The organism is Pirellulales bacterium (genome assembly GCA_036490175.1).
In the GTDB taxonomy this organism is placed as follows: domain Bacteria; phylum Planctomycetota; class Planctomycetia; order Pirellulales; family JACPPG01; genus JACPPG01.
In genome coordinates this window covers 1-57,671 of sequence record DASXEJ010000363.1, presented here as the reverse complement: position 1 = coordinate 57,671, position 57,671 = coordinate 1, and the positions used below count along the sequence as shown (strand labels likewise).

The following is a 57,671-nucleotide window of genomic DNA, read 5'->3' as shown; positions in this document are numbered from 1 at the left end:
CACGTCTTAAATTCGATTACAATTTCAAACGCCTGCGCTTGTAAGTGTACATATGTCTGCTAAAGTCGGAGGTAGGGGTCGCCATGCAAATTCTTCAGATCGTAAATCGCTGTCGTTACTGTGGGAGCGATATGACCGACTCGGTTACGTCGATCTCGTACTTGGAGAATCCGTACTGCTCCAGCTGCCTCAACGAACGATTGAAGAAAGCCGCAACTTTGCTTGGTCCGATTAAGAATAGGGTCGTTGGGCGATATCTAGAGCCTATGCTGCTGAATCAAAGTATGACTTGAGGTGATGAAAGGCTTGCCTCTCTGTCAGCCCTGTTTTCCATAGTGTGTTACGCTGCATTTGCAGCTTTTTTTTGCCGCACTTGTGGAACTGCACATCGCACTTATTGCCGCTTCGGATTAGTTCGATCTCAAGTCGCGGCTTTCCGATCTTCTTTCCCGTCCATAGCAAATTGCCGCCTGGATGGGCCGTCGTTTGCCAGTCGGTTTTAATGTCGACTTTACCGAGCGCATCAGCAAAGTCGCTTGCCGTTTGGTAACGATCTGCCGGATCAAGGCTTAATGCCTTGCGAATGACGGTCCGCAGCAGTTTAGGGACGTGCGGCAAAAACTTGTCACGTCTCGGAAACTCGCCCGCCAGAGTGCGAGTTTCCACTTCGAGCGGATCGGTAGATCGCTGAGAATCAAAGAATGCGTCACCGTTTGCGGCGCGATACAGCGTCAATGCAGTTTGATAAACATCCGACTGGAATGAACCGACTCCGCTATAGCATTCAGGTGGAATCCCGTCGAGGTACATCCCCGGTCGAGACGCGATGCCCATTGGCCCTGCCACGCGTGATTGCCCAAAATCAGCCACCATCGGCACGCCTGAATCCGAATAAAATATGTTCGATGGTTTGATGTCAAAATGAATGAGGTTCTTGAGATGAATACTTATTAAACCGCTTAGAACACCCTGGCCCAGCTTCGTTACTTCTTTAAGAGCTAGCGGGCCATTAACGGTTCTATTGCGCAGCGATCCGTTCTTAAAAAACCTCATTGCCAAACAGATTTTATCAGCGGTTTGGAATGCGCACAAAATCGGCACGACATTTTGATGGTCAACTTGGAACATCACTTGGGCTTCATTGAAATAGTCGGAGACGCTTGTTCCAAAATTGACTTTGTCGATTTCTTTCACCGCTATTTCGCCCCCCAATTGCGGATCGTCGGCGAGATAAACATGAGAATGCATGCCCTGGCCAGTCCCGATCTCATGTTTTCGGGTGTAAGTTATTTCCCCCTTAATTAGCATTGCGGCTCCCCAAGTGCAGCTACGGCGACAAGGATCGCTTCTCGACGATTAGCTGGTTTGCCCGCCAAGTCTAGCCCTCGAAGGTCGCCGCTCTCCAGATATGCTTTAGCCCGCGGGGAGTCTAGACGTGACGATATCTGCGCGAGCTGGCCAGTGAAGACCTTTAGATTGGATGAGCATGCTGCTTCTAGGATCACGCCCTCGATCCTCGCACGGGCAAACATACTCCCGAGGGACTTTCCTTTAGCGCCACGTTGCAGAAATGTCTCCCCATATCGGACCGCAGCCACATGCGCCTGATGTTGCTCGATCATCTGGCGCACTTTATTGCGATACCAATGAAGCGCCTCCGGTTCGGAATCCGTCTTAGGGGCCGAGAATTTCCCTTCGGCGACCAACTTAGGCAAGTCTACTGTGCCCTCGACCACCGCCCAATGCACGGTGTCCTTCTCTGCCCGGAACCCGATTGATCGCATGGCGCGTCCTAGCCGTATTTGCGAATGTCCCTGCGTGCTGCCAAGAGCAGCTGCTGGCGCACCCACGCTGATAGGTCAAGTCCCGATGAATCGGCGGCTTCCTTGAAGGAGTCGTATTCCTTGGGCTGCACGCGGACCTGCATCAATTTCTCCCTAGCTTGGCCCTTTGGTTTCTTTGGTCGTGGCATGCCATAAGTGTACTGATAAAAAACTTCACCGTCAATCCTTGACTGTAATGTTACTGTCATTACAATAACTGTCACGCAAGGAAATTGAAATGCGAAAACTATCAGCCGAAAAACGAGCCGCTGTCCCGCCTGGTCGAAGGCAACAGCATCAACGCCGCGGTCCGTATGACTGGGGTTTGCAAGGTGACTGTCCTCCGCCTGTTGGCCGATGCCGGCACCTTCTGTGCGGACTATCACGACGTATTCGTGCGAGGCGTAACACCTAAGCCAATCCAGATGGATGAAATCTGGGGTTTTTGCTGCTGCAAGGATAAGGCCAAGCAAGGCGGTGCAGTAGGTCACGGCAGCGTTTGGACGTGGGTAGCGATGGATGCCGACACCAAGCTCGTCATCAGCCACCACGTCGGGGCACGTGGCACCGAGGCCGCTGTGGCCTTCTCCAAAGACGTTGCCGGCCGGATCGACGGGTGTTGCCAGCTAACGACTGACGGCCATCCGAAAGGAGATTTCAGACTGACGCACTACCCGCGATCGAAATCGGAAGTCGCATTGCGAACCTTGGTATTTTGAATTAGGTGCTCATCGTCGCTTATCCCGCTCGAATGCCTCATGCCTGCTCTGCAAATCGTTTCTAACCGTCGTTCCCTCCTCATACTGCCATCCTGTCCACAGGAATCCGCGACTTACGGTTTTGCATGGATTCGGTGAAATACTCTTCAACTTCCCCTCCTTACACATTTGATTTAGAAACCGGCTGATGGCTGTCGCTGAACGATTCTCATTCGCCGCCCGGTTGTACCACCTGCAAACAATGTGCGAAGGAATGTGGATTCGCTCCTTATCAATGTCGTACGACAATTCCGCCAGCCGGTCACCGAAATAGTCCTCGACGAAAGTCGACTCCTCCGCCTCGACGTCGGCCTCCGCTTGGCGCTCTAGAATTCTCTGCTGAGCATCCGCCGGTTCGGGAAGACGAGAGAGTACTTCCCGCTCCCACGCGGACCATCGCGAAAACTTAGCCAACTGTGATCGCGGCTCGTCGAAAAATCCGACCAGGTCAGCAATGATCGCTAGGCGATTTACCCGGATGTAACCGACTGTTTCCTCTTCCCACGTGCCCGATCGGTTCGGGGTCTTCAACTTGATGATCACCGACCTTTGCGCCATGTCGGCAGACAGGCTGGCGCCATTGAGCGTGATAATCCACATTAACGTGTTCGGTCGGGATCCTTCGCCCACGTACATTCGGTGGCCACTGATCGCCGGCGCCGTGATAATCGCCTCGAGTTCAGCCCAGGAAAACTTGAACGACTTCACGTTATCCAATGTGGCAATTCGCTTCGACAGCCCTTCATCCGAGAGGAGGCGTGTTTTGATGGCATCGATTTTGTCTTGGGTGCTAAAATCTATGAGGCCGCCAACCAGGCTCCCAAGCATCTCGGCTAGCTTCGTCTTGCCGATGCCGCGTCCCTTGTCGGCCGTGATCACGAACGCCGGCCGGGAGCCGGAGGGACCTCCCCAGACTGCTGTTGCGAACATCGCCTTAATAAGATCGGCATCAATGTCGTCCGCTGGGCAGAATCGATCGAGAAGGCCTCCCAGGGCAGTTCCGTCGCCAGGTGTAGGATGTGCGCACGCGTAATAATGCCCTTCGATTGGCGGTACGTGCGGGGAGTGTTCAATTGCGGTGTAGTTCGTTGCTACTCGCTGTAGTGTCGCGAAAAGCTCTTCCTTGGTGACGCATCCCTTTCGCCGCTCCCAGAACACTGGCGACTTCGTCTTTTCGGCAACCCAGCCGAAGAGCGCCGGCGGGGTCATAAGCCAACTTATGCCGTTTTCCTTCGGTACAAACAAGGCATCGCCCAGACGTCTCGGCCAGTTGTCCGTCAGGTTGAACAGAGCGGCAAGTAGCTCCTGTACGGTGAGAGGCAGCACGATCTCATCTTCACCAGATCCGACCGCGACGGCATTGGAGAATGTACGAACTTGAGCAATTGCCTTTTCCCTTGCCTTGGTTTGGTCAACCTCATCCAATGACGGTGCGAGGATTTCGCGCTGAGCAAAAGGGAGGGTCGCCTTAATGATTGTCAGTAATTCGGCTATGGTCCGTCCCTCGCTGAACCAGTCGCGAAGATCTTTGCCGTGCTTGGCCTGGATTTCGTATGGCAGTACTGGGCAGCGCACCTCTTTTGCCGCAGTAACAAGTTGCGATGCCGCGATCACGACCCCTTCTTGTCCCGGCACGTCGGCGTCGCCGAATATTGCCACAAATTTATCACGGAAGGCATCATTTAGCGCAGGATCAAACTTTTTTGCGCCGTGAGTCGTGGTGACTGCGATATGACCGGCGGGTAGATGCGGGGCGAGCGCCAAGGCGTCTGGTAAACCCTCGCACTTCCAGACGTGCGTTGAACAGGCAAGTTCTGCGGCCGTACCGACAATGATCAGGCTTACAACTGAGCCAGCAACAGTATGCGTTTTTCGAGCTGCCAGATCGTTGTGCGCGGCAAACTCTTTGCCGTCATATCTATATAGAACGATCGCGGTCGGCTTTGACCAGTCATCCGGCCTAAATCCTTTGAATCCGACGCATAAACTGTCACAACCGCGGCACGCGGCGGCCCCCGCGCGAATCGCGGCACAAGGATCGATGTTCTTCGCTCGAGCCCAAGTGGGAAGAATATTGTTGAGGGTGACGCTTGGTTTCCACTCGATCAAATGTTCCGCTAATTGTCTGGACGATCTCTGCATCCCTATGTTGCGTCGTCCCGGAAGATCGATGCCACATCGTTCGGCGTAATGGGAGCGTACATCTTTCCAATCGCCGAGCGATGGATTCAGCCTTGCGGCCAAGTCCCAAAAGGAGGTTGCTTTGCCATCGCCTCCACCAAGATCGGTGTAGCAGCCGGGTTTCTGTCCATTGCAAGTGATGCAGACTGCTGCCGAGGCGCTCTCGTCTTCACGTCCGATAGCATGGCATGCCAGCCAACCGCCATCATTTGGCTGCGATCCCGTGAATTTCACGCCGAGTTTTTCGCATTCGGTTCGAATATCGATCGCCGAGAGAATCTTTCGATGTAAATCTTTCCAATCAGTATGTGATTTGGTAGCATTAACCACGTTCAAGCAATCCTTTGCTCTAGTCCGGCGGGGATGAAGAACACGAAGCCCGCGGTTTTCACGAACCGGCGGGCTTATTTTTTGCGCTAGATATTCGCCAACACTCGGCGCGCGGCCACCACACGAGCCGTCCGTTGCCTGTGAGTTTGCGCGAGATCCTGGTATCGATCAGGCGTAGCGGCGGCGCTTGTGCGCTCGACAAATCTGCCGAAGGCTTCGATAGAAGTCTTCCGCCTTCCGCCGATTAGGATCGTTTCAAGCCGAACGCCGCGGACACCGCGCAGGTGCCACCGATACAGGGCAGCTATTGATGGACGGCCGGGCAGTTGCTTCGATGCTTGTTGCATCGTGAGCAGTGTCTCATTGAGCATGGAACCACCTTTCGCCGCGCATAAAGAAGCCCACTGGGAAACACGTTCCTAGCGGGCGTTTTTGGCGGGCACGGCAGGCCGGCAAAGCGCGCAGGAACGAAGTCCTCAGCCCTCACCGCACAATGCGGATCGAGCTACTTCGTCCTGCTCGGCATGGCCACCCGGTGGTATGCGGTGGGTTTGTCCAAACGGCGTTTTAGGGGAAACCAGCTACTGTTTGCAGCAGGACTTTCGTCTTATGTTTCCTTTTCGCCTTCCGGCAAGGAACCCAGCGTTTGCTCCAAACTGACCGGCCACTGAAACACTGCAATAAAGCGGCCGCACCAAGCACCATGTTATCCCTTTCTATGAGGGACTTACGTCATGCGATCTTACGTCACGCATGATTTAGCCGACATTAGGTGCCGCCCACGAGGCAGGGGCGTCGTTGAGATTCTTCCAAGTCAGCGTGCAATAGTCAATATCACGTATGCTCACCCAATGGCCGTCATCACTTTAACGGCCAGTGACAAGTCACGTTCAGCATAAATCTGCGTGACGTTCGCCTGGCTATGTCCGAGAACCACCTGCGCCGCCTCAAGTCCGAACTGGCGACGTGCTTCGGTACCGGCCGCATGCCGTAGCTGGTTCGGATGCCAGATAGTCAACTTCGCCTTATCGCATGCCCTCCTGATCGCGCGGTTGTAGCTGTCCTTGGAGTAGTGTCGTGACGCCTTGCTCGACGAAAAGCAGTACTCCGCCGGCCCGCGATTGAGGTAGGGCTTCAAGACTGCCTGCGCTTTCGGGCCTACGAAAATTACCCGGGAGCGTCCGTGATGTTGAGTTTTGAAACGGCGTGGCGTGTATAGCCAGATGGCGCCTGTACCATCCATGTCGCCCGGCCGAACGATGCACGCTTCGCCAGGACGACAACCTGTCAACCGCTGGAAGCGAACTAGATCAGCAACAACTTGCCGCAGGAAAGGCAATGTACTTTCTACGAGACTGTCTGCAACTGCCTCGACGGGATCGGTTTCCCTTGCGTCGGTGCGCCCTCGTTTTAGGCCAGGAAGGGTAGCAAGAGCTTGATACACAGATGGCGGCAGTAGTTCTTCGGCTGTAGCCCATCGAAATATACGGCGGATGCCACCGATCGTGTCATTGATGTAATTACGTGACAGCCCCTTTGCGATGAAGTGCTGGCGCATGGCCTTCAATTTGAGCGGGCCGAATTCGGCAGCGGGAGTTTCGCCGTACAGATCCCGCAGCGCGCGGACCATAACGCGAACATGCGGCAGTTTTCCGGACGGCTTACCGTCTTTGGTGTAGTAGCACAGCGCGTATTTCCAATACAGGGCGGCGAGCTCGACGACGGTTAACCCATCGATCGAGACCGACTGTGCCGCGACGACCGCTGGTCGCGCACAGAATTCTGCGACGATCCGCCGGTACCGTTCATGAGACTCTGGCGAATCGTACTTGCCCAGATAGACTTGGCGGCCGTTGATGTTGACGTAGGCCTGGCCAACCGCCTTGTGACGCCGATACGCAGGGATCTTCAGTGCGGACATGCAACCTCCCGAGGAAATGGTCTGTAGGACTACAGACTTTCCGTCGTCTTGCGTGCCGCACTGCCGACCATCGGCAGGTAACAGAAATGCTCGTTTCGGCGGGGCTTACAACGAATGGGCGTTACAGGACTCGAACCTGTGACTTCTACCGTGTGAGGATAGCGCTCTAACCAACTGAGCTAAACGCCCGCGAACGCTTGCCTACTAACGACTGCCGCCAATGGCTTGCGTCTCTGACTTTCTACCACGCCGGCAGAAAGTCGTCGACGGCTCGACATTTTATCTTAGCCGACGAGTAATCGTCCGCCCTGACTGTCGTGCGGCGCTTCGACGTAACTCATCCGACCAGAAGGACTCCGATTAAACCCAACTCAAAATCGGCTGACAAGCCCCAGCTTCCATCTGCGGGCCAGAACAAGCGGTTGCCCGGCACCTGGCGGTAGAAATGTCGCGGCCAGCAGCGCGATGATACAATCGAGACCACGACAGCGTTGGGATCGAGTTCCGTTTTTCGGCTCCTAATAGCGTCGTAGGCCTCGGTCGGGCGGGCCACGTTTCTGGCGGGCGATACCGGTAGATGGAATTGATGCACATTTCGGAAGAATGCCGCAACGAGCCGACGCGTCCCAAGCCGGCGTCCCGCTGCGCGCTAGGAATTTCACTCGCGCGGCAGGGCGTATTCTCGCTCTGCTGGGCCTTGCTGATTGGACTGCTGCTGGCATCTGCTGACACGCTGAGAGCGGCCGAGCAGGCCGCGGCCACGAACAGGTCGGCGGACGAGCAAACAGTCTTCGCCATGCTGCAGGCCAAATGCGCCCGCTGCCACGGTGGTGAGGCCCCCAAGGCCGAGCTCGATCTGACGTCGCCGGGTGGAGTACGGCGCGGCGGCGAGTCGGGCGCCGTCGTCGTGCCAGGCAAGGCAGACGAAAGCCTGCTTTACGAAAAAGTGCACGAACGCTCGATGCCCCCCGAGGACAAAGACCCTCTCACCGACCAAGAGTTGGAAGCCTTGCATCGCTGGATCGACGGCGGCGCTCACACCACTCCGCGCGAAGGTGCGCCAAGTGATGCCGCAGAAACTGCTCTCACGCAGCACGATGTGCTGCCGATCATGCTGCGGAGATGTACCGTTTGCCACGGGGCACGCCGGCACGAGGCCGGCCTTGATTTGCGCAGCAAGGCAAGCATGCTGCGCGGCGGAAAATCGGGGCCCGCGATCATTCCAGGCGATCCGGAAGGAAGCCTGCTCATCAAGCGGGTGCGGGCCAACGAGATGCCACCGCGCGACAGATTAGTCGAAGTCAGCATCAAACCGATCGAGGCCAGCGAATGCGATGTTGTCGCTCGTTGGGTTCGCGAGGGGGCTATCGAAGCGACCATCGAACCAGATGTCGCCACGACGGCAGGAGATCTGGCTGTCACGGACCAAGATCGTGCTTTCTGGGCGTTTCAGCCGCCGCGGCCCGTTTCGGTTCCATCAGTGGATGCCGCGGCAGGCGTGCGGAACCCGATCGACGCGTTCATTCTCGACAAGCTCGCAAGCCAAGGAATTGCCTTGGCGCCCGAGGTCGACCGCGCGACATTGTTGCGGCGTGTCACGCTCGATCTGACCGGCCTGCCACCGGCTCCGGTCGACGTCGAGGCATTTCTGGCGGATACCGCGCCTGACGCGTATGAAAAGATGGTCGATCGGCTACTTAGTTCGCCGCGCTACGGAGAGCGTTGGGGCCGCATCTGGCTGGACGTGGCCGGATACTCCGACTCGGAAGGTAAACGCGAACAGGACCTACCCCGCTCGGATGCTTGGCGCTACCGCGACTACGTCATTCGTTCGCTCAACGCCGACAAGCCCTACGATCGGTTTCTGTTGGAACAGTTGGCCGGCGATGAATTGGCCGATTACCAGCACGCGCCGGAAATCACGCCCGAGATCTACGACAACCTGGTAGCGACCGGCTTTCTGCGGATGGCTCCAGATGCAACCTGGGCCAACATCACCGGCTATCTCGACGATCGGCTAGAAGTGATCTCGGACGAGATCGACGTGCTAGGCTCGGCTGTCCTGGGATTAACGCTCAAATGTGCCCGTTGTCACTCGCATAAGTTCGATCCGATTCCGCATCGCGACTATTACCGGATGGCAGCGATCTTCAAGGGCGCCTTTGACGAGAACGACTGGCTCAAACCCGATGTGCGTCCCGGCCTTGGTCCCTTGAGCCAGGACTTGCTCTCCGGGCGACACCTTTCTTATGTAACTACCGTCGAGCGCCGCGCGTGGGAAGCAAATAACGCACGGATCGAGCAAGGTGTCAGCGCCTTGCAAGCGACTCTCGAGCGGCAAGCCGCGCCGGTGCGTGCGAGGGTTCTCGAAGAGCGTCTAGCGCAACTGCCAGAAACTCTGCGCGACGATTTGCGCACGATGTTGGCTACCGTGCCCGAGCAACGCGACTCGATACAAAAATACCTGGCTGAGAAGTTCGAGGCGCAATTGCGGATCGACGACAATGCCTTGCGCGCACTTGATCCGGCATTCAAGACGCTGGCGGAAGAAACCGATCGCCAGGTGAAGTCGCTTCAGTCCGAGAGGTTACCCGAGCCGAGAATCCACGCACTGTGGGATCGTGGCGAGCCGTCGCCGACATATATCTATCGTCGTGGCGATCCGTTGACTCCCGGGCGTTTGGTCGGGCCGGGCGTGCCCGCGGTTTTGACCGATGGCCGTACGCCGTTCGACGTGCAACCACCCTGGCCTGGCATAAATGCAACCGGGCGACGACTGGCCTTCGCCAAATGGTTGGTTCGCCCCGATCATCCGCTCACGGCGCGCGTCATGGTCAACAGGCTGTGGAAGCATCATTTCGGCACCGGCATCGTGAAGACGCTGGGGAATTTCGGCAAGGCGGGTGCGCCTCCGTCTCATCCCGAGCTGCTTGACTGGCTGGCCACGCAATTTGTCGAGCGCGGTTGGAGCCAGAAAACAATGCACCGCCTGATGGTCACGAGCGCCACGTATCGGCAAAGCTCGGCCGTGACACCGCCCCACCAGCGTCTCGACCCGGATAATACGCTGGTTTCGCGAATGCCGCTGGCGCGTCTCGACGCCGAGCAGCTGTACGATGCGCTGTTAGTTGCAGCCGGACGGCTAGATGAAACACCGTTCGGGCCAGGCGATGCCGTGCAGGTTCGCGCCGATGGTCTGATGACCCCGGTCGGCAGCGAGCGCGGCTGGCGTCGTTTAATCTATGTCAAGCAAATGCGAAAGCAGATGCCCACGCATCTGGAAAATTTCGATTTCCCGCAGATGAACCCTAATTGCGTCGAGCGTCGCGACTCGACCGTTGCCCCGCAAGCACTGCACTTGATGAACAACGGTATGGTCGGCCAGCTTGCGGAGCAATTTGCAGCCCGGGTGGCGCGCGAAGCCGGCCCGGAGGTGGCCAAGCAGATCGACCATATTTATATGATCGCGCAGTCGCGCCACGCGACGAGCGAAGAGCTGGCCGTGGCCCAAGATGCCCTACGTCGTTTGAGTGAGGAATGCGCGAAAAGTGCGGCAGCCGCCACGTCGAGCACTCCCGATCACCCGACGGCAGACCAAGAGGCACTTACTACCCTGTGCCACACGATCATGAACTCGGCGGCATTTTTGTTTGTGGATTGACGGACGGTGCCATGATCGACAAGAACTCCAGCAGACAGAGAGCGACGCAACTGGCGCCACCCTCCGCGGCGGCGTTGTCGCGTCGCGGATTCTTACACCGCGTCTCGGGCGGCATCCATGGGGCCGCGCTGGCATATTTATTGAGCCAGGATTTTGCCGGCAGTCGCCGCCTGCTCGCCGCCGAATCGCCGGTGCACCCTCCCATCGATATGGCCCCGCGGCCGCCTCATATCGCGCCGCGCGCCCGGACCGTGATCCATCTGTTCATGAATGGCGGGCCGAGCCAGATGGATTTGTTCGACCCCAAGCCGGCGCTCGACCAGCATCACGGCGAGGCCTATTTCAGCAAGATTGCCGGCGAGGTCGAAAACCCGCAAAGCGCCGGGGCCATCATGCGCAGTCCGTTCAAATTCGCGCAGCATGGCCAATGCGGCATGTGGGTGTCGGACGCATTGCCTCACCTGGCTCGACAGGTCGACGACCTGGCACTGATTCGTTCGATGTACACGACCAATCTCACGCATGAACCCGCGATTTATCTGGTTCAGACCGGCAAGATGGGACCCGGGCGGCCAACGCTGGGGTCATGGGTCGTTTATGGATTAGGAAGCGAGAATCAGAATCTGCCCGCGTATGTTGTCCTCGACGATCCGTTGGGGCTGCCCATCAATGGGGTCGACAACTGGCAAGCGGGCTTTCTGCCACCCGTGTTCCAAGGGACACGATTTCGCTCGACGGGATCTCCGGTTCTCAATCTGCGGCCCGACGTCGATCGCCCCCCCGCGCTGCGTGCGATGGAGCAGGATCTGCTCGCGCGGTTAGACGCGATTCACAAACGCGGCCGGCCCGGCCAGCCGAATCTCGACGCGCGGATTGCCAGCTACGAACTCGCGGCGCGGATGCAAGTCGCCGCGACCGACGCCCTGGATTTGTCACGCGAAACGGCGCAAACGCACGAAATGTACGGCATCGGCAAAGAGCCGACCGATTCTTACGGCCGCCGCTGCCTGATCGCGCGGCGATTGGTCGAGCGGGGCGTGCGCTTCGTGCAGCTCTATATCAATGGGCAGATTTGGGACAATCACACCGGCCTGGCCGCGGGCCTGAAGGGGGCCTGCGAGCGCACCGACCTGCCGATCGCAGGTCTGTTGCGCGATCTCAAGCAGCGCGGCCTGCTGGACGACACACTGGTCGTATGGGGCGGAGAATTCGGCCGCCTTCCCATCGCACAGTTGGCCGCCGACAAGAGCGAGCACACTGCCGGCCGGGATCACAATAAAAACGCCTTCTGCACCTGGATGGCCGGCGCAGGAGTCAAAGGGGGCCTGACGTATGGCGCTACCGATGAGCTGGGGCTTGCATCCGTCGAGAACCGCGTTAGCGTACCTGACTGGCACGCGACGATTCTGCACCTGTTAGGCCTCGACCACGAGGAACTGTTCCTAGAACAAAACGGTCTGAAAGAGAAGCTGACCGGCGTGAACGGAGCCCGCGTGGTAAAGGAGGTATTGGGTTAGGGCGCATCCTCAACATGGCGCCATCGTCGGACGCCATCCCGCAGTGAACGATTCCTTGAGCCAGCATGCCCGACGGCTCGCACCTCTTACTTTTAATAGGCGCAGTGACACGCATAGAACCCTTAAAGCCGCCCCGGCCACAGCCTTTCGCTCAGCAACCAAGCGCTACTGCCCAGGACCAGCAAGCCGCGCGCTTGAGCGACCTCTCTCCCGAGCAATGGAAGTCCGGTATCGCGGCCTGGCTTGGTTGGTTGTTCGACGGGCTGGACATGCACCTGTACATACTGGTGGCGACGCCCTTCGTGGCAGAGTTATTGGATGTAACCGATCAAAAGGACCCCAGCGTCGGCTACTACAGTTCCTGGATCCAGGCCGCGTTCTTGTTCGGCTGGGCGCTAGGAGGCGGTTTCTTTGGTCGCATCGCCGATCGGCTGGGGCGCAGCCGGGCATTGATGGCGACGATTTTGACCTACGCGATTTTCACTGGTCTGTCGTACTTCGCGCAGACGTGGTGGCAGCTGATGATCTTGCGATTTTTGGCGGCGCTTGGCATCGGCGGCGAGTGGGCCGTGGGCGCGTCGCTGTTGAGCGAGACCTGGCCGCAACGTTGGCGACCGTGGATGGCCGCCGTACTGCAAACCGGCGTGAACTTGGGTGTCATGCTTGCCGGGCTGGCCATTTTCCTGCTGGCCGATCACTCGCCGCGGACAGTATTCCTAGTCGGGGTATTGCCTGCGCTACTGGTCCTGTGGATTCGCCGTGCCGTCCCCGAGCCCGAAGAGTGGCACACGGCCAAAGCCAACGCGGCCCATGCCCAGCCGCCATTCGGCGATTTATTTCGCTCGCCGGTCCGGCGCGTGACGATCTTGACGTTGCTGGTCTGCGGCCTGGCGCTGACGGCACATTGGGCCTTCATGTTCTGGTACGCGCAGCAATTGCGGAACCTGCCAGAGCTTGCCGACTGGACCGCTGCCGAACGCGGTCATCTGGTGAGCAAGGCAGTGTGGTTGGTGATGATCATGTCGATCGTCGGAAACTTCCTGGCCGCGGCCTTGGCACGTCGCTTTCGTTATCGGCGGGCAATCGCCGTGTTGTGCCTGGGATACTTCGTGTCGCTCGCAGTTACGTACGGGGTGCCGCGCGATCACAATTCGCTGTGGTATGGATTGGCGGCCATCGGAGTCTGCCAAGGCTTGTTTGGCTTGTTCACCATGTACTTGCCCCCACTCTTTCCCACGCTGCTGCGCACGACCGGGGCAGGATTTTGCTATAACTTCGGCCGGATCGCCGCTGGCCTGGGCACGGTGGTGTTTGGATTGTTTTCGCACGTCGGCGACTCGCGATTAGCGATGCTGTTCGCCGGATTTCTGTTTATTCCCGCTGCCGGCATCGCGTGGTTAATGCCCGACGCGCCGGAAGAAAGAATCGCAGCCGGGCAAGAGCAGCCATGACGAGCAGACCCCCTCTCGAAAATTCTGCGCTGACGACAGGTAGTTGCCGCGACTTCGGCTACGAGGCTTGCGACCGTTGGGCCCAATTGCCAGCGGGCTACAAGTGGACGGAGGTCTCGGCCATCGCCACCGACGGCCACGACCAGGTCTACGTTTTCAACCGGGGTGAGCAGCCGGTGATCGTGTTCGCCGCGGACGGCACTTTTTTGCGGTCGTGGGGCACGGGGATGTTCGCCCGCGCGCATGGCATCTTCATCGGGCCCGACGACTCTGTGTACACGACCGATGACCTCGACCATACGGTGCGCAAATTTACGCCCGAAGGGAAACTGCTGCTCACGCTGGGCACGAGCGGGCGTCCTGCCGACACGGGCGCCACGAGCATTGATTTTCGCACGATCACGCATGCCGGCCGGCCATTTCATTTTCCTACCAACCTGGCGCTCGCCCCCGACGGCGCAATCTATGTGGCCGACGGCTATGGCAACGCGCGGGTTCACAAGTTTGCCCCCAACGGGGAATTGATCCTCTCCTGGGGAGAACCGGGAAGCGGGCCGGGACAGTTCCGTGTGCCGCATGGCATTGCTGTCGACGCGGCGGGAACCGTCTATGTGGCCGACCGAGAGAATAGCCGCATCCAGCGCTTCTCGGCGGATGGTGTCTATCGCGACGAGTGGACCGAAATCGCTCGACCGTGCCAGGTGTTTATCGATCCCACGGGCGATGTGTTCGTAGCCGAGTTGGGCTATCGCGCCGGCATGTGGCCTGGCACGGTTGCCCCCAGCCCCGATGCCACTGGCGGACGAGTAAGTATTTTCGATCGCAGCGGAAAGCTGCGCGCGCGATGGGGGGGCGGCGACGACCCGTGCGCTGCTGGCGATTTCTTCGCGCCGCACGACATTTGGGTCGACTCGCGCGGCGACATTTACGTCGCCGAAGTCGTCATGTCCGCCGGCGGCAACCGCGGGCTGGTCTCGCCCGATTGCCATACGTTGCAGAAATTTACGCGCCATTAAGAGCGGCAGTCGCAGAATTGCACCACGGAGGCTCGGAGGCACAGGGACTCGCAGCGGGAATCAGGACAACAATTTATTAGCCACGAATCACACGAATTGCACGAATAAAGACGTGTACGTGGAAATCTCATTCGCGTGATTCGTGCTTCGGAATTATTCTCTTACATTTTTTGTGAGCACAAATCGACCGCAGCAGGTTCGGTACTTGGACTATTCGAGTGGCACAGCGTCGGATTGAAGTTTGTTTAGGCATTTAGGATCGAACGATGAAAGCCTGGCGTTTCCATGGGTTTGGCGATATGCGGCTCGACGACATTCCTGAGCCGGCGTTGCAACCGGATCACGTGATTGCCCGGCCGCTTTATGTGCAGCCCAGCGTTACCGAGGCGCAGTTGGCGCAGGGCATACCAACGCTGGCCTACGAGCGCGTCAAGCGGCGCCTTGATACCGAAGCCCCGCTGCAATTGTTCGGCCATGAGTTCTGTGCCCGCATCGTCGAGGTGGGCCGCGATGTGACCCGGTTTCAGCCCGGTGACCGCGTGGCGGCGCGGGCCAAGTTGCCCTGCGGCAAGTGCCCGCAATGTCGGTCCGAGCGCAGCCAATTGTGCCGTCTTGGGCCGGTGCTGGGGTTCGATCTGCCCGGCTGCTTTGCCGAGTTGGCGGCCTTGCCGGAAATCGCTCTGGTGAAGGTCGACGACCGCATCGACGATAGCGAAGCGGCCTGCCTGCAATCGTTGAGCGATAGTGTGGCGGCCGTCGAGACGGCCGGCCTGCAAATGTGCGACAGCGTAGCGATCTTCGGCCAAGGGAGCATGGGCATCGAGTGCTTGCAGGTCGCGCGGCTTAGCGGTGCCGGTCAAATCATCACGGTCGATGTTCGTGACGAAGCGTGCGAGATGTCGCGCGCGCTGGGAGCGGATCATGCGCTGAATGCCCGCACTTGCGACGTCGTCGCCACAATCCGCGAGCTGACCCACGGCATCGGCGCGGATGTCGTCTTCGAATGCGCCGGCGGCAGTCCCAAGCAGGGCCTGGCTGGCCATCAAACGCTCATTCAGGCCCTCGACGCTGTGCGCTCGGGCGGCAAGATCGTGGGCGTGTCATTCTTCGGCGGCCCGCTGGAATTGAACGTCGACCAGATGCGCGAGCGCAGCCTGCGCTACGTCTTCCCCGACGTCAGCACACACGCGCATTTGGAACACACCGTGCGGCTGGTCGCGTCCGGGCGGATTCGCATGAAGCCGACGATCACGCACATCCTCGAAGGGATCGAATCGGTCCCGCAAGCCTTCGAGATCACAGCGCACAAAGGGAAGTATCAGGCAATCAATCCGGCGCAGGTCGTGATGGCCCAGTAAGGCCGGCCGCGTTTTCTATTTCAGCAATGGACCGGCTACTAAACGATAGATAGGTCCCTCTTGCGCGCATGACGAACGCAAGTAATGCTGACGCCGAGAACTGCCAGGATGAGCGTCGCTGGTTCCGGCACGGGGGTCAATAGAAAGGCGTGCGTTTGGCCGTTGGCCAGCATGCCATAGCCGACAATCTGCCCAAGATCATTCAGAGCGGTCGCTTTTTCGAGGACCCAGCCCGAGTTCGGGTCAATCAGGGTATTGAGGTCTGTCATCGTACCGCCAGCGTAGACGAACGCATGTATAACCTCGTCGTGCATCCCCACATCTGAAATTACAAATGCATCGCCGACGATCTCGCCGCTATTGTTAATGGCGAGCGCCTCGCTCGGTAAAGGGAGCATTGGGTCCGGGAAAACGCCTAGCGAGCCGAGATAGTGCATCGCACCGCCGCTGTACAGGAAGGCGCCCGGTTGGTTCGTACCGAAGATTTCATGTTGATCAGCGCTCCCGACGACATCACCGTTGTCGTTGATGCCATATGCGGTGCTCGTGGGACCGCCGAGAGTTCCGAGGTCGTGTACCGAGGTGCCGTCGTACAGGAAGGCGTGGTTGAAATAAGTGTCGGATGATCCAGTACCTACAACGTTGCCGGCCGTGTTGATTCCGTAGGCAACACTGCCATTGGGCAACCCCAACGAATGAAATTCCACCGCCGTTCCAGCGCTATACAGGAACGCATCTTGCACGAAGCCTTCGCCTTGCATGTAAGTCCTATAGCCGACGACCTGGTCACCGGCGTTGACGGCCGTTGCGATGCTCGACTGATATATAGGGCTGGGGGGCAGCAGCGCGCCGATGTTTTGCATGATCCCGCCGCTATACAAAGAGGCGCTCGGTCCGACAGCACCCGCCACGTCGCCATCGTTATTGATGCCGTTGGCGGCACTATTGGGGCCGCTCAGCTGGAGCATTGAACCGGCCTGATACAGAAATGCACGACCGATAAAGTTGCCATTCTCGAAGGCGCCCGACTTGCCAACGATTTGACCATTATCATTGATTCCATACGCGATGCTGGACGCATCGCCCGGCAGCGTGTTAAGGTCTGTAACATTGTACGTGATGGCGCTGGACAGTCCCGTGTTCAACAGTGCGACCAAGACGACTGGCATGAGACGCAAGATCCAGTACCACATTCGTGATGGCTCCGTCAGTAATGATCCTAAGCAGAGCACAGCCGCCGAACTTCGTGTCGTCGGATTGGCGCGGGCGCCTGCAAACCGGTACGGCAACTCGCAAGGGAATTGGCCTCTGTGAAGACCGACGAACGTACTTGACACCGGTCAATGGGGTACGCACCCTGGCGTGATTGCGCTACTGACGTTATTTGTCGACTGGGCCGACGCGTGGAGACTTGAACTGAAATCAAGTCAAGAGCGGCCCCTTTTTTTTTCCCAGATGCGAGGATGCGCGCCGGCTGAATATCAGCAGCTTTGCTCGTTGCTACAGGGGCTACCGCCCTAATGCGAAGCACCGACGTTGTATCTGTTTTGATGGGCCACGGTCAACTTCAATTGGCCGCGCGCTGTCATGGCGAACGCCCGCCGAACACTCTCCCGTCACAACGAGAAATCAAGCTTCGGTAATGCGACAATCCGAAGCATTCGGTAAGGCGACGGACTTCCAGAACCACTGCAACGCAAAAGTGGAGACGAAGGGGATCGAACCCTCAACCCCCGGCTTGCAAAGCCGGTGCTCTCCCAATTGAGCTACGTCCCCAAAAAACAATCTTCCGTTCCTGCCCGTGTCTGCAAAGGCTCTCATCGTAACGCAGTAGTGACAATAGCGCGGCGGTCGCGTTGTCGTAGCACCGCTACCAGCTTTGCCACCACGTGCGGGCGGCCCGAACGGGTTTCCCCAGCCGCCCGGGTATGAGACAAAATGGGCGCACCAAGACTCGAACTTGGGACCTCGGCCTTATCAGGGCCGCGCTCTAACCAACTGAGCTATGCGCCCGCACGGTTGCCCCAATGGCGTTCGGCGCTGCGAGCGTCCGATGCCAGCGGAGGCGCCTCGGGCGTCTCGCCGGGAATTTACCGCGAACCGGCTATTCTATGTCCCGGGCTAACGCTGTCAAACCGCTGGTCTACGCCCTCATCCCAGCCGGCGTGATTCGCTCTTCTTGTGCAAATCCGCCCGCGAATTACCGCTCGCCCGACAGCGTACCGGCCGCAGGTGGGGGACCGGTCTCAGACCCGGAAAATCGCTACGATTCAATCATGTTACCCGATCGGACCGGCCGAAGATCAACCCACATAGGTTTGCGCTGCGCTTGGGATGCTATTTGGTCAGAAAAGGAAATCGCACGATGTCTATCGCCGTCTACATTCGCCGTTCGAGTGGAGTCGCGACCTTAATGCTGGCGGCGCTTGCCAGCGAAACGGCCCAGGCCGGTCCGACGGTCGCCGACGCCCTCAAGCTGACGCCGACTCAAAAGAACGTCGACTACTCCTTGCCCGACAAGGAAGACATCGAAAAATGCACGATCAAAGCCGAGAAGTTCAATAATCAAACCGGCTGGGTGATTCGCGATAAGGCGGGCCAGATGCTGCGGCGCTTTGTCGATACGAACGCCGACAACGTCGTCGACCAGTGGAGCTATTACGTCGACGGTCTCGAGGTCTATCGCGACATCGATGCCGATTTCAACGGCAAGCCCGATCAATGCCGCTGGTTCAACACGGCCGGCGTACGCTGGGGCATCGATACGAACGAAGACGGCAAGATCGACCGCTGGAAAGAGATCTCTGCCGAAGAGGCCAGCGACGAATTGGTACGTGCCTTGGCCGAAAAAGACGCCGCGCGCTTTAGCCGCTTGCTGCTCGCGGCCGACGAGCTGAAGGCCCTCGGCCTGAGCGACGCCAAGAGCGACGAGTTGAAGGCCAAGCTCACGGCCGCGCCCGAAGACTTCCGCAAACTGACTGCCAGCCAAAAGGCACTCGCGGGCGATTGCCGCTGGATGCAATTCGGCGGCTCGCGGCCGGGCATGGTTCCGGCCGGCACCGATGGATCGACCAAGGATCTGATGGTCTACGAGAACGCCGTGGTCGTCGCCGAGAGTGGCGGCAAGCACATTCAACTGCAATTGGGCACCCTGGTGCGCGTGGGCGATACCTGGCGACTGATCGCTCCGCCGCAAATCGAAGGAGAAGGGAACGCCGAACTGGCCAATAACGGCATGTTCTCGGCACCCCGTACCGGCGAACGCGACGAGAATGGCGATAGCGCCTCGGCCGGCGGCCCGCCGCCGAAACTTCTTCAAGAGCTAGAACGCCTCGATAAGCTGGCGGACGAGGCGGCTAATCCCGCGGAACAGGGCGAAATCGCCGGCCAGAAGGCACGCATCCTGCAAGAGATTGCCAGCATTGTCACATCGCCCGAGGATCGGTCGCAGTGGATCCGGCAGGCTGCTGACTTCATGAGCGCCACAGTGCAGTCGGGTAATTGGCCCGCCGGCGTCGAACGATTGGCGGAATTGCACGCCAAACTGGCCAAGGATCCAGCCGGCGAAGAGCTGGCATCCTACGTCGAGTTCCGTTACCTGTCGGCGCAATATGGTCGCGATCTTTCGGCACCAAATGCAGACTTCAGCAAGGTGCAGGCGGCCTGGCTGGCAAACCTCGAAAAGTTCGTCAAAGATCACCCCAAGGCCGCTGACACGCCCGAGGCTATGTTGCAGTTGGCCATGGCCCAAGAGTTCGCCGGCCAGGATGACGAAGCCAAGAAGTGGTACGGCGAAATCCGATCGAACTTCCCCGATTCGGGCACGGCCAAAAAAGCTGCGGGCGCCGTCGTTCGCTTGGATAGCGTCGGCAAGGTGATTCGTGTCCAGGGGAACAACGTCAACCCGGCCATCAACCTCAAGAATCCCAAGATCGACGTGGCCCAGTTCAAGGACAAGGCCGTGCTGATCCAGTATTGGGCCACGTGGTGCGAGCCGGCCGTCGTCGACCTGGCCCAACTCAAGGAAGTACAGGCCGAGTTCGCCAAGGATGGACTGATCATCATTGGCGTCAGCCTCGACAACAAACCGGAAGATCTCAAGGAGTACCTGGCGAACCACAAGCTCCTCTGGCCGCAATTGTTCGAGCCAGGCGGACTCGACAGCCGCTTGGCTAACGAAATGGGAATCCTGACCCTGCCGACGATGATCCTCTTGGGCAAGGACGGCAAGGTCGTGAATCGCAGCGTCCACATCACAGAGCTCGAACGTGAAGTAGGCAATCTGCTGCGTCCCGCGACGGCCAATCGCGCCAAGAAGTAATCGCTACGTAGATTGTAAAATCTGCAAGTTCGGCATTGCGCCAGACCTGCTAGCATGCCACACGCCTCGACGCAGAGACGAAACTCTGCGTCGAGGTTTTTTTTGCGCAAACACGCGGGACGATTGCAGTTCGCCCAATGCTTGCGTCCAACAGGCGAAAAAAAACTGCGCCGCGGCACGCCACTCGCTACTGCGGGCCGCATGAGGCTGCGCAGGATGCCGGCCCCGCGATACAGGCATGCCCGCGTGCCGGCCGCGGTCGTTTTTCCAAGTCGTGTCAGACCCGCTGAGCGGCACGACCTTGGCTTTCGCTTTTCCGCATGGATGTGGAGCCGCGATGCTACACGAAGTACGCCCGTTTCTTCCTTTGTGGTGGTTGGCCGCGATACAAATCCTGGGCCTCGCCAGTGCCTGGCTGGCACGCGTTCATCAAGGCTCGCACCGCCAACCTGCTTCGCAGTGGGTCTTTCTGCTGCTGATGGCGCTCGTGGGCGCCACGACCCTGGCCGCAGCGTTGACGAGCCCCTCGGGATCTGTCGTTTGCGGCACAACGCTGGCGGTGATGGTGCTGGCCGCCGTTTGGGATTTCGACTACGGTCGCAAGGCGATGGCACGCTAGCATCGTAGTCTGCGCTCGACGGCTTCTATCCAAATTCTGCGGGTGCGCGCGCCTTGGCCGCCCGGGGTGCGCTTTCGCATCTGAACCGGTTCGATTTTCCGCCGCTGCGCCGTGATAGCAGCATTCCCGCGCCGTTCGGCGTGCCGCAACTTGCACTTCGCGGAATCTGGGCGCGACCGGAAAACCGCCAAAAGCGGCAAAATCGAAAAAAAGGCTCCCTTCGGCACAGCTTCAGGTCGAAATCTATTCTCAGGCAATTCGATCGTGCAGGAGGTTGCGCAGGGGGTTCGACAAAAGCTTCCGGGCTGTCCGCCATGTGGCGAGATCTGCCCGCCCTCTGGCAGTGCCTTTCGTGTACTGATCTCGATTGCTCCGTGCGAATGCACAGCGGCTTCGCGCTTGCGGATCCGGCCCGGGAACTCTAGCGCCCGTCGGTGCAGGAACACAACGCGCACAACGTATCCGCCATTGATGCGAAGGAATGCCCGAGCGGCCTTCGCCAAGCATCCTTACACGCGGCCGATCGAAAAGGGAGGGACGGAGCATGCGACGCTTTTTCTTAGGGCTGGCGACCTGTGCGGTCGCCAGTGTCTGGCCAGCCATCGCGTCGGCCGACAACAAGGAGTTTTCCCAGGCCGTGGCAACTGTCCTGCGCGACAGCGGCCGCCTGTCGGATTACAACATTGGCGTGACGACCAAGGGCGACGTCGTGTCTCTCGAAGGACGCGTCACCAGCAAAGAGCAAATGGCCGAGGCAATCCAAATGACCTCGGCGTTGCCTGGCGTTTCGAAGGTGGTTAATCACCTCGAAATCAAACAGGGCGGCAGCAAGGCGGCCAAGGCGAGAGCCTCCAACGCTGAAGTCGCGGCGGCCCAAATCGCCGAGGACGCGCAGCACGCTGTGGAAGATGGAATGACCACGGTCCGCAAGACGATCTTCCCGGACCCGTCGCTGCCGGCCCAATCCACTGCCAGCGCCAAAGCGACAGGCAACACCAAGGCAGTGGCAACCAAACGTCGACCCAAACAGCCTAACGCCATGGCCAAACGCCCGTCCGGCGCAACGTCTAACGCGTATTCGATCCAACAGGTTTCGCAGAACGCGCCGCAGTCGTTCACGCCAAGCGACAACGCCCAAGCAATGGCCGCTCCGCAAATGCAGGGTCCACCCATGCAAGGGCCAATGCAAGGACCCATGCAGGGGCAAATGCCAGGGCCCATGCGTATGGCCATGGCTCCCTTGGCGATGGCCGGTGCAGCGGGCGGTGCCATGATGGGGCAATGCCCACCAGGTGCGATGGGAGGCATGGGCGGCGGACCATATGGGGGCGGCGGTGGGGGCGGCGGTCCTATGCCGATGTCAGTGCCTGCCGTCGGCGGAGGCGTAGCACCAGCTCGCTATGACCAGCCGCACATGCCGAACTACGCCTGGCCCAGTTATGCGGCCGCGCCGAACTATGCCGCGGTGGCGTACCCTCGGCAATACTCGCCCACGGCCTGGCCGTACATCGGCCCGTTCTATCCGTATCCGCAAGTGCCGCTCGGCTGGCGCAAGGTGATGCTCGAATGGGACGACGGGTGGTGGATGCTGAACTTCAAGCAGTAGTTGTCACACGCGATAACGACGCGCTAATTCCGGCCCCAGTGCATTTGCACTGGGGCCTTTTTTGTTGTGGATTGCTGTTCACCACTTCACGTCTGCGGCAGGTCATCGGTCAGATCGTCGACCTCAACTGTGCCCCAGAACATGACCAGCCGAGATGCAATGCCTGGCTTCGGTCTCACATGCCGATCGCCGTGTCGAATTCCTTGATACAACCGGAAAAACCCGCAAGTTCGATACAGTTTCACACGATAAGAACCACAGCCAGCGAGTTTCCTGCGCGATTCAATAGCGCCAGCTCGCTCGCGGCCTGCTGAATGAGATGTTCAACGACCGGCATGGGGATGTCGGCTCGCCGTTATTCGAGGGGGACTGTCCATGGCTATTCGACGCGTGAAGCAACTCTTAATCCTCGTCATGGCATTGCCGGTGTGCAGCGCCGTCGGCTGCGCGTGGCCATTGTCCACGACATATGGGCCGCTGTGGATGTTCCCGTGGCCGGCACCGATCAGTCCCTACACGCAGAAGCGGCAGGAAGACAAGTTCTGGGTCCACGAGCGTTACGAGCGTGTGCCCATCTTGGGACCGATTACCGGCGCCGACGACCCGATCTCGCTCGATCCTCCCAGTCCCGACGAAGTAATGCGGGCCTTGGAGAAAATCCATCCGGTCTCGGGCAACGTGCCGCTTTTGTATGAAAAGCAGCGCAACAATGTCCGCATGACCATCGAGCCGATCGCGGACTACACCGATCCGCCCCGTGTATATCCCTTGATTGGCCCGGCGCGGCATCACCACGCCCAGTACAAATGCACAGTCTATTACAGCGATACGACACGCAACGGTTGGCCTGTGCCGTATACCAACGTCGATCAGGATGCACGCGAAGTCGTGTACATCGATCACAACCACTTGCACATGGTCGGCAACGTAGACGACGAGGGACTAGGCATTCCCTAAACGCACGGCCGAACGAGCGTGCGAAGTCTCCGCCTTAGTAAGCAAGTTGAAATCGTGTTAACGCCGCGGGCGAGGCACCTGGTTCATGAGAGAAGGTTGCCATGCAAGCACAACTGGTCATAGCGGCATGGTGCGCGCAGGCGCGAGCCGTAGGGCTGACCGCGGCGACTCGCACCGACGATGCTGACAGCCGGTTTCTAATGCCCGCGGCGCACGATCGACACTTGCGCAACGGCTTGGCGATGCTTCGGCGTCGCGCACGTCTTACTGCGTATAGCGATGATCGCGGCAGTGACCGTGCCTGTTTCCACCACGCGGACACGTCGTACTCGCGGCAGCACTTTACGTTGGCAGCACAACGGCGCGTCGAGACGTTCCGCACAGGTCGTGCCGAATTCGATCGCCAGCGATCGTATCGCACTGGCATGGCCCAGCGTCTGACAGGCCGCGTTGCTGGCGCCGCAGGCGGTCGGACGGCGACTGGTCAGACGGTCGACGAACACGCCCCCCTCGCTTCGGCATCATTGTGCAGCGGAACGATCGCGAGCAATCCGTCAGATTGCTCTGATCTATAATTCCAGGACTCAATCCATGCGTGCCTCTCCTCCTAAACTGTATCTACGCCTGGCGGCGCTCGTGGCCGTGGCCGGATTCGTTTTGCCGATCGTCCTCTCGCGGCCGACTTCCGCGCAATCGTCGTCCGGTGGCCAGAACACTTCCAACGAGCCCCCAGCGACGGCCGCGCATACCGATGCGCCGAGCGCCGGCTTCTCGGAAAAGAACCTGTTTTCGATCGTCAAGGCCGGCGGCGTCTTGATGATCCCCATCCTCTGTTGCTCGTTTATCGCGCTGGTGTTCACGTTCGAGCGCGCCATTGCCCTGCGCACGGGACGGGTGATCCCTCGGCCGTTCGTCAAGCGGTTTATGCATCGCTTGCACGAGGGGGAGCTGGATCGCGAACAGGCGATCGTGCTATGCGAGGAGAACGGCAGCCCTGTGGCCAAAGTCCTTGAACACGGCGTGCGGAAGTGGGGCCGACCAGAGGTAGAGATCGAGCAGGCGCTCATGGATGGGGGCGAACGGGCGGTCAACGGCTTGCGCCGCTATCTGCGCGTGCTCAACGCCATCGCCACGATCTCGCCACTGCTGGGACTCCAAGGAACCGTATTCGGCATGATCCATTCGTTCAATCAGATCGCAGCCAGCGACGCCATGGGCAAGCAAGAGTTGCTCGCGGGAGGCATCAGCGAAGCCCTGCTCTCGACGGCCGGCGGGCTGACGGTCGCCATACCGTCGCTGGCGGCCTACCTGTTTTTCCTCGGGCGCATCGATAAATTGGTCGTCGAAATCGACGCAGTAGGTCAAGAGTTGGTACACGAGATCTCGGCCGAAGCGGTTGCCGAAGAAGCCAAGCCGCGCGCCCCGCGACTGCGTCGCGAAGCTGCCTAAGGGCTGCCCATACACCGCCCGCGCGAAAGTTACTCGTGGCAGTCCGCCACAAGGACGCCGACCGATATGCCGTTGAAAACGCAAGTCGAGGAAATGCCCAATCTGAACCTGACGTCGATGATCGACGTCGTGTTCCTGTTGATCATCTTTTTCATGGTGGGCACGCGGTTCGCCGAGATCGAGCGCAAGATCGCCCTGGAAGTGCCCAAGGTCAGCGACCACGGAGCACTCGCCAGCGCGCCAGAACGGTGCGTCGTGAACGTTTATCGCGACGGTGATATCACGATCGATGGCAAAGCCGTCTCTCTGGCGGAACTCACCTCGCAACTCACTCACGCACATAGCCAGTATGCCGATACGGGCGTGCTGGTACGCGGCGATGGTTCCGGACAGTTTCAACGCATCGCCGAAGTGTTGAACGCGTGCAAGCAGGCCGGTATTGCCGAACTGGCCATCTCGGTCAAAGCCGACGAGAAACGGAAGTGATCTCATGGCGGCTCTGTGGCAAAGCTTCATCGACGTGCTGGTCAGTCCACGCGTAATTATCGCGCTCGTATGGTCTGGCATGGCCGTACTGAGCGTGGCCCTGATCGTATTGATGCGCACGCGTTGGGGTCACCAGCAGCCGCTGCGAAAATGCGTGGTCTTGTCGCTCTTTGCTCACCTGCTGTTCGTCGCCTATGCGACCACGATCCACGTCGTACGGATGCATCCCGGGCATGGACACGGGACGGCAATTCGCGTGACAGCCGTCGACGGGCATGACTCGTTCGATGCCAAGGGGACGTTGGATGGAAAAGACGGCGGTAAAGAATCGGCGCCGTGGGAAGTGGACGCCGCCGCGATTCCGCTGGATCCTGAACTAGCCGATTTGCCGTCCGTCGAGAAGCCTCTACCGACGTCGATGGAAGCCCCGATCGACGCGCCGACGGCCGACGCCCTCGCACAAATGCCCGAGAACACAGAAGCCGCCAACGCAGCGGAACCGGAGCCCCCACTGCCTCAGTCAATTCAGACGGCAACCGTCGAGCCGCCCCCGGCGCCATCATCTGACGAAAAAGACCATTCCGATCGACAGATTTCTGCGCAGGCAACCACGCCCACGAGCGACAGCCTGGCGAAACTTGTCAGCCAGACGACGTCGGCGAATAACGATCCTTCCGCGACGCCGGACGAGAAACCCGCCGCGGCCGAATCCCTGCCGAACACGACCGAGCTTGCGCCGATAGATCGATCTGACGCGGGGGTATTGGTAGCCGTGCGCGCGCGCACTCCCAATACAGAGGCAAATCAGAATCCGGTCGTTGCCGGGAACGTGGACAAGAACTCAACGGGCCAGCACACGATCCCCGAGATGTATCGCGAGCGGGTGGCGCCTAATCGTCTACGCATCGCAGAAGGCTACGGAGGATCGGCGCAAACCGAGGCCGCCGTGAATTCCGCGATTGACTGGCTGGTCAAACATCAGGACACCGACGGTCGCTGGGACGCCAGCAATCATGGTGCCGGACGCGAAACCAGGACTCTCGGCCAAGACCGGAAGAATGCCGGGACCCAAGCGGACACAGGGATAACAGGCCTGGCACTATTGGCATTTCTCGGGGCCGGCCACACCCATCAGACCGGCCCGTACGCTAAAACCATCGAGCGCGGCCTCGACTATCTGATCGGTTCGCAAGCGGGCGACGGCAATCTGGCAGGCGCCGCAGAGATCTATGCGTTTATGTACTGCCACGGCATGGCAACGCTGGCCCTGGGCGAAGCATATGCCATGACGGGTGACGCACGGCTGTCGCGCCCGTTGCACCGTGCGATTGCCTACACTGTCGCGGCACAAAACCCCGCCAGCGGCGGGTGGCGTTACAAGCCTCCTTACCCACGCGAGCGGGGCGACACCAGCCAACTTGGCTGGCAGTTGATGTCGTTGAAAAGCGCCGAGTTGTCGGGCATTGCGATTCCCGAACACACGCGACAGGGAATTGTTCGCTATCTGAACAGCGTTTCCTCAGGCACGCGCGGCGGGTTGGCATCTTACCGGCCCGAGGAACGGCCCACCCAACCCATGACGGCCGAAGCTTTGGTATGCCGTGAATTTTTTCACTTGTCGCTCACAGGCGCCGGTGACGAAGCCCGCGAGTACTTGCAGACCGCCTTGCCCGGGCAAGGTCCGCCCAACTTCTATTATTGGTACTACGGCACACTGGCCATGTTTCAGATGCAAGGCCCCGCCTGGGCCAAATGGAACGAGGCCATCAGCACGGCGCTAACCCACAGCCAACGGGCCGATGGTGAGGCAACCGGCAGCTGGGACCCCGATTCTCTCTGGGGCGGCTATGGCGGACGCGTCTTTTCGACTTCATTGGGGGCCTTATGCCTCGAGGTCTATTACCGTTATCTGCCGCTCTATACGGCGACGGCGGGGCGGGAAAAGTCGGCAAAGTAGCAGGCCAGCCAGGGAAACGACCGGCGGGCAAGCCCCCTTTTCGTTTGACTGCCCTCGGCGCGCCAGTAAAATTAGGTCTGTAGGGCAGTTATGCCCTCGCGGAGCCCTGCGCAAGAATAACGGTGCAGTGTTCCGGAAGTCCCGCCTCGTATGCCCACTTGCCCCACGGCGACCGGTGGCACAGTCGCCCGCCGGGTCTCGAAAGAGGATCGTATGCATCTCCTCGCGTTCGGTATCGGTCCCACCGAGGCCCTGATTGTTGGCGCTGTGATCCTCTTGCTGTTCGGCAATCGGCTTCCCAGCCTGATGCGCTCTATGGGGCGTAGTGTGGTGGAGTTCAAAAAGGGCGTGCAAGGTATCGAAGACGATACCGAAGGGACTGCCCCTCCCACGGTAACGCAGGCAAAGAAATAGGTCGTAGCACACGGCGCGGTCTGGCGCGCCGTGAGGCACAAGCATAAACAGGTCCTGATTAAGAGGAACTCGCGATGTTTGGCTTAAGTCCGGTCGAAATCATGATCGTCGGTGCCGTGGCGGTGTTGCTGTTTGGCAGCCGGCTGCCCAGCGTGGCACGTTCGATGGGCAAGAGCATGACCGAATTCAAGAAGGGTCTGCACGGCATCGAGGACGAGGTGAACACCGCGTCGTCGCACTCAAGCCGTGTGACGAACTACGCGCCGGCGGACGATCGCGACGAAGCGACGGCACCCAAGTTCGTGCCGCCTACTAGCGAACCCTCGACGAGCGAGCCCACCAACGAGAACACGGTCGGCGCGTAGCGCGGCCAGGTTCCTGGATTCGCTTCGCTTCACTGGCGCGAACCTGTTGGGCTAGGCGAAATCGCTAAGCCGGACACGAGGACGCGCGCTATCGGCCCGGTGCTTAGCCCAATCGGCCTCGGCGCGCAGGCATTGCTGGCGAAGCTCCCTCAGGGCTGTGCGGCACGCGCTCCTTTTCCACCCGCGTTAGCGCGGCTTGCGCTGCGCGCGATTGGCATGTTGCACGCGTGGGGGATTGGCCAGGTAGACCGCCGGATCATCAATGATCCAGCCGGTGGTCCAATGCTGATTGTCGTTCGAGCCAAAGATGTCATAGAAGACATCGATAAAGTACAAGGCCTGAAAATTGTAGGGGTGTTGAGACGCCACCCGGTCTGACGACGTTAGATCATCAACGCCCTGGCGGATGTAATAGTGGACCATTCCGTCGCCGGTGAACGACATGCCGAGCGTCCACCAGCCGGCCTCGTTGATCGGGGCCACGCGATAGTCGCCTCCCGGGTTTGATGCGCGGACTACCCACGAAGCCGCGGCTTCGTTCTTGCGCCGATCGGCCGGTCGCTTGTAGTTCACGAAAATGCCCGGCCAGTAAGGTTCGGTCTCGTTTTTGTCTGGCTTCGATCCGCGCAGCGTAGCTCGCATGGCGAAAGACGATCCGGTCCGTTCTTCCCACTCTTCGAACGGGGCAAGATAGACGCGCGTCACAATACTCGGTCCCTGCGATACGGGAACATAATGGCCAAGCCGCGGATTGACGTTCAGGAACAGATCGTCTTGCTCTCCCTTGCGCGTTGGATGGCCAGGAATGCCGGTGGCCTTCGAAGCCATCAGCAGCGACCATTCGCTGCCCGCCAGGCCCCCTTCGGGCGTCGGGACGCGTTTGACGATGTCAGGGTGGCCGCGATCCAGATTCTCGCGCCAGCGTCCATTGCTCGAACGGCCGGCCGGCAGCCGCGAAACCTTGTCCAGGTCGATGCTGCTTTTGGGGTTGTTGGGGATGTAAGCCCACTCGGGATCTTCGAAGTCGTCCCCCACGGCGTCAACCTTTTGTCCCGTGCCGGGGACAATCGGCGCGGCATGAATCGGCCTCACGTCGGCCACCATAACGCCACTCGCGGCAAGCAACCAACCCGCCAACATTCGCCTGATTTTCATAGCCGAGGCTCCTAGACGACGTGCCCGCGAGTGGCACGAGCAATAAGTGTGGACTCTTGGCCTTATCGGACTTTGGTGGCGGACCGGTTCAAACATGGCATGGCCCAATAGCGCATCTCGCCACGACGACGCCGTGACCATAGATTTCGTACCTTGTCAGGCGACACTCTGTACAAGCATTGCTAGCGCTTGTCTTGGCTGCGGACCGGGAGTTAACCTGTGTCGAACGATATCCCTCGCTATTCCTGCTAGCACGATGGCAACTATGGCTGACTTTGATTTGCTTGTACGCGGCGGCACCGTGATCGACGGTACAGGCGCGGCGCGGGTCGCGGCCGACGTCGCCGTGCGCGGCGACAGGATCGTGGCCGTGGACGCGTTGCCTGCCGCCGCCGCTGCCCAAGTCATCGACGCGCGCGGGCTCGTCGTAGCACCGGGATTCGTCGACGTCCACAACCACTCCGATGGTTGGTTGCTGAAAACACCGCACTTCGTCTCGAAGACGCTGCAAGGCTTCACGACCGAGGTGCTGATGTCCGACGGCATCTCGTACGCGCCCCTGACCCCGGAACTCGCTCCGCAGTGGCTGTATTACTTGCGCTCGCTCAACGGGCTCGTCCAGCACGACTATTGCGGATGGCAGTCGATTGCCGATTACCTGGCGCTGCTCGACGGCCGCACCGTGCAGAATGTTGTGGCACAGGTTCCGTATGCCAACGTTCGCGTGCTGACAATGGGCTGGGGGCGAACTCGACCTGATGACAGTCAGCTGCGCCGCATGCGGTACGAGGTGCGCCGCGGCATGGACGAGGGGGCCACCGGCGTTTCGACGGGCATGGACTACATCGCTCAATGTTTTGCCGAAACCGACGAATTGGTCGAGGTCATCGCGGCCAGCTCCGCGCGGGCAGGCGTATTCGTCACACACGTCCGCTACAAGCGCGGCACGCTCGCCGGCGTGCGCGAAGCTGTGGAAATCGGCCGCCGCGCCAAGGTCGCGGTTCACATCTCGCACCTCAAGGGCACCAGCCCCCGCGAAACGGACGAACTGCTCCGCTACATCGATACCACGGCCATGAACGAAGTCGACTTTTCGTTCGATATTTATCCCTACCTGCCGGGCAGCTCGATGCTAAACGCATTGCTCCCCTACGAAGTGTGGGAAGACGGACCACTGGGCGCGCTGGCGAAGCTTGCTGATCCGACCTTCCGCCGCCGCTTTGCCACATCGTTGGCCGACAGCGCCGTCGGATTTGAAAATATTCGCATCGCCTGGCTAGGAACCGTCGACAATCAGCATTGGCGCGGCCTGTCGTTAGCGGATTACATCAACTCGGTTGGCCGCCCTGCGGCCGACGCGTTGTGCGATCTATTGATCGAAGAGAATCTTGCCGTGACCTGTGTCTGGCACCTGGGCGACGACCGCTTGGTCGAGCCCTTCTTGGCGCATCCGTGCTTCATGCTTGGAAGCGACGGCATTTATTTTCCAGACGCGATGACGCATCCGCGGCAGCACGGATCGGCCGCGCGACTGCTGGGTCCCCTGGTCCGCGAGCGGCGGCTTTTTACGTTGGAAGAGGCCGTGCGCAAGATGACCTCGATTCCGGCCGATCGGTTTGGCTTGACCGATCGCGGGCGTGTTCAACTGGGTGCCTTTGCCGACCTGGTACTATTTGACGCCGACGCGATCACGGACCGCGCCACCTTTGCAGAACCGCAACAAAATGCCATCGGCATCCAGCACGTATTGGTCAACGGCACGTCGATCGTGGCCGATGGTGTGCCGATCGAGCGTTTCGCAGGTCCGCTGCCAGGCCGCGCGCTGCGCTACCGCGAATGAAGCGTTCGTTTTCCTAAAATCGGAACGGCAGATCTGCCGACTTGGCTAGAGAATTTCGCGACCGCTGGCGCGCATTTGGCTGGTGAGCAATTGGCTGCGTTCGGCGGCGCGCCGCCAGAACCATTTCCAGGTATGTTGCTCGAGCGGGGCCACGGCCAGGTAGGCCCGCAAGAAACGCAATTTGTCGGAACGCGTCAACCACGGATGCGCTTCCATGCTGGTGGCCAATCTCGCCAGGTTGCGGGCTCTTCGCTGCTCTGAGAGTCGTCCGACCAGGCGCACACCATCCAGGTCGATCAAGAACGCGTGCAGGCGGCCCCCTTGCTCGGCCAGCATGAGATTCTGCGCTTTCAGGTCGCGATGCCCCACGTTCCAGGCGTGCATCCGCCCCAGCATTCTCCCCAGAATTACCGCCGTAGAACGCGTCCCTTGGCGGCAATCGACTGCTCCAAGCGCGGCAATGCGGCGGGCGTAATCGTGCAGATGATCGCCGTCGATCCACTGGGTGGCCAGGTAACTTTCCCACTGCAGCCAGCCCGTGCGCGGCTCACAAACAAGAAGCGGCCGTGCCGCGTCGATTCCGCGCTCGCGGAGCGCATGTCCCAGATGCCAGGCGCGCAACGAGCGGCTGCGACGAAACAGCGAGAGCACCGCTTTGCGCCACGATTGATAGCAGGCGCGCTTAAACGCGGCCGCCGTAGGACGACCATCCAACAGGAACGACGTTTTCGCGACGGAACTGACGTCGCTTTCTTTAATAATCTCGGAACCCGCTGCCGTAAGAGGCGCGTCCGGCTGCTTCAGCACGGCCAGCAGATCGGCGCGTGCCAAGTCACGAACCGAATAGCAGGCGCCCTCGGCCGAGCGGATGCGACAGAAGTCGCGATTCGTGCGCAACGAGCGCTTGTCCCGATCGCGAAAGATCCGCTGCGCATGCGCGCGACTGCGGCGCACGACCTCGTTGGCGGCCGTGACCGGATCTGAAATCTCCAGTTCTGGGCGACCGGCCAAATAGGCTTTCCAGAATCGCCACCGCTCGGTGCGCGACGAACGGTCGAGCCACGCCGCGGCGAACATGGCCAGGCTGTCGCGACTTTGCGCCCAAGAGAGCGGCCCGGAAAACCACATCTTCGGAAGGTCGATCAGATGCAAATCCGGCAGATCATCCGTGGCGCGGCTGGGATCGAGCGTATCGAGTCCCACGAGCACGTTGCCGCGATGAAAGTCGGTGTGATAAACCCCCTCTCGATGCGCTACCGCGCACAGTCGCGCCAGCGCGAGCCCGATGCGCAATCTAAGTCTTGCCTGGTCACGTGGCGAAAGCTTTGGCAGGCGATCGTCGGCGTATCCCTCCAAGGTACACGAATCGGGAATGGCTTCGCTGACGAAATAGCTGTCGCGCACCAGCCCGCCCCGGTAATGTTCGCCGAGTGCTATCGGCGTTACCGTGGGAACGTGCCGCCGACGAACTTCGAGTGCATTGCGAAACTCGCGCCGCGCCGCGCTACCGCGCAGCAGATGCGTCGTGGCATTCAAGAACGCGAGCACCCGATAGTGCTTGAGAAAGAACGTGCGGTGCGGCAGGTCGACGCGATAAACCGTACGATGCGAGGCATGCTTGACGACGTGTACACGCCCCTGAACGAGCCATTCGTCCAGACGAAGCCCTTGGGGTCCGATCAGGATCTCGTCCCAGGCCGTCGCCACGCTCCAGCGGACGCCGTCCGCTGCCCCCTCGGCCAGGGCTGCCATCGAGGGCTCGGCATCGACTACCTTTACGGCCACTTGTGATCCTTCCATGAATCACCGCCAGCATAAGACCGGAATTGTCAATAAACGCCCGCGGCCGGATTGTAGCCTAATTCGTCCCCTTGCTGCAGGTCGGCGGCTGCCTTGATCGAGTCGCCGAGCTTCTCGTAGATCTGGCCACGGTGATGAAACATTACGGCCAAATCGTGATCGCGCATGCGTCTCCTGCGGGCGAAGATACGTTGCCGTACCGGGTCGTTATCGACAAACAGGGCACGCCACGGCGCACCAGTGTCAGCGAGATCCAATGCCTTGTTGAGATCGACAAGCGCCGCCTCGCAATCTCCCTGGAGAAAACGAATGTAGCCTTGCGTATCCAAGTAATGCGAGTTCTCGCCTTCGATCGCTAGTGCCTCCTTGATGTCTTCCAGCGCCTCGGCCAACTCTTTGCCGGCAATCGCCCGCGTGTAGGCGCGGCCGTTTAATAATCGGGGATCGGTCGACCTGCGCAGCGACACCGCCTGCGACATATCGCGGATCGCGTCGTCATGTCGCTCTAAGCGTTGCAGGGCCGCCGAGCGCAGGACGTATGCTTGACTCGAATTGGGGATCAGGCCAACTAGCTTGTTGAAGTCGGCCAGACTGCCTTGCAGATTTCCCTTTTCAAGTCGCACCTGGCCGCGCAACGCAAAAATGGCGGGCGATCTATCGCTCCAAGCCAGTGCGCGGTCGAGATCTCGCTCGGCACCGTCCAGATCGTCACTGTCGTATTTCAGGTCGGCGTGACTTGCCAACCATTCGGCAACCGTCTTGCCAAACGGGTCGACAAGCTCGGCGCGAACAAGCGCCATCGCACCTGCAAATACGGCAACTACCACCAACAGAACGCGAATCGTGAAGACGCCACGGCCTAACTTCGGCGGCGTCGCATCGGGGGGCATCGCCCCCGGAAACGTCGGTGGAATAGGAAAACCGAGATGGTCGAGACGTACATCTGCCGGATTCATGGTTGTCGACCTAAGCGAAATAAACCGGGGCCGCCGATTCCCGGCTGCGTGTTGCAACCCACTAACTTTACAGTATCCCTCCCCGAGGTGGGCGGCAAGCCAACTTTAATGCTTCACGGCATAGCAAGGAACCGCCGACCCGCGTTAGGGTCGCGCCAGGACGTTAATTCTCCCCAGTCGGAAACATTCGCGGCGCGTACCTCGCACGAGCAGCACGCGGCACCGGTCGCCGAACAGCGGTCCAGAATCCTGGCTAATGCCTTGCGGCAGGCACAGTTACCTTGACGGCGACGGCCATGATGGCGCCCTCCGGGGTGACGCCTTGCCGGCGGATTCCGTTTAGCTAAACTGCGTGTTTCCTAGCGGCAGGTCGCTAATCGTCGTCCGGTGCCATCCGCCGCGGACGATTATTCCCCCCTATTTTCCTGCCGCTGCCCGCAGCGGAGAGTCTCCAGAGAGAGTAGCGACCGCATGTCGAACCCTGCCGTTTCCGCGTCTGAGATCGAGGTCTTGCGTCCTGATTTTCCCCGCGGTGAATTCCGTGCGGCCATGTTCGACTTCGACGGCACTTTGTCGCTGATCCGTCGCAACTGGCAGGCAGTGATGATCCCCATGATGGTCGACATGCTGGTCGAGACAGGCACTTCTGAGCCGCGCGAGCAATTGCACGCGCACGTCGAAGACTTCGTCATGCGGCTCAACGGCAAGCAGACCATCTATCAGATGATGCAATTGGCCGACGAAGTGCGTGCCCGGGGAGGAGAACCGCGCGAGCCGTTGGCCTACAAGCACCAATACCACGACCTGCTGTGGGAGCAAGTGGGGGGACGCGTGGCCGCTCTGAAAGAGGGTCGCGCCACCGCCGAAGAAATGACCGTACCCGGGTCGCGCCGGCTACTTGAACAACTGCGCGATCGCGGATTGAAACTTTATCTTGCTTCGGGCACAGACTTGAAATACGTGCGCGACGAGGTGGCGGTCTTGGGCCTGGAAGAGTTTTTCGGCGACCACATCTACGGTGCTCTCGACGATTTCCGTAGCTTCTCCAAGGCCATGATCATCGAGCACATCATCAAGGACATGAACGTGCAAGGGCACCAATTGTTGGCGTTCGGCGATGGCTTCGTGGAAATCGAAGAGACGCGTCGCGCCGGCGGCGTGGCGATCGGCGTGGCCAGCGACGAGGAAGCACGCCAAGGAATCAATCAGTGGAAGCGCGAGCGCCTGATTCGCGCCGGCGCCGATATTATCGTCGGCGACTACCGCCAGCAGGACCAACTGCTCGCCCTGCTAGGACTGTGAGCGAACTCTTGATAACGCTCGCGCGTCTCGAATCGCTGCTGGCAACGCTGCCAAAATTGACGATCGGCCTGGTCGGCGATCTATTCCTCGATCGATATCTGGAAATCGATCCTGGCATGCACGAGATGTCGATCGAGACCGGGCTCGAGGCCTATCAGATCACGCGCGTGCGAAACAGCCCAGGCGCCCTGGGCACCGTCATGAACAATCTGACGGCGCTCGGCGTCGGGCGACTCGCGCCGGTAACGGTCCTGGGCGCCGACGGCCAGGCCTACGACCTGTTACAGGCCTTGGGACGGATGCCCGTCGACACGGCCCATATCATCCAAGACCCCGATCGTCTGACGCCAACCTATACCAAGCCCCTGCGTCGTACCGTTGACGGTGCCTGGCAGGAGTTGAATCGGATCGATCTGCGAAACTGTGATCAGCTTTCCAGCCCTACACAAGATCGCTTATTCGACGAGCTGGCAGCCGTCTTCGCAAAAACGGATGGTCTGATCGTGCTCGATCAAGTCAACGAACAGGGTTGGGGAGTCGTCGGCCCGGCGATGCGCGATCGATTGGCCGAACTTGCCGCGGGCGACCCCGCCAAGCTGATCTTCATCGACAGCCGCGCGCACATCGCGCAATTCCGTTGTGGGACGCTCAAGCCCAATGTACACGAGTGTCTGGCGGCGCTCGGACGCGCCGCGAATGCAGCGACCGAGGATCCGGCCGCTGCGGCGCGCGATTTCGCACAATTGACAGGCTGCCCGTTGTATTGCACGGTGGGCGAGCGCGGAATTCTGGTGACAGAGCCGGCCGGAGCGACAGTTCTGGCCCCCGGCTATCCGGCCTCAGGTCCGGTCGATATCGTGGGCGCCGGAGACAGCGCCACGGCAGGCATCGTTTCCGCCCTTTTGGCGGGCGCCACTCGTTTAGAGGCGGCAGTCGTCGGCAACCTTGTGGCGTCGATCACGGTCCAGCAGCTCGGCACCACAGGAACGGCCACGCCCACTCAGGTCTTGGAGCGGTGGCATCAAGTCAACCGTGCTGGCTAGCCCCCGCGCCGCGACGGCGTTTGTCGGCAAGCCGCGGCTACCGATTCGCAAACCGCACGCACATAACGTCTTGTGCTAGTCCGAGCAATTACACGCTCCTGTATGGAACTTGGCAGGTCGATCTCATACGTGACCTACTATTTGGACGATTGCAGGTGCTCTTTCTTTAACGATGCCACACATCGGGCGTCATCCCCCCCGCCAGCCATGCAGGTACGTTGACGATTCGCCTTGGCGGTCCTACCATCGTCCGATAGAGGGATCGGGACAGCCGAACGAGATGCCGGGATGATTCGAGCGCATCTGTCACGTCAACCGCGGGAAAGGGGGAAATGGCGATGCCATTGTTCGAAGTAGAAACCGAATCGCACATCATAATCACGTGGGCCACCGATCAGGATGCCGCCGCCGTCGTTGTTCACGACGCTTATCCGCACGAAAAAATCATGCGGATGACCAAGCGACCACGCGATACCTGGGTCATTTCCAAAAGCGCGCTGGGCATTTCTCACTCCAACGACCTGTGCCACACGGCGCGCGATTGCCTGGCCAAGGCCGCCGGCGACAAGGTGCATGCCATCCGACTTTATATGCACGAGACCGGCTCCGACCTGGAGCGCGCTCGCAAAGTCATCGAGTCGAACATGGTCATGGGCTGGTAAGCGTTGACGTGGCGAATGCCAGTGCAAGAATAGTGACGCCAGAAGTCCGCGCAAACGACCGCCAGCTGAATATCAACCGCTCAGCGTGATAGTTCCGCCGGTGGCTCGCTGGCCTCGGGAAAATACAAATCGCCGTCGCTAATGTCTGGGATGCCGACGACCAACACCCGCATCCTGCCCCGGGCGCCATGCACGACGCCCGGCGGAATGTGGACCATCGAGCCTTTTCGGACCGCATGGTCGACCCCGTCGAGCCGCACCGTTCCCTCGCCTTCTAGCACGTAGTACAGCTCTGTGGCCACGCGATGATAGTGCTCGCGCGCTCCGTCGATATCGACGGCGTGGGCCCATGCCGAGACGTTCTGGTCTTGGCGACTGATAAGTAAGTCGCGCCATCCGCATGTGCTACGCTCGCGGGGTGCCTCGCCTTCGTGGCGCACGAGTACAGGGCCAGCGGCTGCCGTTTTCATATTCTGATTTCCCGGTCGGACCATGCGCATAATGCAAAAGGAGGCACCGAATGATTGCCACCTTGCTCGCGACTAGCGTGCAACACTGCCCGCTATTGTCCGACGTGGGTCGGCCGCCTGCAACCCAGAGCGGACAGGCCGGCTTTCGATACAGCGCGCTCGTTACCCGACACGGAGTCTAGCTTCGACCTTCCGCAGGACTTGATCGAGTGTCAGCGTGTGATCGGCCAAATTGACCGCTTGAGGGTCGGCCATCCATTGACCCACCTTTTTGTTGGCCGAAAGTACCGTGGTATGGCTGCGATTGCCAAAGAACTCGCCGATCTCGGCCAGCGCGGCCCGTGTGTATTTTCGCGCCAACCACATCGCCAGCATGCGCGGATGTGCGACGGCGCTGGTACGGCGCTGCGAACACAACGATTCTGGCTCCAAGCCAAAAACCTCGCACACGGCCTGCTGCACGTCCCCCAAATTGACAGGTCGACGCGCCGGCGCTGCGGTGTCTGCCAGTGCGTCTTGGGCAAGCGCCAGCGTTGCCGGTTGGTTGTGGGCGCGGCAGGTGGCGTGAATCTTCAGGAGTGCGCCGATCAATTCCCGCGCGTGCTCGCGAAAGCTTGCGGCGACAAATTCCAAAACGCTGTCTGGTAATTCCAGCCCCAGTCGCACCGCCTGTTGCCGCAGAATGCCGATCCGCGTCTCATGGTCGGGCGGCTCGATCCGGCAGACCAGGCCCGCCGACAACCGCGTGATGACCTCTGGCCCGAGGCCGGTCAAATTCGTGGGCGACCTGTCGGCGGCGAAGACCAGTTGCCGTCCTTCGCGAGTGAGCGTGTCGACGGCGTGCAGCAATTCACTCAGAGTGGCCCGCTTGCCCGCGAAAAACTGCAAATCGTCGATCAGTAGCAATTGCACGCCCCGATATTTGCTGCGAAAGTTGGGCACTCCACTGGAGTGCAAAGCCTCGAGAAAATAACTCGTGAATTGCTCAGCGGACAGATACAGGGCATTCAGCTGCGGATAGCGCCGCTTGGCTGCCGTCCAAATCCCTTCCAGCAAGTGCGTTTTGCCGACGCCGGTGGGCCCGTGAACCACCAGAGGCGAGACGCGGCCTAGCTGCCCGACAACCTCTTGGGCACTAACAGACGCCAAACGGTTGCCCGTGCCGACCACGAATGATTCCAAATTCGCGAAGCGTCGCCGCGGACACGGCTCTTTACCCGTCGACGGCCGGTGCGTCGAGTCCGTTCGCTGCAACGCGGGCAACTGCACAGTGGCCGGCTGCACGGCCGATGAATGCGTCGTAGATGGCTGCGGCGCCGTTTCGCCGGCAGCACCTGCGGCAGGACCTGCAGTTGGCGATGGGTCCTCACCTCGGACCCGCGATTTGGCCAAACTGCGATCCACCACAAATGTGACCGGCAGTTCACGCCCCAAGGTTTCTTGGCAAGCTTCCTCGATCTGCCGACGAAAGTTCATCCGCAACCAGTCCTGATAGAACTCGTTGGGAACGGAAACTTGCCACGTTTCCGCTTCGAGCGCAATTCGCGCGTTGCCGCCGAACCACATCTCGTACCGATCTTTGCCGACCTTATCCGCCAATGCCAATAGCACGGCGGACACGATCTCCGTATCGTCCTTGGTCACTTCCTGTTTTCCCCGTGCGCGCATCCCCACCGCCGGCAAACCGCGCCGTCGTGACGTCGATTTGCTTTCCCAGACGAGCTGGGCACCGAAAGTGAGAGCGATCCCGAGTGCCGATGCGATCTGTCGCAAGCAAATCCCGTGGATTCGTTGCGTCACGCTTGTTCGGTCTGAATCGGAATATCGCCAGCGCCAAATGGTCGAAGTTGTCACCCGAGAGATCGCGATTGTACGGACGCTGGCAACGCTGTCAAAGAGAATTTGCGCCTCACGCAGCGTGCTTCGTCCTGATGGTACAAGAGACCGAGAAAACAGCCCTCTGCGACGACAATTCACCGCCGGAAAAAAATCTCTCGACAGCCGCGCGAGCGTGGAAACATTGTCGACTCACAGGCGCCGACGTCGCGCGCGATTTTTTTGTCTCGCGCAAGTATCAGCGACGATTGGAGAAGCAACGCCACGTCATCTGGATCGAAAAAAAGTCATTGACAATCGGCGTTCATTTTTATTTACGGCAGCAATCAAACGAGCGGCACAATTCCTCTACCCCCCGTGTGGAAAAATACGGAGATAGGCGCTGCGCCGATCCCAAGCAACGAAGCCCGCGCGCTCGTAGGTTGCGACGGCCGGAGCATTGGCGGCATCCACGGCCAGCACCAACCGCGCCCGCCCCGCCTGGCCAGCAAGGAACTGCGCGTAACGCGTTAAGACTCTGCCGTCGCCACGGCCGCGTTCCTCGGGTACGAGCCCGGCGTACACCAGTTCCCATTGATCTTCATCAGGATGATCCGCGAGCAGCAAGCAGCCTACGTCTTGTTCACCACGGCGCGCGATCAGCCATCGCGCAGGGTCGAATTCTCCACAGGCACGATAGCCTGCCAGAACATCATCGAGATCGCGCACGCCGTTAAGTTGCGGACAATCGAGTGTTTCCTCATAGGTACGCGCGATCATCTCGGGCAACCGTCGAACATCCGTCTGCGGCGCTGGTTCGATTATTAGGGACGACGTCGGCGGATCGCGGGGAAACTGCCCTGCGGGACATACCATGTACAGCAAATCCGCCAAATGGGCAAAACCATGATCCATCAGCAGCGCCGCTTGCTGCGCCGTCTTGCCCCTCAATAGCGACTGCGCCACGCGTATGTCATTGCTTTCCAACCAGGCGATCAACTCGTTCAAGAGGAGGCCGTCGCATGCCGCCTGCTGGTCGACTACTGCCGGGGGCCAAACGCTGGCCGTGCGCCCTGGCTGAGGTTGTCCCCACACGGCACCCACCATGTCGCCATGCCGTCGCGCTATCAACAAACCTGCCAGATCAACGCGTCCTTGGCGGGCCGATTCGATCAATTGCGCGACATACTTCGATCGTCTCGCCGGGGGTACGTCGGCCAGTACGAGTTCCAGCCCTGCGTGCTGCTCTCGTGGCAGCGCAACCGAGATATCGCAGTCACCTGGCGCCTGTTCATTCATATCCGTTCCGATCAACCGACAATGTGGTTCCGCTTAAAGTATACGGCTGCTTGCAAGTACGACGCATCGCGACGTCAGGTACGTTCGTGGGCGCGTGATGAACCGCCGAATCGTTGGCGTCGCAGGCGGCCATTCGTCTATAATGATGGACGCCGGCCGCGGGGAACGTCACCGTCGGCTGGCGATACTATCGCGGGCTTGCTTGCCAGCAGGAGGGCCTTTGCTGTGAGACTATCGACCGAGGATCGGGCTGCGTTCGTCCTGGCAATTCTCTTCGTGGGGGCAGGCACACCGGGCTTGATGGGACGCGCCTCTGCTCAGGTGCGAGATCCATTTGTTGACGACCCTGCCGTTCCTACCAGGCAGCAAAAGGCACCGGCCGACGAGCCAGGTTATCTCGGAATCAAAGTCGATGATCGTGGCCCAGGCGATGGAATTCGCATTATCGATGTTACCCCCGCTGGGCCCGCTGAAAAGGCTGGGCTGAAGACGGGTGATCTCATAACCGCGATCGGATCGATGAACGTACGATCGATCGACGACTTCGCCAGCCGATTGGCCCCGTTTCCCGTCGGCGCCAAGGTTTCCTTCCAACTCGTCCGCGATGGCGAAACGGTCTCGGCAGACGTCGTCTTGGGGCGCCGCCAGGCGGCAACGCCCGCGACACCGCAGATGAAACTGGGGCCAACGTCCGCGACCGCGAAAAGGACCGCGCCGGCGCCCTTGGGAATACGTGTCCAACCGGTTAATGAAGAATTGCAACGCACGTTACGGCTGTCGGGTGAGCGCGGCGTTCATATCGCCCGCGTCACCAAGAATTCCGCTGCTGACAAAGCGGGCATCCCGGCCGACGCCGTCATTTTGGCCATCGACGGCCACAATGTTGGCTCTCCCGAAGAGGCGGCGCAAATCCTTAGTTCGGTGCGCGTCGGTCAATCACTGTCGTTCACGCTCAACGAAGCCGGCACTCAAGTCGCGCGAACTGTCGTCGTGGAACCAGCGATGCGTGCGGCATCTTTACCATCGCCCGGGGCAGAGCCGCCGCGATCCCTTCCCTCAACACCGGAGGCGAACGGTGCCGAGATTGTTGTCGAAGATGCGGACGATCGCGTGCGAGTTCTCGAGCGCCGAGTGGCCGAGTTGGAAGGGCAGTTGTCGCGGCTTAACGAGTCACTGAACAAATTCCGCGACGATGTGAAGCAACTTCAAATTCGCTCCTCAAACAATTCGATTCAAAGCGTGCCGCCAAACGGAGCGAACGATCGCGAAGAATCAGGCCCTAAATTCCGGCTGATCCCCAACTCGCCGGAAAAGCCTTCGCCGTAACGCGATCACAGCTGGATTCCTCACGGCGAGAGCGGTATCTCCAGCAACCGGCAGCGCAATAACGTGGCAGCGTCCAACGGGCCAACCTTGTCAAGCGCAACGGTGTAGGGCCCCTCCGGAAATGCAATCGCCGCACGCCGCAGAACCGGCGCCAATCTGCCGCGCTCGAACGGTTTGATCTGCTTCGACGGCCAGTCGTCGGCCCCAGTCGCAAAAGGAAGGAGAAAATCGAGCGCTCGGCGTATGCTTCGTCCGTCGGGCGTCGAGAAATTCCACAGATCTTCGTTCACGGCGCTACCCACATCCGCCATTGTCACCAGGGCTTCTAAATTCATGACCGAATAATCCCAAGACTTGGTGCGCATGAGCTCGAAGGGTTGGCGGCCGGTCGGCTGCACTTGCTTGGCAATGCGCGTCGTGGCAGCCGTAGCGACCACTTGCCGTGCCAATCGTACGTCACCGAGATAGCAGGCGAGACTGGCTAGCTGCGCGTCGTACCAGGTGCCGTGATTGTTTTGTGCGCGGGCTTCGCGCTGTCCGAGGGAATCTTCGCGTAGCCAGCGCAGGTAGTCTTGTGCCCAACCTCGCAGGGCGTCGGCATCTTCGTGTGTCCATGCGGCCGTGCCGATCAGAAGACGCTCGGCCCGCACGACATCAATGATCGTCATTCCGCGAATAAGGCCGATCGGCAAGCCTTCCGCATCGCCAGGAATGCACTGCGCAAAGCGTAAGTTCGGATTCATGCGTGTCGCCGGCATGACGAACCAGGCCCGCAGCCACTCGGCGGCCCGCCGCGCATATCGTGCCTCCTTGGTCACGTCGAAGGCGACGGCCAAATAAGTAACCGCATCTCCCATGCGGAAGTACGCCATGCGGTCGTAACCATCCCCTTCGGCCGCGGGGTTCACCTGGCCATCGCGAAACACGTAGGGGCGGCCGTCGGACGAATCCGGGTTCGGCCAGTGATAGGGGCTGAGGGCAAAATAATCGTGCCGGTCGCCGCTAGGGGGTGCCAGTTGTTTATCCATGACCGTCGCCAGCGGCACGCTTAGTTCCGCTTCCGCACGTTCCAGAAGCGGACCGAACGCCGCTAGCGAACCCGATGGCGCCTGATCGCTGCCCGTGGCCAAGGAGGCCGTAAGGCAGCACCCGACCAAGGCCAAACGAAAGCCTGTGAACGCTATTATCCGCATGGTGCTACTGCGCCCGGGTTTTGAATTCCGCTCGTCCCTCTAAAATACCCCGCCAGTTCGTAGGGTGGGAGTTACCGACGCCAGGCACGACGCCCTCCGGGCCGCAGTGAATTCGCCCCCTGCATAGCGTGTGCTCGGGCGCCGCCGGCGTAGCCCCGCAGTTCCCTGCTTGGGAACCTCGATTAGCAATCTTTGACATGTCTCTAGCGGCTGCGTAAACTCGAAGGAAGGCCTTCGGCAACCAAGAGTTACCGTCGGCCCGGCCCTATCTTCAGGCGTCTTTCAGTCGCGCTTTCGGCAACACCACCTGGCGGCGGGAACGTCCGCTTCCAACCAAGCTGCCGCAGCGGAAGAATTGCGCCACGGAACATCATCCTGCGCTTGAGGTAGTTTCGCTGACTGTGCGCGATGACTCTCTCCCGACGAATCGCGTTCGACCGCAAGTAGCAGGCTTTGCCTGAGCGACAGCAATAGCAACGGACCCACACTGTTGCGGAGGAGGAATGTATGGCCCGCGCTGAAAACCAAGGATTGCAAATCGCCCTGATCGTGTTCGTGATGCTCACGATCGTGCTAGCGGTGGTCACGTTCTTGTACGTTCGCAATTTTCAAGAATCGGTCGCCAGGAACACCCAGCTTGAAAAGGCGGCGCAAGACGACAAGGCCAACGCGCTGAAGATGCAGTCGGAGATTACCTTCCTCATGGAGCGCCTCGGCGTCGATCCTAAGATGCCGGTCGGACAAGAAAAGAAGGATGAGGAAAATGCCGCGGGGACGGTCAAAGGGATCTTCCAGGATGACATGAAACAATTCGCCGCGACGCTGCCGCCTGAGAAGCAGCAATATCGCGGCACGCTCGAGTCGCTATGGAACACGAACCAAGAACTGTTCGCCTCCAATACGGACATGCAGAACAAGTTCAAGGAATTGCAGGACCAGTTCACGCGTCGCGAGGAAGAGCGCGACAGGCAGATCAAGGAGTTCCGCGACAAGTCGGACGACTCGGCCAAAGACTTGCTGGATCGGCAAACGACTTTCGATTCCGATCGGCAACGAATCAACGCCTCGAATGAGGACTTGAATTCAAAGCTGGCCCAGAAAGATTCCGAAAAAAGTCAGATCGCCGATCAGGCCATCAAGAAAGAGGCGGCACTCGGCAACGAAATCAAGACATTGGCGCAAACCAACCTGCTGCAGAACGAAAAGGTCAAGAAACTGACGAAATCTCATTTCGAAGTGGCGCAAGGGGTCATTCGCGCCATCGACCTCAACGGCGGCAAGGAAGGAAATGTCTATATCGATCTGGGTCGCGAGGACCAATTGATCCCCTTGGTGACGTTCAGCGTACACGCCAAGGAGGCCAATACGTCGCAGGGCGAAGGCTTGAAAGCTCGCATCGAAGTCACCGACATTCTGGGAGACCATCTGGCCCGCGCCCGCATTCTCGACGAGGATTTCGCCAACCCGATCGCCCCCGACGACAAGATCTACACGCCGCTCTGGCATCCGGGGCAGCGCACGCACGTGGCGATCTTCGGCACCATCGATCTCGATGGCGATGGCCAAGACGATCGCGCCATAGTCAAGGACCTGGTTACATCGGTCGGCGGCATCATCGATGCCGAGATGGACCCCTTGGGCAAGATCACAGGCAACATCGACATCAACACGCGATTCCTGTTGGAAGGAAAGATTCCGACGGACCGCGACGCGAACATCGGTGCGACGGCCATGATCACCAAGGCCGACCAGGCCGGCGTCGAACGCATTCCGATGTCGAAGTTCGTCGAACTCTCTGGCTGGAAAGACCCGCGACAGGTCGTACGTTTCGGACGCAACGGCACGCGCGAAAGAATTCCGGCCGAACCGAAAGACGGCTCGCTCATGCGTACCGCTACGCCCACGGACGCGGCCAATTTCCAAAAGCGACGACCGTACCAACCCAACAAGCCGGTCAAAGCAGATAAATCAGATACCGAGTAGCCAGGTGTTGACCTGGTAACTCTGCTGGTGCCGCTTCTTCGCAGCAATTCTGCTCCCGACGCGCAGCGCATTTCGCGTGAGACGCGCCTAATGCACTTCGGCCGATTCGACGGCCGCGGGTGCGTGCGATGCTCCGGCTGGGCCGGCATGCGATTTTGGAGCGAAGAATAACACCGTGAAGGCACCCACGGCGACCAGGATCAGACCGGCGAGAAACATCGGGCTGACCTCTTTCCAAGAGCCGGCCCAGTAGATCGTCAGAAAGGCGTTCACGACTGGTGCGCAACCGAACACGAGCGGCATGACATAGGTTGGCTTGCCGCCGAAATTGAAGGCCAGGATGATGCCCAGTGCGCCCAATGCCCCCGCGATTCCTCCGCCTGAACTCCAGATGATCCCGGTCGGAGTCCAATCCCCCTTTTCGCCGTGCAGATACAGCCAAACGATCGGCACGACGACGGCAATCACGAAGTACGCCATTCCCACGCACAACAACGGTCGCAGACGGCTCCCCTCCATCGCAGTCTGGCCGCGGTGCAATACAGGCCCGTAGGCGCCCCAGCAGACGGCGGTCAGTGCAATGGCTGCGATAACGAGTAGAAAATCCAAGCCTTTCATCGGGCAACTCCACGCATTGGGAATGATCCCGGCCAAAATGCCGGGGCGCGCCCAAGTTTAGCAGATGCGCTGCCAGCGTGCAGGGGCAGCGAAGTTGGCCATGCGAACTGGTCACCCAGAACCAGCCAGTGCCGCCCGCTGGCGCTTCGCCGCGATCGGACGGCGATATCGCGTCCAGCTAGGTGGTGCTGTTCAACTTTCGCGTAGCGATACCGGCTCGGCTCCGGCCTCTTCGAAGACGCGTGTCGCCGCGGCCAAATTTTGTGCGCCCCGATCACTGCGATCTTCCACCGCCACCAGGATCTTGCCGGCGACGATCGCCTGGTCGTAGTAGTCCGCCAACTCTCTTTCGACGCCACGCGTCATCATGGCGCCAATCAAGCCACCCACGATGCCGCCCGCCCAGGCCGATGCACCGCCGGCTGCCAGCAGTCCCACGCCTCCGGTGGCGACGGTGCCGACGACGGCCGCCATGCCACCCAGGACCGCCCCAAGAGCCCCGCCCACCGCAATGGCGGCCGGAGTATGCGCGCCGGCTGGGTCTTCGTGATGAAATTCGCGGAAGTGCGCGGCCTTCCAATCCTCTGAGCAGATCACCGTAATCTGATCCTTGGTGAACCCGAGGTCTAACAGGCCGTGCACGGCGCACTCGGCATTTTGAATTTTGGAATAGATGCCGACGCGAATTGGTTTTTCAAGTTGCGGTTGCGTATCCATATTCCATGTCTTTCTGCTCAGAAGCGGAATTGCCGGAGCGTTCAACCCTTCCCCACAACTTCCTTAATTCTACGCCATGCGTCCCAGGCGGCCAATCAGCACAAAATCTCTCGCTGCCATTCGGCATGCACCCGCCGGGTGGGACGATCAAGCTGTCGAACATGGCAAGATCGCCTATATTCTTCTAGTCACGACTGTGCAAACCTTGCGCCGCCGGCGCCACGATGCCAGGGGAGATTGACTCGATGCAGGGCATCTTCTGGGCGGGCGTAATTGCCATGGCGGCGATGTTTGCCCTGTTTTTAGCCGTTGGCTGGTGGGCCGGGCGCAAAGTTCACCACTCGCCTGGCGAGTTGCTGCTGGCGGGCCGCAACATACCCCTTTGGATCGCCGTGCTAACGACCACGGCCACCTGGGTCGATGGCGGATACCTGCTGGGTACTGTCGAAAAGACACAGTCGGGACTGGCGGCCGGGCTGCAAGGGGGAATTTGCTTCGGCATCAGCCTGATACTCGGTGGCTTGATCTTTGCAGGTCCGATGCGCCGCTGGGAATTCACGACGCTGGTCGATCCCTTCGAGGTGCGATTCGGACGCGGTTGGGCTGCCGTGCTTTTCTTGCCGGCGATGTTAGGCGAACTTTTTTGGAGCGCCGAGTTGCTGGTCGCCATCGGGGCCACATGCAGTGTGATCCTGAACGTCGAACTCACGACGGCCATTATCGTGTCGGCTGCGGTCGTCACGGGCTACACGGTCGTCGGTGGTATGTGGTCCGTGGCATACACCGATGTTTTTCAGATTATGCTCGTGCCAATTGGCATGTTGGCGGCGCTGCCGTTTGCACTGTCCGAGACAGGCGGACTGCAGGCCGCCTGGGATTATTATTCTCAACAGATGGGATCGCTCGCCGCACCGCTCGCGCCACTTACCGGCGGCGATCCGCACTGGCCACTGGCCATGCGCTGCGGGTGGTGGGATCTCAGCATCATGCTTGTGCTGGGAGGCATACCTTGGAATTGCTATTTCCAACGGGTGCTGTCTTGCCAAACGGTCGCCAAAGCGCGCTGGCATTCGGTCATTGCCGGTGGACTAACGATCGCCTTGACCGTGCCACCGGTGTTGCTGGGAATTGCGGCGTTCGCTTATTCCGGCTGGGATGATCAGCAGCGGGCCGCACTGGCCGACAATCCGACGATGGCCCTGCCGATGTTATTGCGCCAGGCCACACCGCCTGCCGTGGCGACGCTCGGACTGGGCGCCATCGTGGGGGCCGTCACATCGAGCTTTAGCGCTTCGATACTTTCCGCTGGATCGATGTTCAGTTGGAATATCTTCCACCGGATTTTTGCGCCCCAGGGATCGATCCCTGCACTGCGCCATGTGATTCGCGGATCGATCGTCGTATTGGCCGTCAGCGCGACCGCTATGGCACTGGCCGTACGCAGCGTCGCCGAGCTATGGTTCTTTACCTCGGACCTGGTGTTCGTGCTGCTCTTTCCCCAATTGGTCATGGCGCTGTTCGACCCTCGGGCCAACCGCAGCGGATCTATGGCGGCCTTCGGCGTCTCGCTGGTGCTGCGGCTGGGAGGGGGAATTCCGATCTTCGGGCTGCCTGCGCTAGTGCCGTATGCCGAGATCTGGTCGAGTCTGAGTGGCCAGGACCCGACCGAGTGGTATGATTTGGCGACGGGTGAATCGGTCTTTCCGTGCCGCGTTTTGGCTGCCGCCGTCGGCCTGGTGATTCTGCCCGTGGTCAGTCGCCTGACGGCGCGCTGGGACCCGCCTCGCGTTCTTGGTAGAGTCGAGAACTGACACAGCGTGAGAATTGGCGGCGTTGTGCGACCGATTTCGTTCATTCCTACCTGTTGACCACCTGGTTACCACGATGCTGACAAACGTTGAACGTCCGCGCATAGGCATTGCGCACGTCTACGCCTGGGCCGTACACCTTTATACGGGCATGGGCCTGGTGGTGGCCGGCGCAATCGCCTACGTACTGGTCAGCGACGACCCATTGCGCTTTCGCGATGCGTTCTTACTTATGGCCGTGGGAATTCTGATCGATGCCACCGATGGTTGGTTCGCCCGCCGCGTGCGCGTGAAGGAAGTTCTGCCAGGCTTCGACGGCCGACGACTGGACGACCTGGTCGATTTCCTCAACTACACCTGCTTGCCCCTTTTGTTGATCTACCAGGCAGACTTGCTTCCCGAGCGACAAAGTGGCTGGCTACTGGTGCCGCTGTTGGCCAGCGCCTATGGGTTTTGCCAAGTGTCGGCCAAAACCGACGACGGCTTTTTCCTCGGCTTCCCGTCGTACTGGAACCTGGTGGCTTTCTACTTGTACGCCCTGCAGCCTCCGGTTTGGGGCACCGTGACTTTGTTGCTGACGTTTGCGGCGCTGACGTTTGTGCCCGCCCGCTATCTGTACCCGACGCAACCTGGCGTGCTCAACCGCATCTCGACGGTGCTGGGCGGAGTGTGGGGCGCGTTTCTGGTGGCCATTCTCTGGCGTTGGGAACACACGCCGTTCAGCGGCACGACGGCCCAACAGCTCACCCTGCTATCGCTCTTCTATCCGATCTACTACATGGGCGTTTCCTGGGCTTTGTCGATTCGCTTTTGGCTGTCGCGTCCGAGCCGGCAACCGTGAGTGCGTAATCGAATTACCCCGGTCAGCGCTCGCCCGTAAGGGATCGGATGTGCTGCAGGCTCCGCGCTGCGGCCGCATCCAAATTGGCTTCGGTCCCGCCACCGCGCAAAGGCGAGCACATTTCGTAAGCCACGAACCCTTTAAAGCCGCCCTCGCGCAAGCCGGTGAAGAACGACGGCAAATCGAGAAAGCCGTCACCCAAGGGAACGGCGCGCAGGGCAGGCGGATCGAGCTTGCGATAATTGACGATGCTCGGATCGTAAGCGAATCGCTCGATCTGTATGTAGTCGGCCAGAGTGGTCTGCACCATGCGCGGTGCCATTCGCCGCGCGGCCTCTTGCAGATTGCCCCCGGTCAACGCCACCGACCACGGGTCGAACATCGCCTTGAGGTTGGGATGATTGACGTCGTCTAGTAATTCCTCGTAGGCGTCTACCGAAATCCCCACGTCGTGGTGATTTTGCAAACCGAGCACGACGCCGTGACGGGCGACGCGCTCGGCGGCCTCGCGCAGGGCGTCGACACACTTGCGCCAATCGGCGTTGAATTCGACGGCATGGGGAGAATACCAACTGAAGACGCGGACGATTTTCGCGCCCAAACGCGCTGCCATTCCGGCCAACTGCGTCACGTAATCGAGTTGCATCTCGACCAGGGGCACTTCCGGCGCCGATCGTCCCGCGGTGAAGTCGGTGTAACCCGCGACCGAAGCGATCTCGATCCGCAACTTGGCGGCTTCCTCGCGAATCGCATCCAGCAATGACAAGTCCTGGTAGTCCAACGGCGACAAGTGCGGGCGTTTTCCTCCAATCTCGACGGCCGTATACCCAAGCGCAGCAGCCTTGTGCAGGAATTCGCTAACGTTCAGCCGATGTTGGCCCCAGTAGCCGGCATAGCTCACGGAGAACAACGTGGGAATCACTGGTATCCGCGCTCCAATGGAAAGTTGCTATTTCCCGCTACCCAAGGCAATGCCGTCGCTTTGAACATAGCAACGGTCCGGGCATCTGGAAACGGGCCGGATTGCGAGCCGCATCGCGTGGGCCTAGACTGCCCGCGGAGGTATCCCGATGTTCGATCGAGTGCGGATTATCGATCTCAGTGTGGCACTAGCGCATCAGGCGGTCAGCGAGCCGATGCCGGCGTCGATTCATTATGTAGACCATGCCGGCGAGGGGCTGTCGCAGATGCAGCAGTTCTTCGGCGTTGGCACCGAGGATCTGGTGTTTTCCAAGGGGCAGGGCTGGGCCATCGAACAGATCACCGCCATCTCGCACACCGGCACCCACGTCGACGCGCCGTATCACTACGGCGCCATGTCCGAGCAGCGGTCGGCGCGCACCATCGACCAGGTTCCACTGGAGTGGTGTTTTGCCCCCGGCGTCGTGATCGACGTGCGGCACGTCGCGCCGGGCGAGTTCATCACCGTCGAACATCTACAAGCGGCGCTCGCCAAGATTCGCTATCAATTGCAACCTCGCGACATCGTGTTGCTGCAAACCGACGCGGACAAGCGGATGGACACGCCAGCCTATTTCGCCCAGCCGGGCCTGGGACGCGAAGGCACCTTGTGGCTGGTGGAACAAGGGGTGCGGGTCATCGGGATCGACGCCTACACGCTGGACAGGCCGTTCGCTTCGATGGTGGCGGATTTCCGCCGCACGGGCGATGGTCGCTATATCTGGCCGGCCCACTTTGCGGGGATCACGCGCGAATACTGTCAGATCGAAAAACTAGCGAACCTCGACCAGATCCCGCGGCCGCACGGTTTCTATGTGTCGTGCCTGCCGATCAAGATCGAGCGGGCCAGTGCCGGCTGGTGCCGTGCGGTGGCGCTGGTGCCGGACGTTTGACAGCAGATCGTAAGGTCGGGCCGCACGCGGAGACGAACTTACTCGGGTCCGCTGCCGGTCGTCGCCCGGCCTTGACGCGGTTTGGCCCCCCCTCTAGGCTTGAAATGCCCTAGCCTAGGCTAGCAGTCGGGCGCCACGATCGGGGCCTGATCATTGAGGCGGGATTAATGGGGAATGGTGTAACGGTAGCACGACTGGCTCTGGACCAGTTAGTCTAGGTTCAAATCCTAGTTCCCCAGCTCTTTAAAGGCCTCTTGATAAAACGACTTATCAGGAGGCTCTTTTCTTCTTAGTGGCAATTCCATTGGGTGCCAACACAGGGCAGCGATGCTGACCAAAGAAGTCGTTGGCGTTTAAATCAACGCATCAAGAATTGTAAATCGCAAGGACTAGCCCAACGGCTATTCTTGGGGCATCACATGGCAACCGAATGGTTTTATTCCCGGAGCGGGCAGCAGCTCGGCCCGATCTCGTCGAAGGATCTGCAGGAACTTGCTCGAATCGGCAAGCTCGCCGCTGACGACCTGGTGTGGAAAGAAGGCTTACAACACTGGGTTCCAGCACGCAAAATCAAGGGCTTATTTCCGGATGTCGCGGCGATCGCTCCACGGCCACCGGCAAGTCCTCCTCCTATGCCGCCGGCCGTTGAACCGCTCAAACCAAGCTCACCCGACGGGTTTGGTTTTCATTGGTATGTCCTCGCGTGGAAGAAGTTTGGGGATGCCTCAGGGCGAGCGAGGCGCATGGAGTACTGGACCTTTATCCTTTTCAACAACCTTGCGCTGATTCTGTTCAGTTTCATCGACGGGTTTGCGGGTACCTCAGGCGTATTGAGTTTGCTGTATCTCTGTGCCGCCCTGGTTCCCATCGCCGCTACGGGCATCCGGAGGCTCCACGATACAGACCTCAGCGGTTGGTGGATCCTGCTCGCTTGTATTCCCCTTCTAGGCATCGTCCTCTTGGTTTTCTTTGTGCGTGACAGCCAACCAGGAACAAACAAATACGGTCCCAACCCGAAGGAAGCGGTCTAGGGTGAAGCTGGACTTGGCAGCAGGGGCGCAGCAGGTCAATCGCGGCATATCGTCGACGACGGCGATCGAAGTTTGAGCGGTGCCACCTTTAGCTAGCAAAGGCGAGCGTAACGGAGTGCAAACGCCTGCTCGGCAGCTTTACGTCGCATGGTGCAAGTTCAACGTGGTATATGGTTTCGGCCCCTGCAACCTAAATCGCCCCTCGGCCAGGTGCCGGCCGCGAAATTGACGCAATCCTCCGCCTTTTTTCCCCTGCCTGCTCTGCTATACTCACCCAGTGTGGTTGGATTGCCTTGTTTGGCGGGTTTTCGCACGCCTGCCTGACGGGAATCGGCGCCGAGTGCCGATACCACTCCCAGCCACTTCGCATCGCCCGCCCGAGCTTGCCACTGCTACGCTAGCGCAACCTAAACTTAGGAGAGCGCTGTCCGATAGCACCTGCGGCGGCTCATGGATTCATGGAACGAGATCGTTGTTTCACGACGTCGCAGACGATGTCTGCGGTGGAACGATCGATCGCGCGGCTTGGCACACGGGAGGACTCTCCGCCGATGCGTTTTAATTCCTACGAGACTGCCGGTTTCTACGACGAAATGTTCGAAGCGAGCGGCCGGCCACGCGCCGGTGCCGCAATGCTCGTGCAGAAGATCGAAGCCCTCAGCTCGGGCGAGATCAAGCACTGCCAACAAGCTGCCGAATTGGCACTGTTGAACATGGGCATCACATTCAACGTCTACGGCCACGAAGCCGGCACCGAGAAAGTTTGGCCCTTCGACATCGTTCCTCGCATCATCGAGTCCCACGAGTGGGAACGCATCGAAAAGGGACTGCGCCAGCGGATCACGGCGCTGAACCTGTTCATCGATGACGTCTATCACGATCAAAAAATCGTCAAGGACGGCATCCTGCCCGAGGATCTGCTGCACTCTGGCAAATGCTACCTGGCCCCCTGCGCCGGGTTGAATCCGCCGCGGGGCGTGTGGTGCCACATCTCGGGCATCGATCTGGTGCGCGACTCGGATGGACAGTTCTATGTGCTTGAGGACAACATGCGCTGCCCGTCGGGCGTGTCGTATGTGCTCGAAAATCGCGAAGTCATGAAACGGACGTTCCCGCAAGTCTTTGAAGGACTTTGCGTGCGCCCTGTCGACGATTATCCAGATCGATTGCTAGAGACCTTGCAATACGTGGCGCCGCCTGGCGTGCAAGACCCGATGGTCGTGCTGCTGACGCCCGGCGTCTACAACTCGGCGTACTTCGAGCATTCGTTCCTGGCACAGCAAATGGGAATCGAGCTCGTCACGGGTTCGGACCTCGTGGTCAGCGAAGGCTTTCTCTACATGCGCACGACGACGGGCCTGCGGCGCGTGGACGTCATTTATCGTCGCATCGATGATGATTTCCTCGATCCGCTCGAGTTGCGCAAGGACTCGCTCTTAGGCGTACCGGGGCTGCTCGACGTTTATCGCTCGGGCCGGGTGGCGCTGGCCAACGCCCCGGGCACAGGCATCGCCGACGACAAGGCGGTCTACGCCTACGTGCCTGAAATCATCCGCTATTATCTGGGCGAGGATATGTTGCTGTCGAACGTGCCGACGTTTGTATGTTCGGACGACAAACATCGTCAACACGTGCTGGCCAACCTCGACAAGTTCGTCGTCAAAGAGGCCAACGGCTCCGGCGGCTACGGTATGCTGATGGGACCGATGGCATCGAAAAGCGAACGCGAAAAGTTCCACGACCTGATCTCGCACGAGCCGCGCAAATATATCGCGCAACCCATGCTGGCGATCAGTCGCGTGCCGACGATCGTCAACGAAGGATTCGAAGGACGTCACGTCGACCTACGGCCGTACATTCTGTACGGCAAGGACATCTACGTGCTGCCCGGCGGGCTGACGCGCGTGGCGCTCGAAAAGGGATCGCTGGTCGTCAACTCGTCGCAAGGGGGCGGCAGCAAAGACACTTGGGTGCTGGGTGCTCGCGTCGATGACGTGCAGCCCGAGGCATGCCAGACACCCGTGGCCGCGGCGGAGGTCAACTGATGCTCAGCCGCGTTGCCGACTCGATCTTCTGGATGAACCGCTACATCGAGCGGGCCGAAAACGTGGCGCGCTTCATCGAAGTGAACTTGCACCTCACGCTGGGCCTGACCAACGGCTTTGTCAACCAGTGGGAGCCGCTGGTGACGACCACCGGCGACCACGAAGGTTTCATCGAGCGCTACGGAGTCGCCACGCAAAAGAACGTGATCGACTTCCTGACATTCGACAAGGATAACCCCAACTCGATCGTCTCCTGCTTGCGCTCGGCGCGCGAGAACGCCCGCAGTGTGCGCGAAATCATCTCCTCGGCCATGTGGTTGGAATTAAACAAGTTCTACTTGACCGTGCGTGGTGCCTCGCACGGCTGGTCCATGGCCCGGGCGCATGACTTCTTCGACCAGGTGATCACGTCCAGCCACCTGCTGGCCGGCATTACCGATGCCACGATGTCGCATGGCGAGGCTTGGCACTTTGCCCGCATGGGGCTGCTGCTCGAACGGGCCGACAAGACCTCGCGTATTCTCGACGTGAAGTACTTTATTCTGCTTCCCGCGATTCGCGACGTCGGCACGCCGCTCGACACGATTCAATGGGCGGCCCTGCTCAAGTCCGCTAGCGCGCTGGAAATGTACCGCAAGAGCCGCGGCCGCATCACGCCCAGTTCGGTCGTCGATTTTCTGATTCTCGATCGACATTTTCCCCGCTCGATTCGCTTCTGCCTGCTGGCGGCCGAGGACTCGTTGCATCGCATCACTGGCAGCGATCACGGCACATTTTCGAACGCGGCCGAACAGCGGCTCGGCCGCCTCCGCGCCGAACTCGATTACACGCAAGTCAACGACATCATCAACCAGGGGCTGCACGAATACCTGGACCAGTTCCAGACAAAGCTCAATCAGGTTGGCGAGGGCATTTCTGAGACCTTTTTCGCTCCCCGCCCGGTCGATGCGCCGGCCGTGATGTCGCAACGGCAATTTCAGTAAGGATCTGCCGCAACTCGCCCGCCGCGCACCGTGGAAACGCCCCCATCCCCGCAGTTGTCATTTGCGTGGCCAAGGTCCATACTTGACTCGTGGACCGGGCAAACGGTTCGTGGTCGCACGTCGCGACCCATCGTCCAGCGCAAGTGCGCCATACGACACAGGACAGCACTTGGAGCCGGCTCGGGAATTTCCGAGCGCACGTTCGATGGCGGACGTCTCACCCAACCTGCGCGAGTCGCCCGCCGATCCTGACCTGTCGGGTCGTCAGTTTGACGATTTTCGGTTGCTCCGCCGTTTGGCTCGCGGCGCCATGGCCGAAGTGTATCTGGCCGAACAAGGCTCCTTGCGCCGGCAAGTGGCTGTCAAGGTGCTGAAGAGCGATCTGGCCAAGGACGAAAGCTACGTCAAGCGCTTCCACAACGAAGCCCACGCCGCCGCCAGTCTCGTGCAGGCCAACATCGTGCAGATCTACGCCGTGGGCTGCGCGGACGGCGTCCATTACATCGCCCAAGAATACGTGCAGGGACAAAACCTGCGCGAATGGATGAGCCGTCGCGGTCCGCCCGAGCTCGCCCTGGCGGTGAAGATCATGCGCCAGGTCGCCGCGGCGCTGCAAAAAGCGGCCGAGCGCGGCATCATCCATCGCGACATCAAGCCCGAGAACATCATGATCGCCCGCACCGGTGAGGTGAAGGTGGCCGATTTCGGGCTGGCGCGGCAGACCGGCGATGCCGCCAACGCGGCGCTGACGCAAATTGGCATCACGATGGGCACGCCGCTGTACATGAGCCCTGAACAGGTCGAAGGCCGCCCGCTCGATCCGCGCAGCGATCTCTATTCGTTCGGCGTGACGTGTTACCAGATGCTCGCCGGCGATACACCCTTTCGCGGCGAGTCAGCCCTGGCTATTGCCGTGCAGCACTTGAAAACGCAGCCCGAGCGCTTGGAAAACCTGCGAACGGATCTGCCCCCGGCGTTGTGCCGCATCGTACACAAATTGCTGGCCAAGAACCCGCAAGGCCGCTATGAGAATGCCCGTGAGCTGCTGCACGACCTGCGCATGTTGCAGTTGCCCGGCGATGAATCGTGGGAGGACATTGAGGAACTGCCCGCGGAAGAGCGCGAGACGTTGGCCACGATCAGCCTGGCCACGCAGCACCTGGCCGCGGTCATGCAATCGGCGTCGATGCCGATCATCCGGCGGCGATACTATCTGCTGATGGCCGCGGGCACGATCTTGGGTTTCGCGGCCGGCGGCCTGCTGGCCTGGGAAACAAAAAAACCGCTGTTGGCGATCCACCGCGACGGGGTAAGTGTTCCCCGCCAGAATAGCGCCGAGGATCAATATGACATGGCCCGCATGCACTCGCGCGATCGCGAGGCCTGGCTAAAGAGCGTGGAGAAATATTTTCCCAAGAATCTCGAGTACGGGCTGCGGGCACGCAAAGAATTGGCACTTTACTATCTGCAAAACGGTCGCGACAACGAGGCTTATCTGTTGTTCGAGGAATTGGCCGAAAGCCCCGAGCCGCAACATCGTGCCTTTGGGCTGGCCGGCACTTTCTTCGTGCTTTCGAAGGACGGGGACTACGACGAAGCCCTCAACGCGCTGGCCGAATTGGGGCCATTGCGCAAGGAGCTGGAAGTCGAACCACGGATGCTGCCGTTGGTGCAGGTCGCCCTGACCGAAGTCCGCAAGCAGCGCGGCCAGGAAACCGCACTGCAGTGGGAGGAATGGCAGAAGACGCTGCAACCGGAGGATACGGAAAACTAGCGGCCCGTTTCGCCTCGATTGCCTCATGACATCGCGTCAGGGCCGGTTGACAGCCAGCGGCCGAAGCGGTACGAAATTACCTTCTCCCAGGCGCGTCAGGAGCGGTCCGGGCCAGCTTGCCCGACAATCGGACAAGCCTGTCAGGATATTCTGTGGGTCGTGATATTCGCGGGAAAGCGACAGAGAAAAGAGATATGTAGTTGGTGACCAGATGCGCAAGAACGACACTTGCCGCATCGATCGCCCCCATCGTCTAGAGGCCTAGGACGTCGGGTTCTCAGCCCGAAAACCGGGGTTCGACTCCCCGTGGGGGTATTCCACCATCCGAGCCACACTCAGGCGAAAGCACGAGGATCTCGCTTTTTCCTGAGGTTTCTCGGCATTCTTGCGAATCCTCGCCAGTTGTTGCGGGAGTGTGCGGCACCACCATTTGCACCACCGTAGCACCACCTGTTGCACCACCCTTCGGCTCCTCGACTGCCCGTCGGAAATGGTCCTCCGTGGTCTGAAGATAGTGCCGCTCGGCAACCTGGGGCGAGTTGCCCAGCCAGGACGATACGACGTGGGCCGGGAACTGATCGGCCAATTCGGTTTGGCGGCTAGCCCTCAGATTATGGAAAGCCCGTTCCCAGGGTTTAAATCCGGCCCGCCGGATCATGCGATGGAATTGCGTCCGTAGATTTGTACCAGCATCACGATAGCGCGTCACCACGTAAACACTTCCCTCGGCTGCCGTATCGAAGGCCGCTTCCAGGTACTTACGTAGCTCAGGGAATAGGGGCACGACGCGATGGGGTTTGCCGTGCCGCTCAGTCTTTGGGGATGTTACCGTCAGCCGGTTCCGCTCCCAATCTACGTCCGACCACTTCAGAGCCAGCGTTTCGCTCGGAGTGCGTAACCCCCCGTAGCGAGCCAACGCGACGATTACACGCCATTCCGCGTCGGGACACTGCGCGATAACGGATTC

Annotated in this window: 44 protein-coding genes and 5 tRNA genes; 30 read left to right on the top strand and 19 right to left on the bottom strand. The window is 60.1% G+C overall.

What is annotated here, in order from left to right; genetic code table 11:
- Positions 1–264: 264 nt before the first annotated feature.
- Positions 265–1,308, bottom strand: a complete 1,044-nt coding sequence (locus VGG64_28230; GenBank protein ID HEY1603521.1) for a serine/threonine-protein kinase — start codon at positions 1,306–1,308, stop codon at positions 265–267.
- Between the two features lie 484 nt (positions 1,309–1,792).
- A complete protein-coding gene (locus VGG64_28225) occupies positions 1,793–1,927 on the bottom strand; it encodes a hypothetical protein (protein ID HEY1603520.1) in 135 nt (44 codons plus the stop codon).
- A gap of 129 nt (positions 1,928–2,056) precedes the next feature.
- Between VGG64_28225 and VGG64_28220 the strand changes: the two genes are divergently transcribed.
- Complete coding sequence (locus VGG64_28220; GenBank protein HEY1603519.1) at positions 2,057–2,542, top strand: hypothetical protein; 486 nt, start codon at positions 2,057–2,059, stop codon at positions 2,540–2,542.
- A 9-nt stretch (positions 2,543–2,551) separates the two neighbouring features.
- Here the strand turns inward: VGG64_28220 and VGG64_28215 are convergent, their stop codons facing one another.
- The 3 genes from VGG64_28215 to VGG64_28205 form a co-directional block, all read right to left on the bottom strand.
- Positions 2,552–5,092 carry a hypothetical protein gene (locus VGG64_28215; protein HEY1603518.1) on the bottom strand — a complete coding sequence of 847 codons (2,541 nt, stop codon included), beginning with the start codon at positions 5,090–5,092 and terminating at the stop codon, positions 2,552–2,554.
- A gap of 844 nt (positions 5,093–5,936) precedes the next feature.
- Complete coding sequence (locus VGG64_28210; protein HEY1603517.1) at positions 5,937–7,013, bottom strand: tyrosine-type recombinase/integrase; 1,077 nt, start codon at positions 7,011–7,013, stop codon at positions 5,937–5,939.
- Positions 7,014–7,128: 115 nt separating this feature from the next.
- Positions 7,129–7,202 (bottom strand) — tRNA-Val (locus VGG64_28205).
- Positions 7,203–7,599: 397 nt separating this feature from the next.
- On the opposite strand from VGG64_28205, the gene VGG64_28200 reads away from it, so the two are divergent.
- From VGG64_28200 to VGG64_28180, 5 genes are all read left to right on the top strand, one after another.
- A complete protein-coding gene (locus VGG64_28200) occupies positions 7,600–10,674 on the top strand; it encodes a PSD1 and planctomycete cytochrome C domain-containing protein (GenBank protein HEY1603516.1) in 3,075 nt (1,024 codons plus the stop codon).
- Positions 10,629–12,191, top strand: a complete 1,563-nt coding sequence (locus VGG64_28195; protein HEY1603515.1) for a DUF1501 domain-containing protein — start codon at positions 10,629–10,631, stop codon at positions 12,189–12,191. Before VGG64_28200 ends, VGG64_28195 begins: the two co-directional genes overlap by 46 nt.
- Before the next feature lie 194 nt (positions 12,192–12,385).
- Positions 12,386–13,642 carry an MFS transporter gene (locus VGG64_28190; GenBank protein HEY1603514.1) on the top strand — a complete coding sequence of 419 codons (1,257 nt, stop codon included), beginning with the start codon at positions 12,386–12,388 and terminating at the stop codon, positions 13,640–13,642.
- A complete protein-coding gene (locus VGG64_28185) occupies positions 13,639–14,658 on the top strand; it encodes a peptidyl-alpha-hydroxyglycine alpha-amidating lyase family protein (protein HEY1603513.1) in 1,020 nt (339 codons plus the stop codon). The genes VGG64_28190 and VGG64_28185 overlap by 4 nt, the downstream gene beginning before the upstream one ends.
- Positions 14,659–14,924: 266 nt before the next feature.
- A complete protein-coding gene (locus tag VGG64_28180) occupies positions 14,925–16,016 on the top strand; it encodes a zinc-binding dehydrogenase (protein HEY1603512.1) in 1,092 nt (363 codons plus the stop codon).
- Between the two features lie 38 nt (positions 16,017–16,054).
- Here VGG64_28180 and VGG64_28175 read toward each other — a convergent pair whose 3' ends face one another.
- The 3 genes from VGG64_28175 to VGG64_28165 all read right to left on the bottom strand — a co-directional run bounded on the left by VGG64_28175 (position 16,055) and on the right by VGG64_28165 (position 18,029).
- A complete protein-coding gene (locus tag VGG64_28175) occupies positions 16,055–17,185 on the bottom strand; it encodes a DUF3466 family protein (GenBank protein HEY1603511.1) in 1,131 nt (376 codons plus the stop codon).
- Positions 17,186–17,719: 534 nt separating this feature from the next.
- Positions 17,720–17,792 (bottom strand) — tRNA-Ala (locus VGG64_28170).
- Positions 17,793–17,955: 163 nt separating this feature from the next.
- A tRNA-Ile gene (locus VGG64_28165) sits at positions 17,956–18,029 on the bottom strand.
- 352 nt (positions 18,030–18,381) lie between these two features.
- On the opposite strand from VGG64_28165, the gene VGG64_28160 reads away from it, so the two are divergent.
- The 4 genes from VGG64_28160 to VGG64_28145 all read left to right on the top strand — a co-directional run bounded on the left by VGG64_28160 (position 18,382) and on the right by VGG64_28145 (position 23,519).
- Positions 18,382–20,337 carry a thioredoxin-like domain-containing protein gene (locus VGG64_28160; GenBank protein ID HEY1603510.1) on the top strand — a complete coding sequence of 652 codons (1,956 nt, stop codon included), beginning with the start codon at positions 18,382–18,384 and terminating at the stop codon, positions 20,335–20,337.
- A gap of 337 nt (positions 20,338–20,674) precedes the next feature.
- Complete coding sequence (locus tag VGG64_28155; GenBank protein HEY1603509.1) at positions 20,675–20,956, top strand: hypothetical protein; 282 nt, start codon at positions 20,675–20,677, stop codon at positions 20,954–20,956.
- A gap of 544 nt (positions 20,957–21,500) precedes the next feature.
- On the top strand, positions 21,501–22,562 hold the full coding sequence (locus tag VGG64_28150) for a BON domain-containing protein (GenBank protein HEY1603508.1): 1,062 nt from the start codon (positions 21,501–21,503) through the stop codon (positions 22,560–22,562).
- Positions 22,563–22,937: 375 nt separating this feature from the next.
- Positions 22,938–23,519: a hypothetical protein gene (locus tag VGG64_28145; protein HEY1603507.1), complete on the top strand. Its 582-nt coding sequence runs from the start codon at positions 22,938–22,940 to the stop codon at positions 23,517–23,519.
- Between the two features lie 197 nt (positions 23,520–23,716).
- Here the strand turns inward: VGG64_28145 and VGG64_28140 are convergent, their stop codons facing one another.
- Positions 23,717–24,022, bottom strand: a complete 306-nt coding sequence (locus VGG64_28140) for a hypothetical protein (protein HEY1603506.1) — start codon at positions 24,020–24,022, stop codon at positions 23,717–23,719.
- Positions 24,023–24,110: 88 nt separating this feature from the next.
- Here VGG64_28140 and VGG64_28135 point away from each other — a divergent pair, with 88 nt between their 5' ends.
- The 5 genes from VGG64_28135 (at position 24,111) to VGG64_28115 (ending at position 28,190) form a co-directional block, all read left to right on the top strand.
- Entirely contained in the window at positions 24,111–24,968 is an 858-nt protein-coding gene (locus VGG64_28135; protein ID HEY1603505.1) for a MotA/TolQ/ExbB proton channel family protein, read from the top strand.
- Between the two features lie 66 nt (positions 24,969–25,034).
- A complete protein-coding gene (locus VGG64_28130; protein HEY1603504.1) occupies positions 25,035–25,454 on the top strand; it encodes a biopolymer transporter ExbD in 420 nt (139 codons plus the stop codon).
- A gap of 4 nt (positions 25,455–25,458) precedes the next feature.
- Positions 25,459–27,411, top strand: a complete 1,953-nt coding sequence (locus tag VGG64_28125) for a hypothetical protein (GenBank protein HEY1603503.1) — start codon at positions 25,459–25,461, stop codon at positions 27,409–27,411.
- A gap of 213 nt (positions 27,412–27,624) precedes the next feature.
- Positions 27,625–27,825 carry a twin-arginine translocase TatA/TatE family subunit gene (locus tag VGG64_28120; GenBank protein HEY1603502.1) on the top strand — a complete coding sequence of 67 codons (201 nt, stop codon included), beginning with the start codon at positions 27,625–27,627 and terminating at the stop codon, positions 27,823–27,825.
- Between the two features lie 74 nt (positions 27,826–27,899).
- Positions 27,900–28,190 carry a twin-arginine translocase TatA/TatE family subunit gene (locus tag VGG64_28115; GenBank protein HEY1603501.1) on the top strand — a complete coding sequence of 97 codons (291 nt, stop codon included), beginning with the start codon at positions 27,900–27,902 and terminating at the stop codon, positions 28,188–28,190.
- 186 nt (positions 28,191–28,376) lie between these two features.
- Here the strand turns inward: VGG64_28115 and VGG64_28110 are convergent, their stop codons facing one another.
- Positions 28,377–29,345: a hypothetical protein gene (locus VGG64_28110; GenBank protein ID HEY1603500.1), complete on the bottom strand. Its 969-nt coding sequence runs from the start codon at positions 29,343–29,345 to the stop codon at positions 28,377–28,379.
- Positions 29,346–29,610: 265 nt separating this feature from the next.
- On the opposite strand from VGG64_28110, the gene VGG64_28105 reads away from it, so the two are divergent.
- Entirely contained in the window at positions 29,611–31,185 is a 1,575-nt protein-coding gene (locus VGG64_28105; GenBank protein HEY1603499.1) for an amidohydrolase family protein, read from the top strand.
- A 45-nt stretch (positions 31,186–31,230) separates the two neighbouring features.
- On the opposite strand, the gene VGG64_28100 is transcribed toward VGG64_28105, so the two are convergent.
- Complete coding sequence (locus VGG64_28100) at positions 31,231–32,985, bottom strand: lipopolysaccharide kinase InaA family protein (GenBank protein ID HEY1603498.1); 1,755 nt, start codon at positions 32,983–32,985, stop codon at positions 31,231–31,233.
- A gap of 29 nt (positions 32,986–33,014) precedes the next feature.
- A complete protein-coding gene (locus VGG64_28095) occupies positions 33,015–33,941 on the bottom strand; it encodes a hypothetical protein (GenBank protein ID HEY1603497.1) in 927 nt (308 codons plus the stop codon).
- Between the two features lie 471 nt (positions 33,942–34,412).
- Between VGG64_28095 and VGG64_28090 the strand changes: the two genes are divergently transcribed.
- The 3 genes from VGG64_28090 to VGG64_28080 all read left to right on the top strand — a co-directional run bounded on the left by VGG64_28090 (position 34,413) and on the right by VGG64_28080 (position 36,948).
- A complete protein-coding gene (locus VGG64_28090) occupies positions 34,413–35,243 on the top strand; it encodes an HAD family hydrolase (GenBank protein ID HEY1603496.1) in 831 nt (276 codons plus the stop codon).
- Positions 35,240–36,286, top strand: a complete 1,047-nt coding sequence (locus VGG64_28085) for a PfkB family carbohydrate kinase (GenBank protein HEY1603495.1) — start codon at positions 35,240–35,242, stop codon at positions 36,284–36,286. Before VGG64_28090 ends, VGG64_28085 begins: the two co-directional genes overlap by 4 nt.
- Before the next feature lie 338 nt (positions 36,287–36,624).
- Positions 36,625–36,948, top strand: a complete 324-nt coding sequence (locus VGG64_28080; GenBank protein ID HEY1603494.1) for a DUF6793 family protein — start codon at positions 36,625–36,627, stop codon at positions 36,946–36,948.
- Positions 36,949–37,028: 80 nt separating this feature from the next.
- Here the strand turns inward: VGG64_28080 and VGG64_28075 are convergent, their stop codons facing one another.
- The 3 genes from VGG64_28075 to VGG64_28065 form a co-directional block, all read right to left on the bottom strand.
- Positions 37,029–37,418, bottom strand: a complete 390-nt coding sequence (locus VGG64_28075; protein HEY1603493.1) for a cupin domain-containing protein — start codon at positions 37,416–37,418, stop codon at positions 37,029–37,031.
- 162 nt (positions 37,419–37,580) lie between these two features.
- Complete coding sequence (dnaA, locus tag VGG64_28070) at positions 37,581–39,218, bottom strand: chromosomal replication initiator protein DnaA (GenBank protein HEY1603492.1); 1,638 nt, start codon at positions 39,216–39,218, stop codon at positions 37,581–37,583.
- 384 nt (positions 39,219–39,602) lie between these two features.
- Positions 39,603–40,532, bottom strand: a complete 930-nt coding sequence (locus VGG64_28065) for a GNAT family N-acetyltransferase (protein ID HEY1603491.1) — start codon at positions 40,530–40,532, stop codon at positions 39,603–39,605.
- Between the two features lie 225 nt (positions 40,533–40,757).
- On the opposite strand from VGG64_28065, the gene VGG64_28060 reads away from it, so the two are divergent.
- Positions 40,758–41,858 (top strand): PDZ domain-containing protein, encoded by a 1,101-nt coding sequence (locus tag VGG64_28060; GenBank protein ID HEY1603490.1) that lies wholly within the window; start codon positions 40,758–40,760, stop codon positions 41,856–41,858.
- 20 nt (positions 41,859–41,878) lie between these two features.
- On the opposite strand, the gene VGG64_28055 is transcribed toward VGG64_28060, so the two are convergent.
- A complete protein-coding gene (locus VGG64_28055) occupies positions 41,879–43,051 on the bottom strand; it encodes an alginate lyase family protein (GenBank protein HEY1603489.1) in 1,173 nt (390 codons plus the stop codon).
- Positions 43,052–43,558: 507 nt separating this feature from the next.
- On the opposite strand from VGG64_28055, the gene VGG64_28050 reads away from it, so the two are divergent.
- Positions 43,559–45,034: a hypothetical protein gene (locus VGG64_28050; GenBank protein HEY1603488.1), complete on the top strand. Its 1,476-nt coding sequence runs from the start codon at positions 43,559–43,561 to the stop codon at positions 45,032–45,034.
- A gap of 87 nt (positions 45,035–45,121) precedes the next feature.
- On the opposite strand, the gene VGG64_28045 is transcribed toward VGG64_28050, so the two are convergent.
- Together VGG64_28045 and VGG64_28040 are read right to left on the bottom strand one after the other, a co-directional pair.
- Positions 45,122–45,652 (bottom strand): hypothetical protein, encoded by a 531-nt coding sequence (locus VGG64_28045; protein HEY1603487.1) that lies wholly within the window; start codon positions 45,650–45,652, stop codon positions 45,122–45,124.
- A gap of 192 nt (positions 45,653–45,844) precedes the next feature.
- Positions 45,845–46,369 (bottom strand): hypothetical protein, encoded by a 525-nt coding sequence (locus VGG64_28040; protein HEY1603486.1) that lies wholly within the window; start codon positions 46,367–46,369, stop codon positions 45,845–45,847.
- Between the two features lie 245 nt (positions 46,370–46,614).
- Between VGG64_28040 and VGG64_28035 the strand changes: the two genes are divergently transcribed.
- Positions 46,615–48,180, top strand: a complete 1,566-nt coding sequence (locus VGG64_28035; protein ID HEY1603485.1) for a sodium:solute symporter family protein — start codon at positions 46,615–46,617, stop codon at positions 48,178–48,180.
- 73 nt (positions 48,181–48,253) lie between these two features.
- Positions 48,254–49,018: a hypothetical protein gene (locus VGG64_28030; GenBank protein HEY1603484.1), complete on the top strand. Its 765-nt coding sequence runs from the start codon at positions 48,254–48,256 to the stop codon at positions 49,016–49,018.
- 22 nt (positions 49,019–49,040) lie between these two features.
- Here VGG64_28030 and VGG64_28025 read toward each other — a convergent pair whose 3' ends face one another.
- Positions 49,041–49,940 carry a sugar phosphate isomerase/epimerase family protein gene (locus VGG64_28025; protein HEY1603483.1) on the bottom strand — a complete coding sequence of 300 codons (900 nt, stop codon included), beginning with the start codon at positions 49,938–49,940 and terminating at the stop codon, positions 49,041–49,043.
- Positions 49,941–50,088: 148 nt separating this feature from the next.
- Here VGG64_28025 and VGG64_28020 point away from each other — a divergent pair, with 148 nt between their 5' ends.
- From VGG64_28020 to VGG64_27990, 7 genes are all read left to right on the top strand, one after another.
- Positions 50,089–50,871 (top strand): cyclase family protein, encoded by a 783-nt coding sequence (locus VGG64_28020; GenBank protein HEY1603482.1) that lies wholly within the window; start codon positions 50,089–50,091, stop codon positions 50,869–50,871.
- 168 nt (positions 50,872–51,039) lie between these two features.
- A tRNA-Gln gene (locus tag VGG64_28015) sits at positions 51,040–51,110 on the top strand.
- Positions 51,111–51,290: 180 nt separating this feature from the next.
- Positions 51,291–51,902: a DUF805 domain-containing protein gene (locus tag VGG64_28010; GenBank protein ID HEY1603481.1), complete on the top strand. Its 612-nt coding sequence runs from the start codon at positions 51,291–51,293 to the stop codon at positions 51,900–51,902.
- Between the two features lie 551 nt (positions 51,903–52,453).
- The gene (locus VGG64_28005; GenBank protein HEY1603480.1) at positions 52,454–53,947 is read left to right on the top strand and encodes a circularly permuted type 2 ATP-grasp protein; all 1,494 of its coding nucleotides are present in this window, start codon (positions 52,454–52,456) and stop codon (positions 53,945–53,947) included.
- Positions 53,947–54,930 (top strand): alpha-E domain-containing protein, encoded by a 984-nt coding sequence (locus VGG64_28000; GenBank protein ID HEY1603479.1) that lies wholly within the window; start codon positions 53,947–53,949, stop codon positions 54,928–54,930. Before VGG64_28005 ends, VGG64_28000 begins: the two co-directional genes overlap by 1 nt.
- 205 nt (positions 54,931–55,135) lie before the next feature.
- Positions 55,136–56,704 carry a serine/threonine-protein kinase gene (locus tag VGG64_27995; GenBank protein ID HEY1603478.1) on the top strand — a complete coding sequence of 523 codons (1,569 nt, stop codon included), beginning with the start codon at positions 55,136–55,138 and terminating at the stop codon, positions 56,702–56,704.
- A 242-nt stretch (positions 56,705–56,946) separates the two neighbouring features.
- Positions 56,947–57,019, top strand: a tRNA-Glu gene (locus VGG64_27990).
- Positions 57,020–57,671: the final 652 nt, after the last annotated feature.

Excerpts from the sequence above, each read along its gene's own strand:
- VGG64_28065 (HEY1603491.1), bottom strand. The coding sequence starts at position 40,532 with ATGAATGAACAGGCGCCAGGTGACTGCGATATCTCGGTTGCGCTGCCA.
- VGG64_28030 (HEY1603484.1), top strand. The coding sequence starts at position 48,254 with ATGCTGACAAACGTTGAACGTCCGCGCATAGGCATTGCGCACGTCTAC.
- VGG64_28225 (HEY1603520.1), bottom strand. The coding sequence starts at position 1,927 with ATGCAGGTCCGCGTGCAGCCCAAGGAATACGACTCCTTCAAGGAAGCC.
- VGG64_28160 (HEY1603510.1), top strand. The coding sequence starts at position 18,382 with ATGTCTATCGCCGTCTACATTCGCCGTTCGAGTGGAGTCGCGACCTTA.
- VGG64_27995 (HEY1603478.1), top strand. The coding sequence starts at position 55,136 with ATGGCGGACGTCTCACCCAACCTGCGCGAGTCGCCCGCCGATCCTGAC.
- VGG64_28120 (HEY1603502.1), top strand. The coding sequence starts at position 27,625 with ATGCATCTCCTCGCGTTCGGTATCGGTCCCACCGAGGCCCTGATTGTT.
- VGG64_28055 (HEY1603489.1), bottom strand. The coding sequence starts at position 43,051 with ATGCGGATAATAGCGTTCACAGGCTTTCGTTTGGCCTTGGTCGGGTGC.
- VGG64_28105 (HEY1603499.1), top strand. The coding sequence starts at position 29,611 with ATGGCTGACTTTGATTTGCTTGTACGCGGCGGCACCGTGATCGACGGT.
- VGG64_28230 (HEY1603521.1), bottom strand. The coding sequence starts at position 1,308 with ATGCTAATTAAGGGGGAAATAACTTACACCCGAAAACATGAGATCGGG.
- VGG64_28005 (HEY1603480.1), top strand. The coding sequence starts at position 52,454 with ATGCGTTTTAATTCCTACGAGACTGCCGGTTTCTACGACGAAATGTTC.
- VGG64_28110 (HEY1603500.1), bottom strand. The coding sequence starts at position 29,345 with ATGAAAATCAGGCGAATGTTGGCGGGTTGGTTGCTTGCCGCGAGTGGC.
- VGG64_28080 (HEY1603494.1), top strand. The coding sequence starts at position 36,625 with ATGCCATTGTTCGAAGTAGAAACCGAATCGCACATCATAATCACGTGG.
- VGG64_28095 (HEY1603497.1), bottom strand. The coding sequence starts at position 33,941 with ATGAATCCGGCAGATGTACGTCTCGACCATCTCGGTTTTCCTATTCCA.
- VGG64_28000 (HEY1603479.1), top strand. The coding sequence starts at position 53,947 with ATGCTCAGCCGCGTTGCCGACTCGATCTTCTGGATGAACCGCTACATC.
- VGG64_28180 (HEY1603512.1), top strand. The coding sequence starts at position 14,925 with ATGAAAGCCTGGCGTTTCCATGGGTTTGGCGATATGCGGCTCGACGAC.
- VGG64_28100 (HEY1603498.1), bottom strand. The coding sequence starts at position 32,985 with ATGGAAGGATCACAAGTGGCCGTAAAGGTAGTCGATGCCGAGCCCTCG.
- VGG64_28090 (HEY1603496.1), top strand. The coding sequence starts at position 34,413 with ATGTCGAACCCTGCCGTTTCCGCGTCTGAGATCGAGGTCTTGCGTCCT.
- VGG64_28075 (HEY1603493.1), bottom strand. The coding sequence starts at position 37,418 with ATGAAAACGGCAGCCGCTGGCCCTGTACTCGTGCGCCACGAAGGCGAG.
- VGG64_28130 (HEY1603504.1), top strand. The coding sequence starts at position 25,035 with ATGCCGTTGAAAACGCAAGTCGAGGAAATGCCCAATCTGAACCTGACG.
- VGG64_28200 (HEY1603516.1), top strand. The coding sequence starts at position 7,600 with ATGCACATTTCGGAAGAATGCCGCAACGAGCCGACGCGTCCCAAGCCG.
- VGG64_28145 (HEY1603507.1), top strand. The coding sequence starts at position 22,938 with ATGGCTATTCGACGCGTGAAGCAACTCTTAATCCTCGTCATGGCATTG.
- VGG64_28020 (HEY1603482.1), top strand. The coding sequence starts at position 50,089 with ATGTTCGATCGAGTGCGGATTATCGATCTCAGTGTGGCACTAGCGCAT.
- VGG64_28115 (HEY1603501.1), top strand. The coding sequence starts at position 27,900 with ATGTTTGGCTTAAGTCCGGTCGAAATCATGATCGTCGGTGCCGTGGCG.
- VGG64_28135 (HEY1603505.1), top strand. The coding sequence starts at position 24,111 with ATGCGTGCCTCTCCTCCTAAACTGTATCTACGCCTGGCGGCGCTCGTG.
- VGG64_28155 (HEY1603509.1), top strand. The coding sequence starts at position 20,675 with ATGCTACACGAAGTACGCCCGTTTCTTCCTTTGTGGTGGTTGGCCGCG.
- VGG64_28210 (HEY1603517.1), bottom strand. The coding sequence starts at position 7,013 with ATGTCCGCACTGAAGATCCCTGCGTATCGGCGTCACAAGGCGGTTGGC.
- VGG64_28150 (HEY1603508.1), top strand. The coding sequence starts at position 21,501 with ATGCGACGCTTTTTCTTAGGGCTGGCGACCTGTGCGGTCGCCAGTGTC.
- VGG64_28125 (HEY1603503.1), top strand. The coding sequence starts at position 25,459 with ATGGCGGCTCTGTGGCAAAGCTTCATCGACGTGCTGGTCAGTCCACGC.
- VGG64_28035 (HEY1603485.1), top strand. The coding sequence starts at position 46,615 with ATGCAGGGCATCTTCTGGGCGGGCGTAATTGCCATGGCGGCGATGTTT.
- VGG64_28045 (HEY1603487.1), bottom strand. The coding sequence starts at position 45,652 with ATGAAAGGCTTGGATTTTCTACTCGTTATCGCAGCCATTGCACTGACC.
- VGG64_28185 (HEY1603513.1), top strand. The coding sequence starts at position 13,639 with ATGACGAGCAGACCCCCTCTCGAAAATTCTGCGCTGACGACAGGTAGT.
- VGG64_28050 (HEY1603488.1), top strand. The coding sequence starts at position 43,559 with ATGGCCCGCGCTGAAAACCAAGGATTGCAAATCGCCCTGATCGTGTTC.
- VGG64_28175 (HEY1603511.1), bottom strand. The coding sequence starts at position 17,185 with ATGCCAGTCGTCTTGGTCGCACTGTTGAACACGGGACTGTCCAGCGCC.
- VGG64_28010 (HEY1603481.1), top strand. The coding sequence starts at position 51,291 with ATGGCAACCGAATGGTTTTATTCCCGGAGCGGGCAGCAGCTCGGCCCG.
- VGG64_28040 (HEY1603486.1), bottom strand. The coding sequence starts at position 46,369 with ATGGATACGCAACCGCAACTTGAAAAACCAATTCGCGTCGGCATCTAT.